Source organism: Micromonospora sp. NPDC047707 (assembly GCF_040704235.1).
Classification (GTDB): Bacteria; Actinomycetota; Actinomycetes; order Mycobacteriales; family Micromonosporaceae; genus Micromonospora.
Genome location: NZ_JBEYSU010000019.1, coordinates 1 through 55,771 on the forward strand (window position 1 = coordinate 1; position 55,771 = coordinate 55,771).

The window sequence follows — 55,771 nt, forward strand, 5'->3', positions numbered from 1 at the left end:
CGCCGCGATCTGGCACAACTGGCGCATAAACGCCGACGTCAAACGCTCCCTGACCGCGTACGACCACTGATCCATTCGGAATCACTCGTCTAGGGCGCGCGGTCGGGCAGGCGCAGCAGGGGGCCGCGGCCGGGCGGCTGCTCCGGGGTGGGGCCGGACACCTCGGGCGGGGGGATCGGCACGGTCACCGGCTCGGCGCAGGTGACCTGGATCCGCCGCCCGTGGTGCCGCAGCTCCATCGTCTCGCCGGAGTCGCCGTTACGCAGGGCGTACGTGGTCCGGTGCGGTCGCACGTCGACCCGCAGCCGCATCCCCCGCCACTGGAGTGAGAACTCCAGGCGGCTCAGCCGGCTGGAGAGCCGGGGCGCGAACGAGAGCAGGCCGTCGTGGTCGCGCAGCCCGCCGAACCCGGCGACCAGGGCGATCCACGCGCCCGCCAGGGACGCCATGTGCACGCCGTCCCGGGTGTTCTCGTTCAGGTCGTGCAGGTCCATCAGCGCGGCCTCGCGCAGGTACAGGTGCGCCAGTTCGGGGTGGCCGACCTCGGCCGCGAGCACCGCCTGCGTGCAGGCCGACAGCGACGAGTCCCGGACCGTACGGCGCTCGTAGTACAGGAAGTTGCGCAGCTTCTGGTCCGGCGTGAACGCGTCCCCCCGCCAGTGCATCGCGAGCACCAGGTCGGACTGTTTGACCACCTGCTTCCGGTACAGGTCGAAGTACGGGTAGTGCAGCAGCAGCGGGTACTTCTCCTGCGGTGTGTGGGCGAAGTCCCACTCCTGGAGCCGGGTGAAGCCCTCCACCTGTTCGTGGACGTCGATCTCCTCGTCGTACGGGATGTGCATCGACGCCGCCGCGTCCCGCCAGGCGGCCGCCTCCTCGTCGGTGACGCCGAGGTGGAACGCCTCGTCCCGGTACCGCATCACCGCGTCCGCCGCGCTGATCAGGTTCCGCTGGGCCATCAGGTTCGTGTAGATGTTGTCGTTCTTGACGGCCGTGTACTCGTCCGGGCCGGTCACCCCGTCGATGTGGAACTGCCCGTGCCGGTCGTGGTGGCCCAGCGACCGCCACAGCCGCGCGGTCTCCACCAGCAACTCCAGGCCGATCTCCCGCTCCAGGTTGGTGTCGCAGGTGGCCAGCACGTACCGGCGTACCGCGTCGGCGACGGCGGCGGCGATGTGGAACGCGGCGGTGCCGGCCGGCCAGTACCCGGACGACTCCATCCCCTCGATGGTCCGCCACGGGAAGGCCGCGCCCTCCAGGTTGAGCGTACGGGCCCGCTCCTGCGCGGTCGGCAGGGTGCGGTGCCGCCAGTAGAGGGCGTCGTGCACGGCGGGCGGATGGGTGTACGTGAGCACCGGCAGCACGAACATCTCGGTGTCCCAGAACGCGTGCCCGTCGTACCCCGGTCCGGTCAGGCCCTTGGCGGCGATCGACCGGCGTTCCGCCCGCGCGCCGGCCTGGAGCACGTGGAAGAGCCCGAAGCGGACCGCCTGCTGCACCTCCGGGTCCCCCTCCACCAGCACGTCGGCGGAGTTCCAGAAGTCGTCGAGGTACTCACGCTGCTCGCGCAGCAGCCCTTCCCAGCCGTCCAGGCGGGCGGCGGCGAGCGCCGCCCCGACCTGGTCGCGCAGCGCCGGCAGCGAGCGGCGGCTCGACCACCCGTACACCAGGTACTTGACGACCCGCAGCGTCTGGCCGGGCTTGAGGACGCAGGCGATCGTGGTACGCACCCAGTCCTGGTACCCCTCGGACTCGACGGTGGTCCGCGCCTCGGTCTGCACCTCGTGCTCCATCGCGGCGGCGACCCGCAGCCCGGAGACCTTGGTGCGGTGGATGAGCAGGCCGCCGTCGTCCGTGGTCAACTCCTCCTCGGCGAGCAACGGCGACTCCAGCACCGCCGCGACCCGCGGGTCCTTGCTCTGCGGCGGCAGCGTCTCGTTGGCCACCAGCTCCGACTGGATGATCAGGCGCAGCGGCTTGTCGTCGGTGACCTCCACCTCGTAGTTGATGGCGGCGGCCGCCCGCTGCCGGAACGACACCAGCCGGGTGCTGCGGACCCGCACCTCCCGGCCGGCCGGCGAGCGCCAGTGCACGGACCGGTGCAGGGTGCCCTCCCGCAGGTCGAGCACCCGCTCGTGGGAGAGGAGTTCGCCGTAGCGCACGTCGAGCGGCTCGTCGTCGACGAGCAGCCGGATGAGCTTGCCGTTGGTGACGTTGACGATCGTCTGGCCGGACTCGGGGAAACCGAAGCCGGCTTCCGCGTACGGCAGCGGGCGCAGTTCGTAGAACGAGTTCAGGTACGTCCCGGGCAGGCCGTGCGGCTCCCCCTCGTCCAGGTTGCCGCGCAGCCCGACGTGCCCGTTGGACAGGGCGAAGACCGACTCGGACTGGGCCAGCACGTCCATGTCGAGGCGGGTCTCCCGCACGTGCCACGGCTCGACGGGGTACGCCCGTTCGCGGATCATGCGCCGGGCTCCCGGTCCCGCACGACCGGCCCGCGGTCGAGCCGGCTCGACTCCCGCGGGGCCGCCACCCGGCCCGGACCGGCCGGATCCGGGTCGAGCAGGTCGGCGAGATCGTCGACGACCACGTCGGCGCCGTTCGCCAGCAGTTCCTCGGCCTGGCCGACCCGGTCGACACCCACCACGTACCCGAACCCGCCGGCCCGTCCGGCGGCGACCCCGGCGAGCGCGTCCTCGAAGACCGCCGAGTTGGCCGGCTCCACGCCGAGCAGCCGCGCGCCGGCGAGGAAGGTGTCCGGCTCCGGCTTGCCGCGCAGCCCTTCGGCACGGGCGACGAGGCCGTCGACCCGCGCCTCGAGCAGCGGTTCCAGGCCGGCCGCCGCGACCACCTCGCGGCCGTTGGCGCTCGCCGTGACGACCGCGCGGCGCAGCCCGGCGACGGCCGCCACCTTCAGGTACGCCACCGAGCCGGGATAGACGTCCACCCCGGAGGTACGCAGCGTCTCGAGCAGCAGCACGTTCTTGCGGTTGCCGACGCCGTGCACCGTGTCGACTCCCGGGGGGTCGCCCGACTCTCCCTCGGGCAGCACGATGCCGCGCGAGGCGAGGAACGTGCGCACCCCGTCGTAGCGGGGCCGGCCGTCGACGTACCGGTTGTAGTCGTCGCCCGGGTCGAACGGCCGGAACGGCTCACCGGTGGCCGCCGCGCGACGGCGCAGGAACTCGTCGAACGTGGCGGTCCAGGCGGCGTTGTGGACGCGGGCGGTCTGCGTGAGCACACCGTCCAGATCGAAGAGACAGGCGGTCACGTGAGCAGGTAGGCCCAGCACGGTACGAATCTATCCAGACCTCCGGCCGGGGAAACCCGGTTCGGCCGAAGCCGTCGCGGCACCTGGCCCCGGTTCCGCGTTTGGCTCCCGGGCCGGCCAGGGAAAGACCATCGCATGGCGAAGGACGACCACTGGCCGGTGTGGTACCGGATCTCCCTGTCGGTGGTATGCCTCCTCGGCGCGGTGTACGCGATCGCCGTCGACCGGCCGTACCTGGCGGGCTTCGCCTTCCTGGCCGGGATCATGGGGCTGGTGGTCGCCCGTCGACGGCCCGCCGGGGCCGGCCAGCCGGCGGGGTCGAGCCGGTTGGCGGGGTCGAGCCGGTTGGCGGGGGCGGTCGCCGCCGTCGGGTTCGCCGCGCTGGCGGTAGGGGCGGTTGTCTTCCTGCTCAACGCCGACGGGAACGTCACCGCGTACGTGGTGGGTGGCGTCGTGCTGGCCATCGCCCTCTACGCCGTGGTCGCCGTGGCCGTCCGGATGCGGCAGTTGGGCCGCCGCGGCCCGGTGTCCGGGTCCTACCAGGGCGGGACGGTCGAGGGCTGAGCCGCGCGGACGTTCCTGTGGTCGGGGCGCTGGTGTACCTCCTGCATCGGCGCTGACGGCAGGCTCTGCCGCCGCCGATCGGCGGTGCCGCCAGGTGGCTGCACCGCCGAGGTCCGTTGTCAGTGCGGGCGCAGCGTCCAGATCACGGTCATCTCGCCGGTCACCTTGCCCTCTTCGGTGGCGATCTCGACGGGCACCGGGAACTCCGGCCGCTGGCCGGCCTCCAGCTCCGCGATCACCTCGGCGGCCGGGCGGCCGAGCCGCGCGGTCGCGCGCACCGGGCCCATGGCGAGCTTCCGGTACGCGATGTCCGCCCGCACGGCGAGCGGCGTGGCCCGGTCGAGCAGGTGCCCGAACGCGGCCATGACGACCGCGCCGGAGGCGGTCTCGCCGAGGGTGAACATGGCGCCGGCGTGCGGCCCGCCGACGTGGTTGTGGGTGGCCGGCGAGTCGGGCAGCCGGACGACCGTGCGGACCCCACCGTCGGCCTCCGGGGCCACCTCGACGAATTCGATGTCGAGCGTGCGGGCGAACGGGACGGCCTCGAGCATGGCGGTCGCCACCAGGCGAGAGTCGATCGTCATGCCCGTACGTTACCCGTGGGTAACTTTTGGGGCAAGGCCCGATTGCTGGGCTCAGCCTGCGGCATCCGGGGCCGCTGCCGCCGTCCGGCACCGCCGGAGCGTTAACAGGGGTCCCTTCCTCTACCGGAGGCGTTGACAGGGGCCCTTCCTTGCACCTCAGCGCCAGCCGACGTCGATGCGGTCGCCGCGCTCGTCGAAGAAGTGCAGGGCGTCCATGCGGACCGACACGGCGAGCGGGTGACCCGGGGACACCGCCGGGTACGGCGCCAGCCGGACCGCCAGCTCGGCCGGGCGGCGGTGGTGCCGGCCCGGGTCGGGGAGGACGCTGGTGCGGGTGCCGGCCGTCGGCGTCACCTCCTCGTCCAACGCAGGCTCCCCCGCGCGGCCGGTGATGCGCTGCACGACCTGGTTGAAGCGGCGCAGGCCGCGCTCGCCGGGGGCGGGCCGGTCGACCGGGGTGCCCATCTCGTCCACCACCACGGCGGTGGCGCCGATGTCGAGGAAGGCGAGCGACTCGTGCCCGTGGTGCTCCAGGTAGCGGATCCGGCCGTACAGCACGTCGCCCTGGGTGTCCGGGGTGACCGGCGTCAGCGCCTCGGCCCGCATGCCGACCACGATCCGCTCGCCGTGGTAGTGGGCGACGGCGCGGGTACGGATGTCGTCCCACGGCAGATAGAGCGCCTGCTCCCCGAGGGTGAGCGTCACGTACCGGTCGAGGTGCACGTAGACGGACGCCTCCAGCAGGTTCATCCGGGGGCTGCCGAGGAAGGCGGCGACGTACAGGGTGGCCGGGCGGCCGTACACCTGGGTGGGCGTGCCGACGTCCTGGAGGACGCCCTTGCGCATGATGGCGACCCGGTCGGCCATGGTCAGCGCCTCGGCCTGGTCGTGGGTGACGTAGATCGTGGTGACGCCGAGCTCGCGGGTCAGGCCGGAGATCTCCGCGCGCAGTTCGGCGCGCAGGCCGCTGTCGAGGTTGGACAACGGCTCGTCCATGAGGAACAGGCCGGGCCGGCGCACTATCGCACGGCCCATGGCCACCCGCTGCCGCTGGCCGCCGGAGAGCTGGCCGGGCCGGCGGGCGAGGACGTCGCCGATGCCGAGCGCGCCGGCCACGTCGGCGACCCGCTCACCCCGCCGGTCCGGTTCGAGGCCGGCCAGCCGGAGCGGGAAGGCGATGTTGTCGCCGACCGTCATGTGCGGGTAGAGGGCGAAGTCCTGGAAGACCATCGCCACCCCGCGCTCCCGGGGCGGCAGGTCGTTGGCCAGTTCCCCGCCGAGCAGCACCGCGCCGGAGGTCGGGGCCTCCAGGCCGGCGACCATCCGCAGGACGGTCGACTTGCCGCAGCCGGACGGACCCAGCAGCACCATGAACTCGCCGTCGTTGACGTCCAGGTTCACGCTGTCGACGGCGAGCGTGCCGTCCTTGAAGACCTTGGTCACATCCTTGAGCGCGACGGTGGTCACCGTCTCCTCCCCCAGCTCGGTCGACCGAACCCCGAATGACTGTGACGAGGAGCACCCCGATCGCACATCGGGTGAACGTGCCATGTTTCACCCGTGACAGTCCAGTTACGCGCCATCGAGCCAAGACAATGCGACAATCCGGACACCCGGCACGTCAGCGGGGTGCGCGAGGGTCCGCCCCGCGTCGCTGACCGGACCGGACCTCCATCAGCCCGGTGAGCCACCTCCGGCGCTGACGGGACCGGCCGCCGCCCGCGCGGCGCGGGCGGGCAGAACCACCCAGGCGAGAGCGACGCTCACCACGAAAACCACGAGAAGGTACGTTCCGAGTGTAATCAGTCCGATCTCGGCAATTCCGACGATCGCCGCCAGGGTCAGGACCGCGGAGCGCCCCTCCCAGCCCAGCGTGGCGTCGTGCAGCGGCGGGGCCGACTTCCGCTTCTCCAAGCGGGCGGTCAGGTCGTAGTGGTGCAGGGTCAGCACGAAGACGTACCCGAAGATCACCCAGGCCGGAACGTCACCGACCACGCCGACCGCGATGGCGAACAGGTACTCCGCCGCCCGCAGCGCCGCCGGCACCAGCCAGTCCAGCGCGCCGCCGTGCCGTGCCCGCGCGCCCTGTGCGGCCAGCAGCAGGCCGAGCAGGGCGAGCACCAGTGTCGACGACGGCACGTCGCCGAGGATCGCCGCCCCGAGCATCAGCGAGGCCACCAGCGCGGCGAGCACCGCCAGGACCAGCGGCCCCGGCCGCCGCGTCGCCGGCGAGCGGCGGGCCAACCGGCCGTCGTCGCGGTGCAGGGTGGCGTCGACCGTGTCGAGCACACCCACCCGCATCGAGCGGGCGCGCAGCGTCCGCAGCGCACCGGTGTACGCGAACGCCAGCACCCCCCACGTCAGCACCGCGACCAGCGCGGCCCGCTGGTCGAACAGCGCCACGACGAGCGCGACGAGCGCCCACCGCTCCCCGATCGGGAAGACCACCGTCCGCTTCAGCCAGTACGTGACCGAGCCGGTGTCCGCCTGCACCCGGTTGGAGGCGGCGCTGAGCCGGTCGCCGATCCCGCCACCACCACCGGCGGCCTTCGGCCGGCGCGCCGCCTCGTCGTGCAGGGCGCCGTACCAGGTGTCGGTCATGTGCCGCACGGTCTGCAGGGTCATCGCGGCGATGGCGAGAGCCCAGCCGTACCGGAAGCCGGCCTGGGTCGCCCCGTAGCCGAGGCCGGCGTAGACCACGTACTCCTTGGCCCGGTCGGCCATGGTGTCGAGCCAGCCACCCCAGGCGCTGAACGTGCGGGTGTAGCGGGCGAGCTGGCCGTCCACACAGTCCAGCACGAAGCCCAGGTAGAGCAGCACCGCCCCGGTGACCAGCGCCGGCCGGCCACCCGCGCCGAAGAGCAGCGCGGCGGCCACCGCGAACGCCACCGAGATCATCGTGACGGAGGTGGGGGTCAGGCGCAGTCGCGCGGCGGCCTTCGTCACGTACGGGGACCAGGTGCTGACGAAGAACGTGGTGAAGAAGTCGTCCCGCTCCTTCACGGACAGCCGGAGCTCCGCCCGGTCCTCGTTCACCGCGGCGACCGCCGCCTCGGCGGCGGCCAGTTCGGCGGCGTCGCCGACGCGGTGCGCGACGAGCAGGCGTACCCGGTGGGCGAAGGTCAGCGCGCCCCGGGCCGCGAGGTCGGCGAAGAGCCGGTCCACCGCGGGCCCCTCGACCACGGTACCGAAGGCCGGCGCGGGACCGACCGGCACCACCCCGGCCGCGACGGACCGCGCGGCGGCGGCGAGGGCCGGCAGGTCGGCGGTGCCGACCCGCAGCGCCCCGCCGAACGTCCCGGTGGCGCCCTGCACCTCGTCGGGCGACCCGGCGGCGACGACCTGGCCGCGGTCCTCCCGGACGGCGGTGCGGCCCGGCGCGGGCGGGTCGGTGAGCACCAGCGCGACGGTCGGCCCGACCGGGCTGGTGGCGAGGTGCCGGAGGACGGCGGTGTGCGCGACCAGGTCGGCCCCGGTGAGGAGCACCGGTTCGGCGGTCGCCTCGACCAGGTCGGCCAACTCACGCAGGTCACCGACGACGTGGACCTCGTCGGCTCCGGCCCGGCGGCACTGCGAGGCCAGCCGCTCCGCGAGAACCCCGCCGACGGGCGCGTCGGCGGTCAGCACGATCGCGAGCGTCACCGCGGCACCGCCCGGCGGTACGCGGCCAGCGCCTCGTCGATCGTCCCGTCGACGGTCATCCGGCCCGCGTCCAAGTAGAAACCGCGACGGCAGAACCGGGTCAGATCCTGTTCGTTGTGTGACACCAGCACCAGAGTGCGCCCCTCCCCGAGCAGACGTTCGATCGTCGCATAGCACTTTCGGCGGAACTCCGCGTCCCCGACCGCGGTCACCTCGTCCATGAGCAGGATCGGGTGCGGCAGGTGGGAGATGATGGCGAACCCTAGCCGGACCTTCATGCCGGACGAATAGTGCCGCACCGACGTGTCGATGGCCTTCTCCACCTGCTCGCCCGCGAACGTCACGATGTCGTCGAAGTGGCGGCGCAGGTAGCGGGCCGACAGGCCGTGCAGGCCGCCGACCAGGTACAGGTTCTCCCGGCCGGTCAGCTCGTTCGAGAAGCCGGCGGACAGCTCCAGCAGCGGCGCCACGTCACCTCGGACGCTGATCCGCCCCTCGTCGGGGATGAGCACGCCCGCGATCAGCCGCAGCAGGGTGCTCTTGCCGGTGCCGTTGCGGCCGATCACGCCGACCGTGTCCCCGGCCGCGATCGAGAACGACAGGTCACGCAGCGGCCAGAACTGGCCGTCGGAGATACCGCCGCGCCGGCCCCGGTGAATGACGAGGTCCCGGAGCCGCAGTTGCCGCCGGCGGTTGCGGACGAACTGGATGCCCAGCCCGTCCGCCTCGATGAGCGGGTCGGCCATTCACAGTTCCTTCAGCACGGCCGGTTCGAGGCGGCGGAACGTCCACCACCCGGCGGCGAGCACGAGCAGGCTGCCGGCGACGGTGGTGGCGAGCAGCCGGGTGCCGGGGAACTCGTCCGGGTACCACACCGCGTGGTGCAGCTGGAAGATGCCGACCAGCGGGTTCAGCTCGTACACGACCTTCACCCAGCCGGGCAGGCCGGAGTCCCGGACGAGGCTGAGCGGGTAGATGATCGGCGTGGCGTAGAAGAGCACCCGTACGGCCAGCCGCATGAACCGCTCGACGTCACGCATCAGCACGTTGGCCGCGGAGAGCAGCAGCGCCAACCCGACGAGCAGCACACCCTGGACGGTCACGGCCAGCGGCAGGGCGAGCACCGACCAGCCGAGGTCGATCCGGTCCGCCACCGCGTACGCCACCGCCACGCCGACCAGGATGGGCAGGCCCGCCGCGTACTCGGCGACCCGGCCGACGACCCGGCCGATCGGGAAGACCTGGCGGGGGATGTTCATCGTGGTGATCAGCCGGGACTGGCCGGTCAGCGCGTTGGCCGCCTCGCTGATGGCCGAGCTGGTCCAGCTCCAGGCGAACACGCCGGTGATCAGGAACAGCGGGTACGAGCCGGCCGCCTCGCCCAGGTGACGGGTGGTGTCCCGGGCGTACAGCACGCCGAACACGAACCAGTAGATCGCGCCGGTGCCGAGCGGCTCGATCAGCGACCAGAGATACCCGAGCACGGACTGCTGGTACTTCACCGCCAGGTCGCGGCGGACGAGGATGCGCAGCGCGTCGCGGTGCGACCAGAGCGCGCCCACCCCAGAGGTCACCGCCACCTCCCGCCCGCGAGACGGACGGGGCTCAGCACTCGATCACGTTGACGGCCAGGCCGCCCCGTGCCGTCTCCTTGTACTTGACCTTCATGTCGGCCCCGGTCTCGCGCATCGTCTTGATGACCTTGTCGAGCGAGACGTGGTGCACCCCGTCGCCCCGCAGCGCGAGCCGGGCGGCAGTGATCGCCTTGATGCTAGCCACCGCGTTCCGCTCGATGCAGGGGATCTGCACCAGGCCGCCGACCGGGTCGCAGGTCAGGCCGAGGTTGTGCTCCATACCGATCTCGGCCGCGTTCTCCACCTGTTCCGGGGTGCCGCCCAGGGCCTCCGCGAGCCCGGCCGCCGCCATCGAGCAGGCCGAACCCACCTCGCCCTGGCAGCCGACCTCGGCACCGGAGATCGAGGCGTTCTCCTTGAACAGCACGCCGATCGCCCCCGCCGCCAGCAGGAACCGCACCACGCCGTCCGCCGAGGCGCCCGCCACGAACCGGTCGTAGTAGTGCAGCACCGCCGGGATGATGCCGGCCGCGCCGTTGGTGGGCGCGGTGACGACGCGGCCGCCGGCCGCGTTCTCCTCGTTGACGGCGAGGGCGAACAGGGTGACCCAGTCCATCGCCCGCAGCGGGTCCGCCGCCCCCCGGCCCGCCGCGCCCGCCGCCGACCGCACCGGGTCCGCGTCCGCCATGAGACCGCGGTACAGCTCGGCCGCGCGCCGCCGGACCTTCAACCCACCCGGGAGTACGCCGTCCCGCTCGCAACCGCTCGCCACGCACTCGCGCATCACCCGCCAGATCTCCAGCAGGCCCGCGCGCACCTCCCGCTCGCTGCGCCAGGACAGCTCGTTGGCGAGCATCACCTCGCTGATCGACAGCCCGGTCTCGCGGGTCACCGCGAGCAGTTCCGCACCGGTCGAGAAGGGGTACCGCACGGCGGTGGTGTCCGGCTTGATCCGGTCCGCCCCGGCGGCCGCCTCGTCGACGACGAACCCGCCGCCGACCGAGTAGTACGTTCGGGCCCGCAGTTCCGCGCCGTCGCCGTCGTAGGCGGCGAACGTCATCCCGTTCGGGTGGTACGGCAGCGACCGGCGGCGGTGCAGCACCAGGTCCCGGTCCGGGTCGAAGTCGATCTCGTGGGCGTCGAGCAGCGCGATCCGCCGGTCGGCGCGGATCGCGGTGACCCGCGGCTCCACGCTGTCGGTGTCCACCGTCTCGGGGGCCTCGCCGGCCAGCCCGAGCAGGACCGCCCGGTCGCTGCCGTGGCCGTGCCCGGTGGCGCCCAGCGAGCCGAACAGCTCGGCGCGGATCCGTACGGTGTCGGCGAGCAGCCCGTCCGCCTTCAGCCCGGTGACGAAGGTCCGGGCGGCGCGCATCGGCCCGACCGTGTGCGAGCTGGACGGCCCGATGCCGACGCTGAAGAGGTCGAAGACGCTGATCATGGCTGCACTTCCTCGCCGCCGCGCCCGTCGTGCGGGCTCCGGTCCGCTGGTGGCCGCCGGGTCCGGGGGCCGTCGGCGGGCACCCGGAGGTATGGGCGCCCGACCGGCCAGCCTACCCGCCCAGGTCACGCGCCACCCGGCGACGCCCGCCCCCGCGCATGATCACGCTCGATCCGTGAAGTAGTGGTGTCTCAGCCCTCGGAGGGGAGTACTTCCAGGATCGAGCGCGATCTTGACCGGCGGGGCGGCGTCTCGGGTCGGGGGCGTCGGACCACGGGCGGGCGGGTAAGCACTTACGGGTCAGCGGGCCGCCGATCCTCCTCGGGACCGAGGGCGCGGTGGTGCCCCCTTTCTACCGTTGACGCAGAGGCGGCGGAACGCCGCAGAGTGGGAGTACGACGATGAGTCGCAGACTGGTCCGGCCCCGTCAGGGGCGCATGATCGCCGGCGTGTGCGCCGGCCTGGCGCAGCGGTTCGGTTGGTCGGCCGGGTTCGTCCGGCTGCTGTTCCTGCTGTCGCTGCTGCTGCCCGGCACCCAGGTGATCGTCTACGCGATCCTGTGGATCCTGATGCCGAACGAGGACCGCTACATCACCACCTACTGATCCGCGGGCGGGCCGCGCGGGGAGGCGGCACGTTCGGGGAACGTGCTGCCTCCCCCACACCCGAGCGCGCACCTTCGGGGAACGTGCTGCCTCCCTACAGCGCGATGCCGCAAGGTCGGGGAAAGTGCTGCCTCAGGCCGAGCACGCAGAACACGGCACCGCGCCGTGAGGCGCTCCGACGGCCGCGCGCCGGGCGCCGGTCGCGCAGATGCGACGGCGCCCGCCCAGACGAGATGGGCGGGCGCCGTCGGCGTCGCAGGGGGCCACGCTCGGTCAGGGCGCGGTGTACGTCACGGTGACCCGCTCGTAGCCGAGGGAGCGGAGCAGACCCTCCAGCATCTTGCGGGTGTTCTCCGCGGCGCGCTGGGTCAGGCCGCTGTCCCGGGCGGCGGCGGTGATCCGTTCCTCGGCGAGCTGGTAGACCTGCTGCTGCCGGTTGGGATCGCCCTCGACCAGGTCGCCGATCCGGTTGAGCAGCCCGCGCTCCTCGGCGAAGACGTAGCTCTTCTCCAGGTCGAGGTTGGTCTTCGCGAGCTGCGGCGCGGGCAGCTTGATCTCGACGGACTTCCCGTCGGCGGACTCGACGATCGCGCCCTCGGAGATCTTCGCGAAGTCGACGTAGGCCTCGACGCTGCCCGCACCCACGAAGAGCGTGCGCTGGTTGAGCAGCCAGTCCGGGACGTTGCGCCGGTCGGTCTGGAGGTCGACCACGACCTGGAAGTTGCCCTCGGCGGCGACGTAGCGGCTCAGATCCTGGATCGACTTGAGCAGCGCGGGCTGGCTGCGGTCGGTCTGTTCCTTGGCGAACGGGTTGCGGAAGTCGGGCAGGATGCCGGTGGCTTGCACGCCGAGCAGCACCACCACCGCCAGCGCCGCCGCGCCGAGCACCAGCAGCAGGCGGTGGACCGGCCCGCCGCCCGGGGTCGGCGCGGGCGGCTCCGGTGCGTCGTCGGACCGGGCCTTCAGCGTGTCCGTGGTCGGGTAGCCCGGGAACTCCCGGGTGGGCTGGTTGATGTCACCGTCGCGGGCCATCGCCGTCACCGTCCTCGTCAGACGCGTCGTCTGAGGAAAACGTTACGGCCCTCGTACGACACCCGCGCGGCGAGCGACCCGATCGGGTGACGGCCCCGGCCAGGGGAAGGCGGCGACGCCGGTCAGGCGAAGGCGGAGACGCCGGTCAGCTTCTGCCCGACGACCAGCTGGTGGATCTCCGACGTGCCCTCGTAGGTCAGCACGCTCTCCAGGTTGTTGGCGTGCCGCATCACCGGGTACTCGCCGGACACGCCGTTCGCGCCGAGGATCGTGCGGCACTGCCGGGCGATCGCGAGCGCCTCCCGGACGTTGTTCAGCTTGCCGACGCTCACCTGTTCGGGGCGGAGCTTCCCGGCGTCGGCGAGCCGGCCCAGGTGCAGGGCCAGCAGGTACCCCTTGTTCCACTCGACGGCCATGTCGGCGAGCTTGGCCTGGGTGAGCTGGAACGCGGCGAGCGGCTTGCCGAACTGCGTGCGGGTGGTCGCGTACCCCAGGGCCGTCTCCAGGCACTCGCGGGCCGCGCCCAGCGCGCCCCAGACGATGCCGTGCCGGGCCTCGGTGAGGCAGCTCAGCGGGGCCTTCAACCCGGTCGCCCCGGGCAGTTGCGCGTCCGCCGGGAGCCGCACGTCGTCGAGGGAGACCTCGCCGGTCACCGACGCGCGCAGTGACATCTTGCGACCGATCTCCCGCGCCGTCACCCCGGGCGTGTCCATGGGTACGGCGAAGCCGCGTACCCCCTCGTCGGTGCGCGCCCAGATCACCGCGACGTCCGCGACGGGCGCGTTGGTGATCCACATCTTGGTGCCGTGCAGCACCCAGTCGTCACCGTCCCGGCGGGCCCGGGTGGACATCGACGCCGGGTCGGAGCCGTGATCCGGCTCGGTCAGCCCGAAGCAGCCGATCGCCTCGCCGGTGGCCATCGCCGGCAGCCAGCGCTGCTTCTGTTCCTCGCTGCCGTAGCGCCAGATGGCGTACATGGCGAGCGATCCCTGCACCGACACCAGGGACCGGACGCCGGAGTCGCCGGCCTCCAGCTCCAGGCAGGCCAGCCCGTACGCGACGGCCGAGGACCCGGCGCAGCCGTACCCGGTCAGGTGCATGCCGAGCAGGCCCAGCTTGCCGAACTCGCGGGCCAGCTCGCGGGCGGGCACCTGGCCCTCCTCGTACCAGCCGGCGACGTGCGGGCGGACCCGGTCGTCGACGAGCTGGCGCACGACGGCGCGGATCTGCCGCTCCTCCTCGCTGAGCGACGAGTCGATGGCCAGCAGGTCGAGAGGGGTCATGGGGGCCACCTTAACGAAGGCTCACTCCACCGCCTCGGAGAGCACGAGCACCCGGGCGTGGATCTGGTTGCGCTGCTGCAACGCGGCCCGCAGCGCGCGGTGCAGGCCGTCTTCCAGGTAGAGCCCGCCGTTCCACTGCACCACGTGCGGGAAGAGGTCGCCGTAGAAGGTCGAATCCTCGGCGAGCAGCTTGTCGAGGGCCAGCTCGCGCTTGGTGGTGATCAACTGGTCCAGGCGCAGCGGGCGCGGCGGAATCTCGGCCCACTGCTTGAGCGTCAGGTTGTGCTCGGGGTAGGGACGCCCGTCCCGGACCGCTCTGAAGATCACGACGGCACGCTCCCCTCCCCGCACCGGGCCGACCCGCGACACCGGGCCGGGTCGCGGCGCGGCACCGCGACCAGCGGCACCGATGACCGTGCCAGCCTAGCCCGCCACGTCACGTCGCGTTCTGCTCCCTGATGTCAGTTTCGCTACCGCGCCGTCCGGTTCTCAACCGGACAGATCCGGCGAGTCGGACGACCCCCACCGGCCACGGTGGACCACTTCCTCGACCGGACGGCGTCCCCGACGCAGGGATGGTGACCGATGGTCGGGAACACGGTAACCGATGGTGATCGCGCCGACCGGGTCGTACTCCGCCGGCACCCCGAACGCGGACCGGAAGTCGTCGAGGCGGTGCGGTGGAATGCCGAAGAAACACGCACCCAGACCCTCGTCGACGGCGGTCAACAGCATCAGCAGCGCGGCGAAGCCGGTGTCGATGTACCAGTACGGCACCGGCCAGCGCTCGGTCGAGCGGTCCGCCCAGCCCTTGTCCGGCTCCGCGTACCGGTCCAGGTACGCCGACCGGTTCGCGTGCGGGACGATGATCAGCGGCGCCCGCCGCATGCCGCTCAGCCAGCGGTCCCGGCCGCCGCCGCCCGGGGTGGCCGCCGTCCAGAACCGCTCCCGGTCCTCGGCGCTGTCCAGCACCAGGAAGCCCCAACCCTGGGAGAAGCCGGCCGAGGGCGCCCGGATCGCGTGGTCGAGCAGGCGCTCCACCACGTCCGGCGGGACCGGCCGGTCCGGGTCGTAGTTGCGGACCATCCGGCGCCGCCGGACCACCTCGCCGAACTCCATGCCGCCTCGCCTCTCACGCCCCGGGCCGGATGCCCCAGACACCCCGCCAGGTGTCGCCGGGCTTCAGTGTGATCAGGTCCCGGCCGGAGCGGAACGCGTCCGGCGGGCAGGTCATCGGCTCGACCGCCACCGACCGCCGGTACCGCTCCCCGGGCAGCGAGTCGCCGGTGAAGACCTGCCACCAGCCGAACTGCCGGTCCGCCCAGATGCGTACGCCGGCCGAGCCGTCCGGAGCGGTCAGGTCGACGGCCGAGCCGCCGTCGTCGTCACGGATCACGTCACCGAACGTGTGGTCCAGCGTCGCCCGGCCGACGCGGCGCCCGCCGGTCCAGTCGCACTCGGTTCCGCTCACCGGCGTAACGGCGATCGGCAGCAGCCGCCGCGCGTCCACCTGGAGGCGGCTGCGGGCCGGCAGCCGCATCGTCAGGTCGTCGACCGCCACGCCGGGCAGTCGCAGGTACGGGTGGACCGCGAAGCCGAACGGCGCCGGCTCCGCCGCGGTGTTGGTGACCTCGTGCTCCGCGCGCAGCCCGTCGGGGCCCACGCTCCACCGGCTGTGCAGCCGCAGGGACCAGGGGTAGCCGGGGGTCGGCGGCAGGTCGTACCCGACGGTCACCGCGTCGGTCGACCGCTCCAGCAACCGCCACGGAACCCAGTTGACCAGCCCGTGGATGGCCACGTCGCGCTCCGGCTCGCTGATCGACAGCTGCAGGTGCCGGTCGCCGAACGTGTACCGCCCGTCCCGGATCCGGTTCGGCCACGGCGCGAGCACCTGCCCGGCGCTGCCGGGGCAGAGCTCGTCGGCCGCGTACCCGTCGAGGAGGTCCACGCCGTCCTGCCGGTACGTCCGGACCCCGCCGCCCACCTCGACGACGACGGCCTCGTGGCCGGCGGCGGCGATGGTCCACTGCGCGCCGGAGGGGGGACGCTGCTCGGGGGTGTCCATGCGGGGGACCCTAACCGGTCAACTCCGCTCCCCGCTCGACCCGGCCGCCGCCCGGTAGCGGACCAGCGCGGGAAACGCCAGCGCCAGCCCGAGCGCGAGGACGGCGGAGAGCAGGCCGCCGCCGACCCAGGCCACCCCGGTGCCGAGGCCGGCCGCCGTCGCGCCCGCCCGCAGGTCGCCCAGGCGCGGGCCGCCCGCCACGACCACGGTGTTCACGCCCTGGAGCCGGCCCCGCATCCGGTCGGGCGCGTAGACCAGCAGCATCGACTGGCGCAGCACCGCGCTCACCAGGTCGGCCGCACCGGCCACCGCGAGCAGCAGGACCATCAGCCACAGCTGCCGGGCCAGCCCCGCCGCGGCGACGGCCAGCCCCCAGCCCACCACGGCGACCACCAGGCCGAGGCCCTGCCGGCGCATCCGGCCGATCCAGCCGGAGGTGAGCCCGCCCAGCATCGCGCCGATCGCGATGGCACTGAAGAGCCAGCCGACCGCCGCGCCGCCGCCGAACCGCTCCTGTGCCACCTCCGGGAACAGCGCCCGGGGCATGGCCAGGATCATCGCGATCAGGTCGATCGCGAACGACAGCAGCAGCACCGGCGTGGTGGCGAGGTACCGGAAGCCGTCGACGATCCCGGCCAGCCCGCCCCGCCGGGCCTCGCCGTCGGCGGGCGGTTCGGGGGGCATCGCGGGCAGCCGCAGGGTGGCGACCACCAGGCCGGTGAAGAGGACGGCGTCCACCGCGTACGCGACCGGCAGGCCACGTTCCGTGCCGAACACCGCGAGGATCAGGCCGGCGGCGAGCGGGCCGACCACCGAGGCCGCCGTGAAGGTGGTGTAGTTCAGCGTCGTGCCGGCCGGCACCAGCTCCGGCGGCAGCAGCCGGGGCAGGATCGCCGAACGCGCCGGCGAGCTGATCGCGAACGCGATCGAGTGGACCGTGACCAGCGCCAGCAGCAGCACCGGGCTGCCGACCCCGGACACGGCGTGCACCAGCAGGCCGAGCATCGACGCCCAGAGCAGCGCCGACCCGCCCAGCAGCACACGCCGCCGGTCCCGGGCGTCGGCCACCGCGCCGCCCCAGAGCCCGAACACCAGCAGGGGTACGAAGCCCGCGACCCCGAGCAGGCCGACCCAGAACGAGTCCTCGGTCAGCGCGTACATCTCGACCGGGACGGCGACCGCCGTGACCTGGAACCCGAACATCGCCAGCGTGTTGCCGAGCCACATCCGGCGGAACGCCGGCACCCCCAGGGGACGCAGGTCGATCGCCCAGCGGCGCGCTCCGCGCGGCCGGGCCTCCTGCACGCCGGTCACGGTGCCAGCCGCTCGACGACCCAGCCGGCGCCGGTACGCCGGAACCGCAGCCGGTCGTGCAGCCGGCTCGCCCGCCCCTGCCAGAACTCCACGCAGTCCGGGCGGATCCGCAGCCCGCCCCAGTGCGGCGGCGCGGGGATCGGGTCGACGTCGGCGAACCGCTCCGCCGCCGCCCGGTACGCGTCGTCCAGCGCCGCCCGGTCCGGCAGCACCCGCGACTGGTCGCTGGCCCACGCACCGAGCTGCGAGCCGCGCGGCCGGCTGGCGAAGTACGCCTCGGTCTCGGCCCGGTCGAGCCGCTCCGCCCGGCCCGTCACCACCACCTGGCGGTGCATGGGGAACCAGGGGAAGACGAGGCTGGCGTACGGGTTCGCGACCAGTTCGGCGCCCTTGCGTGACCCGTAGTTGGTGAACAGGACGAAGCCGTCCGGGTCGTACCCCTTGAGCAGCACGGTCCGGCCGCTCGGCCGGCCGTCGGCGTCGGACGTGCCGAGCACCATCGCGTTCGGCTCGGGCAGCCCCGCCGCGACCGCGTCGGCGAACCAGCGGTCGAACTGCATGTGCCAGTCAGCCGCCAGGTCCGCCTCGGTCAGGCCCAGGTCCGCCGCGTACTCGTTCCGCATGTCCGCCGGCGGCACTGTGTCGCCCGTCACGTCGTCTCCCCTCCCCGTCCGGCCGGTGAACGCCCTGCCGCGCAGGCCAGCCCCCATCGCACAGTCTCACCGACCCGACCGGACCGCGCCCGGCCGGGGATGTCGCGTGTAGCACAGCGGTCGCGGGTCGCGCACTTCCGTAACCAGCAGGCAAGATGGCACGAACACATCCCTGAGGGTCGCCTAAGGCGCTCGCCCGGCTGGGCCGGGGCCGGAGCCCCGGGCGGGCGCACCGAGCAGATCCAGGAGAGCGACATGGCCGATTTCAAACCCGGACTGGAGGGCGTCGTAGCCTTCGAGACCGAGATCGCCGAACCCGACCGTGAGGGCGGCGCGCTGCGCTATCGCGGTGTCGACATCGAGGATCTCATCGGCCAGGTCTCGTTCGGCAACGTCTGGGCGCTGCTGGTGGACGGGCGCTTCGGCCCGGGCCTGCCGCCGGCCGAGCCGTTCCCGGTGCCGGTGCACTCCGGTGACATCCGCGTCGACGTGCAGTCCGCGGTGGCGATGCTCGCCCCGTACTGGGGGCTCAACCAGCTCCTCGACATCTCCGACGAGCAGGCCCGCGAGGACCTGGCCCGGGTGTCGGTGACCGCGCTCTCCTTCGTCGCCCAGTCCGCCCGCGGCCTCGGGCTGCCGGCGGTCCCGCAGAAGGAGATCGACAAGGCGTCCACCATCGTCGAGCGCTTCATGAAGCGCTGGCGGGGTGAGCCCGACCCGCGGCACGTCAAGGCCGTCGACGCGTACTTCATCTCGGCCGCCGAGCACGGCCTGAACGCCTCCACGTTCACCGCCCGGATCGTCGCCTCCACCGGCGCGGACGCCGCCGCCTGCATCTCCTCCGGCATCGGCGCGCTCTCCGGCCCGCTGCACGGCGGCGCCCCGTCGCGGGTGCTCAGCATGCTGGAGGCCGTCGAGCGCAGCGGCGACGCCGAGGGGTACGTCAAGGGCGTCCTCGACCGCGGCGAGCGGCTGATGGGCTTCGGCCACCGGGTCTACCGCGCGGAGGACCCGCGCGCCCGGGTGCTCCGCCGCACCGCGAAGGAGCTGGGTGCCCCCCGCTTCGAGATCGCCGAGGCACTGGAGAAGGCCGCTCTCGCGGAGCTGCAGGCCCGCCGCCCGGACCGGGTGCTCGCCACGAACGTCGAGTTCTGGTCGGCCGTCGTGCTGGACTTCGCCGAGGTGCCGGCGCACATGTTCACCTCGATGTTCACCTGCGCCCGGATGGGTGGCTGGAGCGCCCACATCCTGGAGCAGAAGAAGCTCCAGCGGCTCGTCCGCCCCTCCGCCCGCTACGTCGGCCCGGCCCCCCGCAAGCCGCACGAGGTCGACGGCTGGGACCAGGTCCCGCACGGCGTCTGAAAGGAAGGGCCCCCTGTTAACGCCTCCGGTAGAGGAGGGGCCCCTTGTTAACGCCCTCGAAGGCCCCGGCCGCCCGTCCGGCCGGGGCCTTCGGCGTACCCCGGGCCCGCTGTGGCGCACGACTCAGTGCCGCTGCCGGGACCGGCGGCCGGCCGGCGGGCAGCAGGTGGGAGGATGAGGGCCGGCAGTGTCGCCGGACCGGGTACGGATCCCGGCCGAGCCGTGCGCTCCCGCACGCGTTTGCCGTCGATCCGCGCCCGACCTGTTACGGGCCCGCCCTCGCCCATGCGGAAGGATCTCCAGAACCGTGGCTGACGCACCGACCATCCGGATTCCCGACGACATCAAGCCCGCCGACGGGCGGTTCGGCTGCGGGCCGTCCAAGGTCCGTCCGGCGGCGGTCTCCGCCCTCGCCGACGTGGCGACCAGCTACCTGGGCACCTCGCACCGGCAGAAGACGGTCCGCGACCAGGTCGCGCGGCTGCGCCGGGGCATCGCCGAGTTCTTCTCCCTGCCGGACGGCTACGAGGTCGTCCTCGGCAACGGCGGCACCACCGCGTTCTGGGAGGTCGCCACGTTCGGCCTGATCCGGGACCGGGCCCAGTTCGCGAGCTTCGGGGAGTTCGGCGCCAAGTTCGCCAAGGCCGTCAAGGACGCGCCGTTCCTCGGCGAGCCGACGATCCGCAAGTCGGAGGCGGGCACGGCACCGACGCTGGCGGCCGAGGCCGGGGTCGACGTCTACGCCACCCCGCACAACGAGACCTCGACCGGCGTCGCCGTGCCGATCAGCCGGGTCCCGGGCGCGGACGAGGGTTCGCTGCTCCTGGTGGACGCCACCTCCGGCGCCGGCGGCCTGGAGGTCAACGTCGGCGATACCGACGTCTACTACTTCGCCCCGCAGAAGTGCTTCGGCTCCGACGGCGGCCTCTGGCTCGCCCTGATGTCGCCGGCCGCGCTGAACCGGGCCGCCGAGATCAAGGCGTCCGGCCGCTACATCCCGGCCTTCCTCGACCTGGTCACCGCGATCGACAACTCGCGGCTGGAGCAGACGTACAACACGCCGGCGCTGGCCACGATCTTCCTGGCCGCGGAGCAGACCGACTGGATGAACTCGCAGGGCGGCCTGGCGTGGGCGGCCAAGCGCACGGCGGAGAGCGCCAGCATCGTGTACGGCTGGGCGGAGCGCTCGGCGGTGGCCACCCCGTTCGTCACCGATCCGGCGCTGCGGTCCAACGTGGTCGCGACGGTCGACTTCGCGGACGAGGTGGACGCCACCGCGATCGCGAAGGCGCTGCGCGCCAACGGCATCGTGGACACCGAGCCCTACCGGAAGCTGGGCCGCAACCAGCTGCGGATCGCACTCTTCCCGGCCGTCGAGCCGGCCGACGTCGAGGCGCTGACCGCGTCGATCGACTACGTCGTCGAGCGGCTCTGACGATCGTCACGGTGGGTGGCCAGCGAGGCCGCCCCGGCCACCCACCGTGATCATCACCGCAGCTCAATCACGACATGCGGGTGTCGCATCCCCCACCTCTGGGCAGAGGAGCGTACGGTGGTGCGAGACGCCCGGGTGGCCGACCTGTGGCGTGCGGCCAGCGAAGCGGGACGGAGGCAACGCAATGCGCCCAGTACGCTTCGTCGCCCTCTCCGAGGACGGCCAGGCCCTGGTGCTCGCCGACGAGGTGGGGCGTCTGCTCGCCCTGCCCCTCGACGAGCGCGTCGCCACCGCGTTGCACGCCGAGCCCGGCGCCCCGCCGCTCGCGGTCGCCCCGGCTCCCGCCGCCGAGCCGACGCCCTCCCTGTCGCCGCGCGACATCCAGGCGCGGATCCGCTCGGGTGAGTCCGCTGAGGACGTGGCCCGCATCGCCGGCGTCCCGGTCGACCGGGTGCTGCGCTACGCCGGTCCGGTGCTCCAGGAGCGGGCGATGCTCGCGCAGCACGCCCGCCGCACGCGTCTCAAGGGCGCGGAGAAGCCCACGCCGCTCGCCGAGGTGGTCAACGGTCGCCTGGCCCAGCACGGGATCGACACCGAGAAGATCTCGTGGGACGCGTGGCGTCGCGACGACGGCACCTGGCGGATCGTGGCCACCTGGCCGTCCGGCAAGGCCACCGCGCAGGCCGTCTGGGATCTGGACAAGACCCGGCAGTCCGTCACGCCGCACGACGACATGGCACAGTACCTGTGCGCCGAGCGTCCCACCCCGATCCTCGGCCAGGAGCCGGCGCCCGAGCGTGGTGGCCACGCGCTGCCCGGCCCGTCCCGCGGCGAGCCCGGCCGGGGCGGGCACGGCCTGCCGGCACCGGCCGAGCACGCGCGCCCGGGCCGCGACCCGATCCGCGCCGGCCGCGACGCCCTGCTCGCCTCCCTCGACCGGCCGCTGGGCGGGACCGGCCGCGGTCTCGAACCGCGTACCCCGGCCGCCCTGGCCGGGTCGGACGCGCCGCGCCAGCGCCCGGTCGGCGGTGGGGCGGCGGCCCTGCTCGGCGGCGGTCCCGGTTCCGCCTTCGACGACGACTCAGACGCGCCGAAGGAGGTCCCGGCCGTCCCGTCGCTGGCCGTGCTGCGGCCGCGCCGGACGGGCGCGTCGGCGGCCGCCGGTGGCGAGTCGACCGACACCGGAAAGCCGCGCAAGCGGCTCCCGAGCTGGGACGACGTGCTCTTCGGCAGCGGCCCGGCGGCACGCGAGTCCTCCTAGGACCGGCGGCGACGTCCCTGGTCGGCCAGGGACGTCGCCGGCAGGCGCTGCCTCCCGGCTCAGCTCCGGCGGCGGACCGGCGGCGGCCGTGGCAGGGTTGGCCCATGGAGTACACGAACCTGGGTCGCACCGGCCTGTCGGTCAGCCGTCTCTGCCTCGGCACGATGAACTTCGGCCCGCAGACCGACGAGCCGGACAGTTTCGCCATCATGGACCGCGCCCTGGAGCACGGGATCAACTTCTTCGACACCGCCAACGTGTACGGCTGGAAGCTCGGCGAGGGGGTCACCGAGCACATCATCGGCCGCTGGCTGGCGCAGGGCGGCGGCCGGCGGGACAAGGTCGTGCTCGCCACCAAGGTGTACGGCAAGATGGGCGACTGGCCCAACGAGCAGGGCCTCTCCGCCCGGCACATCATCCGGGCCTGCGAGGACTCGCTGCGCCGGCTGCAGACCGACACCATCGACCTCTACCAGATGCACCACATCTCCCGGTCCACCCCGTGGGAGGAGATCTGGCAGGCGATGGAGACCCTGGTCGCCCAGGGCAAGGTGGTCTACGTCGGGTCGTCCAACTTCGCCGGATGGCACATCTCGGTGGCGCAGGAGGCGGCCGGCCGCCGCAACTTCCTCGGTCTCGTCGCGGAGCAGTGCATCTACAACCTGCTCACCCGGCACGTCGAGTTGGAGGTCGTCCCGGCCGCGCAGCACCACGGCCTCGGCATCATCCCGTGGTCGCCGCTGCACGGCGGGCTCCTCGCGGGCGTGCTGCGCAAGTTGGCCGAGGGCGGGGCGGCCCGCGGCACCACCGGCCGCGCCGCCGACGCGCTCGCCGAGCACCGGCCGACCATCGAGGCGTACGAGAAGCTCTGCGCCGACCTGGGGCACGACCCGGCGGATGTGGCCCTCGGCTGGCTGCTCACCCGGCCCGGGGTGACCGCCCCGATCATCGGGCCGCGCACCGTCGAGCAGCTCGACCGGTCCCTCGGCGCCCTCGACGTGGCACTCGACGACGCCACGCTGACCCGGCTCGACGAGCTGTTCCCGCCGGTCGGCAACGGCGGCCCCGGCCCGGAGGCCTGGGCCTGGTGACGCGGGACGGACGGGTGACGCGGACGGACCGCCCCGGTCAGAGCGGCCAGGCGGCGACGCGGTCGTAGGTCGGGCGGGGGCCCGGGTGGCTGCGCATCAGCACCAGTTCGCTGGCCGGCCACTCCGGGCCCTCGTACGCGTGCAGGGTCTCGACGTCGGCCGCCACGTCGGCTTCGGGCACCCGGTCGCCGGGGCGGGCGATCGTCAGGTGCGGGCGGAACGGCTTCTCGTCGTACGGCAGTCGGTTGTTGCGCAGGCGGGACCGGATGAGCCGGGACAGCACGGTCAGCGCCTCGACGTCGCCGAGCAGGTCCACCCAGAGCACCGTGAAGCGGCCCCGCCCGAACGTCCCGCCGCCGCCGAGCCGGAGTCGGGGCGGGACCTCCCGCCCGTCCCGGGACCACTCGGCGGCCAGCCCGAGCGCGCTCTCCACCGCGGTCAGCCGGTCCGCCTCCACCTCACCGAGGAAGGCGAGCGTGACGTGCTTGTGGGCGGGATCGGCGAGGCGGACGTTGATCCCGCCGGCGGCCGCCGCACCGACGCGCAGGCGGGTGACCTGTGCGCTGAGGTGCTCGACGGCGGCGGGCGGCGGGTAGACGGCGGCGAAGAGCCTCAAGCCCGGCCTCTCAGCGGTGGCGCTGGTGGTGCTCGGCCCGGGCGGCGGGGAGGATCAGCCCGGCCCGGTGCAGGACGCCTTCGACCCGCACCCGTTCGATTTCCCGGTCGACCCCGGTCAGCTCGTCGAGGTGTTCGACGACGCCGAGGGCCGCGCAGGCCCGCCGCAGCCGCGCGTCGTACGCCTGGAGCACCGCGCCGTGCCAGACCGCGGACCGTCCGCTCGCGCCGATCCGCTGGCCGCCGAGGCGCCGGAGGTCGGCGGCGAGCTGCTCCAGCGGGCGCCGGTCCGGCCGGTCGAACCCGCTCAGGTCCAGGTCGCGGGTGAGCGCGTCGGCCTCGACCGCCCGATCCAGTCGGGCGATGGTGCGCCTTTCCCGCCGCCGCTCCCGCCATTCCGCGAGGCCGCATGCCAGCCGGTCGACCAGCTCGTCGGCGCAGAAGAACAGCGCGATCACCACGGGCAGGCACACCACCGCGCCGACCATCAGGGTCAGCAACAGTGCGCGTCCCAGCTCCACGAACCGACGCTAAGCCGCCCGGTGCCGCCCCGCCACCGGATTGGCCGCATCCGCGGCGTTAAGAAGGGACCCTTCCACTACCGGAGGCGTTAACCGGGGGCCCTTCCTTACAGCCGCTCGGTGACGTAGAAGCGGGGCATCGGGAGGATCCGGAACCGCAGCCGGGCCCCGGAGCGGCGCAGCTGCCAGGCGAGCGACAGCAGAGCGGTGACGAGTGAGACGAGGCCGCCGATCCAGATGCTCGCGCCGGCGCCGTACGTCTCGGCGAGCCAGCCGATGACCGGCGCGCCGACCGGGTTGGTGCCGAGGAACACCAGCACCCAGAGCGCCATGACCCGGCCCCGGAAGGCGGCGTCGGTGCCGAGCTGGATGCGCTGGTTGCACGCCTGTGCGAAGAAGACCATGAAGAACCCGGTCGGCAGGAGCAGCGCCACCACCAGCCAGTACGTGGACGCCAGCCCGACCAGCGTGCCGAAGGAGGAGCAGGCGATGGCGGCGCCCAGTACCAGCCACACGGACGGCCGGCTGCGCCGCCCGGTGCCGGCCAGCGCCCCGATCAGCGCTCCCACGGCGAGGGCGCTGCTGAACAGGCCGAACGACGCGGCGCCGGTGTTGAAGACGGTCTTGGCCAGTGCGGCGAGGGTGAGCTGGAAGTTGAACATCGAGGTGGCGATCACCAGGATCATCACCATCGGCAGGAGCAGGTCGGGTCGGCCCCAGACGTAGCGCAACCCGTCGACGACCTTGGCCGACGCCCGCTCCTCGCGGGGCGGCAGCGCCTCGCGGTGCAGCTCGGCCGGGCGCATCCGGACCACGTTCACCAGCGGGGCGATCGAGCTGAGGGCGGTGACCAGGAAGACCGGCCCGACGTCGAAGGCGGCGATGGCCAGGCCGGCGAGGGCCGGGCCGACGATCCGCGCGGCGTTGAACGTCGCCGCGTTGAGGGAGAGGGCGTTCGGCAGCAGCGGGGTGCCGACCAGCTCCGACACGAAGGCCTGCCGGACCGGGGTCTCCACGGCGTTGGCGACGCCGAGCAGGGCGGCGAAGGCGAAGACGTGCCAGAGCTCCACCAGCCCCGTGATGACCAGCAGGCTCATGGCCAGCGCCAGCACCGTCCAGAACGCGTTGGCGACGAAGAGCAGCATGCGCTTGTCGTACCGGTCGGCGAGCCGTCCGGAGATCAGCGTGAGCAGCAGGACGGGGGTGAACTGGAGGGCGGTGACGACGCCGAGGGCGGTGGCCGAGTTGTCGGAGAGCTCGAGGACGAGCCAGTCCTGGGCGATGAACATCATCCAGACGCCGATCAGCTTGATCAGCTGCCCGGATGCGAAGAGCCGGTAGTTGCGGACCTGCAGGGACTGGAACATCGTGCTCAGCTTCGACTGCACTCTAGGTGCGCCTCCCTCGCGTACGCGTCATCACCGTCGGACGGCGCGGTCGCGGGTGGCTCGAAGCCTCAGGCGCGGGCGAGCTGGTGCAGGATCTCCGCCGCCTGGCGCAGCGTGTCCTGTTCCTCCTCGCTCAGTTCGGCCAGCCGGTGGGCCAGCCACTCGTCCCGGGCACGCTCGAACTGGTCGAGCACCGCCCGGCCCCCCTCGGTCGCTGCGAGGATCACCTGCCGGCCGTCGGTCGGGTGGGGTGTGCGCTGCACGAGGCCACGCTCCTCCAGCTTCGCGACGATCTTGGTCATCGTCGGCGGCTGGACCCGTTCGACATCGGCCAGTTCCCGGGGCGTCAGCGCGCCCGCCAGCCGGAGGCTGGTGAGCGCGGAGAGCTGGGTGACCGTGAGGTCGCCGACCGGCCGGGCCTGCCGGACCCGTCGGTTGAGCCGGGTGATCGCATCACGCAACTGAACCGCCAGTTGCGCCGGTGGCATGCTCTTCGCCGTCACCGTCCGCTCCGTCACGATAGTTAGCCTAACTAATGGGCCTGGCTAACGACATGCGATATGACCAGGCTCACGGGGAGGTTCGCCCTGCTCCGGGCCGGGAATCCGATGTGGAGCACCCGACCCGGAACGGGACGTCACTGCAGCACGGACTCGATGGGCCCGCGCAGGAAGTACAGCACGAACAGAGCGGCGACGCCGTAGAGCAACGGGTGGATCTCCCGCGCCTTGCCCTTCGCGAGCTTCACCACCACGTACGTGATCAGGCCGGCGCCGATCCCGTTGGAGATCGAGTACGTGAACGGCATCAGCACGATCGTGAGGAACGCGGGGATCGCGATCTCGTAGTCCGTCCAGTCGATCGTCCGGACCGCCGTCATCATCAGGAAGCCGACCACGACGAGGGCGGTCGACGCCGCCTCGAACGGCACGACCACCACCAGCGGCGCCAGGAACATCGCCAGCAGGAACAGCACGCCGGTGACCAGGTTGGCCACGCCGGTCCGGGCGCCCTCCGCGACACCGGCGGCGCTCTCGATGTACGACGTGTTGCTGGACACGCTCGCCGCGCCACCGCTGGCCGCGGCGATCGAGTCGACCAGCAGGATCTCCCGCGCCCTTGGCGGGGTGCCCCGCTCATCGAGCATGCTCCCCTCCTGGCCGACCGCGACCATCGTGCCCATCGTGTCGAAGAAGTCGGTGATCAGCAGGGTGAAGACGAACATCAGCACGACCAGCCAGCCGGCGCGGCTCCACGAGTCGAGCACGTTGAAGTTGCCGAGCAGCGACAGGTCCGGCACGTCGACGATCGTGCTCGGCAGCTCCGGCACGTTCAGCGACCAGCCCTTGGGGTTCGACACACCGTTGACGAAGGACGGACCGATGTTCCACAGCGCCTCGACGACGATCGCCAGCGCGGTCGAGGCGAGGATGCCGATGAGGATCGCGCCCTTGACCCGGCGCACCACCAGCACCAGGGTCAGCAGCAGACCCAGTACGAAGACGAGCAGGGGCCAGCTGGCCAGCTTGCCGCCGATGCCCAGGCCGACCGGGACGGTGGTGTTCGCCTCGTCCGGGATGCGCCGCACGAAGCCCGCGTCGACCAGGCCGATGATGGTCAGGAAGAGGCCGATGCCGACGCCGATCGCGGTCTTCATCTGCGTGGGCACCGAGCGGAACACCGCCGTACGCAGACCGGTGAGCACCAGCACCGCGATGATCAGACCCTCGATCACCACCAGGCCCATCGCGTCCGCCCAGGTCATCTCCGGTGCGATCTCGTACGCGACCAGCGCGTTGACGCCGAGGCCGGCGGCGAGCGCCAGCGGGAACCGGCCGACCACGCCCATCAGGATCGTCATCAGGCCGGCGATCAGGGCGGTCGCCGCGGCGAGGGCGGGGATCGGCAGCTTCTGGCCGTCACCGTCGACGGCGGAGCCGAGGATGAGCGGGTTGAGCACCACGATGTACGCCATCGTGAAGAAGGTGGCCAGGCCACCGCGGACCTCGCGGCTCATCGTGGAGCCACGGGCGGAGATCTCGAAGTAGCGGTCGAAACCGTTCCGCGGCTCTGCGGACGGTGTGCCGTTGTCGGGCGGGGCTACTGCCATCGGGTCCTCGCAGGTGATCTTCCGTTGTCGCGCCGCATCGTCCCAGATCACCGGCCGGGCGGGAAAGTTCATCCCGTACGCTTGCCGCGTGCCGAAGGAGCAGCCACCGCGGCCCGAGCCGCTCGACCCGCCGATGGTGCCGTTCGCCCTCGCCGGGATGGCCGCCTGGGCGGTCGCCGGGGTCGTGCTGCTGCTCTTCCGCGACCGGCTGATCGAGAACGGGCACGAGAACTGGCTGTGGACCTGCCTGGCCGGTTTTCTGTGGGGGTTCCCCGGTCTCGCCGTGATGATGCGGCACGACGCGAACCGTCGCCGCCGCCGCGCCGGCCGCTGATCAGCAGCGGCGGGTCACCTTACGGGTGCCCGTACGGCTCGGCCGGCTCGGCGGCCTCCACCGACCCGTGCGCCCGGCTGACCGAGACGGCCTCGACCGCGCTGTCGTCGTAGACGGTCGGCATCTCCTCGACCGGCGTCTCCGGAGTCTCGACGAGGATCTCCGAGTGGGCGCCGCAGCCGTGGTCGGAGCTGACCACCCGGCCGTCGTCCGGCGCGTAGAAGTTGCCGCAGGCGCCGAAGGCCTGCCGCATGGCGCCGGCCAGCGGCAGGTAGAAGCCGCAGGTGCCGCAGCGGGCGGCGGCGGGGGCCGCGGTGGAGATCGGCGCGGCGGGCCCATGGTCGCTGTCGTACCACCGCTGGGCGGCCTCACCGCGCCCCTCCCGGGACAGCACCCGCGCCCGGCCGAGACCCAGCTCCCACGCGGTCTCCTCGACCGCCGGGTCGTCGGAGAGCAGGTAACCGGGCTGGAGGCGCTCGTCCTCCGGCGGGGTGGGCAGCAGGTCCCCGGGGCCGAGGTCGCCCGGCTTCAGCCGCTCCTGCCAGGGCAGCCAGCCGGGAGCGAGCAGCGCGTCCGGGCCGGGCAGCAGCACGGTCTCGCAGATGGTCACGGTCCGGCTCCGGGGCACCCGGGTGACGGTGACCGCCCAGCGCCAGCCGCGGTAGCCGGCCAACCGGCACTCGAAGTAGTGCGTGACGAGGCGGTCGCCGTCCGCGACGGCCTGGATGTGGTCGCCGACGTCCGATGGGTCGACCTCGGTGATGGCGTCGCGCGCCAACTCGACGGCGGCGGCGCAGACCTGGTCGAGGCGGGCGGCACGAGCGGAGGCGGGCCTGGTCACCCCACCATTGTTCCCCATGCGGGCGGCTGCCTGACAGGCACTCCCCGGAACCATCTGCGGCGGTGGTGGCGCGTACGCCGGGCGGATGGGCGAGGATGTTGCTCATGCCGTTGTTCTCCCGGTCCGAGCGTTCCGTCCTCGGGCGGACCGTCGGCACGGGCATCAAGGCCGTCCGTCTGCTGTTCCGCGGCTCGGTCAGCAGCAGCCGCTGGGTGACCCGCTCGGCGGGGCGCGCCCGGGCGCGGGGTGCCGGCGGCGAGGTCGGCATGGTCCGCCTGTTCGACCTGCACGCGATCTCCTGCGCCGGGGACACGCTCATCGCGATCGGCCTCGCCGGGACGATCTTCTTCAACGTCCCGCTCGGCGAGGCACGCAGCAAGGTCGCGCTCTACCTGCTGGTGACGATGGTGCCGTTCGCCATGCTGGCGCCGGTGGTCGGCCCGCTGCTCGACCACTTCCGGCACGGTCGCCGGTACGCGCTGGCCGCCACCATGCTCGGGCGGGCCTTCCTGGCCTGGCTGGTCTCCGACTACATCCACGGCTTCGGCCTCTATCCGGCGGCCTTCGGCGTCCTGGCACTCTCCCGCGCGTACGGGGTGGCCCGCTCGGCCGCCGTGCCGCGGCTGCTCCCGGAGGGCATCGGGCTGTCCCAGGCCGGGGCCCGGGCCAGCGTCTACGGCACGGTCGCCGGGGCCCTGGTCGCCCCGATCGGCCTGGCCGCCTTCTGGTTCGGGCCGCAGTGGCCGCTACGGGTCGCCTCGGTGATCTTCCTGGTCGGCATGGTCATCTCGCTGCGACTGCCACCGAAGGCGGATTCGGAGCCGCCGGAGCGGGTGCCGCGCCCGCTGCGGGCGCTGGGGCGGCGTACCGGGGATCGGCCGTTGGGCCGGGGCCGTCCGCACGGCCGGCTCGTGATCGCCACCCTCGTCGGCGCCGCCACCCTGCGCGCCGTCTACGGCTTCCTCCTGCTCTTCCTCGCCTTCGCGATCAAGGCCGGTGACCTCACCACCACCTTCTTCGGCCGGCCCCTCAGCGACGAGGCGGCCCTGGGCCTGGTCGGCGGCGCCCTGGCGGTCGGCAGCTTCCTCGCCACCGCGATCGGCACCCGGCTGCGCATCCACCGGCCGACGGCACTCCAGTCCAGCGGGATGGTCGTGGTCGCCGGCGTGGCCGTCCTCGCCGCGCTGAAGTTCTCGCTCCCGATGGTCGCGCTGCTCTGCCTGGTCGCCGCCCTGATGAGCGGCATCGCGAAACTCGCGGTCGACGCGTCGATCCAGGAACGCATCCCGGAGCGGCTGCGGGCCAGTTCGTTCGCCCACTCGGAGACCGTCCTGATGCTCGCGTTCGTGGCCGGCGGCGGCCTGGGTCTCGTCCCGTTCGACGGTCGGCTCGGCATCGCGGTCGCCGCCGGCGTGGCGGCGCTCGCCACCGCGCGCGGCGTCGTGGTCGCGGGCCGGCTGCGCGCCGAGAAGCTGGTCGGCCGGCCGCTCGCCGACGACGAGCTCACCGAGGACGAGTCGGCCCCCGACGAGCCCGGGCACCTGGGCCGCACCGTCGAGGACGCCACCCCCACCTCCCCCGCTCCCACCCGGAGCGGGCCGGTGGACGACGACGGTCTGGCCCCACCGGGCTACCACATCTACCGCCCGTCGTCGGCGGTCGCCGGCCCGGGCGGCACCGACGAGGAGACCCGCCGGGAGCCCCGGGGGCCGCTCACGTGACGCGGCTGCTGGTGGTCACCGCGGTGCCCGCGGAGGCCGACGCGGTCCGGGCCGGCCTCGCCGCGGTTCTCTCCACCCCGCCCGCCGGGTCGGGCCCGGGTACCGCGGGTGCCCCGGATCAGGTTCCGACCGTGGCGTCGGTCGGTGTCGGTCCGGCGGTCGCGGCTGCCGCCACGGCCCGGCTGCTGGCACTGGCGGAGGCCGCCGGGCAGCCGTACGCGGCGGTCGTCAGCGCCGGCGTCGCGGGCGGCTTCCCCGGCAAGGTCGCGGTCGGCGGTGCGGTCGTCGGCACCAGCGCGATCGCCGCCGACCTGGGCGCCGATTCCCCGGCGGGTTTCATCCCGGTCGACCAGCTCGGCATGCCGGCGGAGCTGCTCGGCGGCGGCACCACCGTCACCGCCGACCCGGCGCTGGTGGCCGCCCTCCGGACCGCCCTCCCGGCCGCCGCCGTGGGCCCGGTGCTGACCGTCAGCACGGTCACCGGCACCGCCGCCAGCACCGACGCGCTACGCCGCCGGCATCCCGACGCCGTGGCCGAGGCCATGGAGGGGTACGGGGTTGCCGTCGCCGCCGCGCACGCCGACCTGCCCTTCGTGGAGCTGCGTACGGTCTCCAACCCGGTCGGCCCGCGCGACCGCGACGCCTGGCGCCTGCGCGAGGCGCTCGCCGCCCTCACCGAGGCCGCCCCGGCCCTCCTGGCCCTGGCCGCTCAGTAGGCAACGGGCGGGCGATCCAACCGCAACGTCCACGCTCGCCTCTCGGCCCGGTACCCACAGGCGAACAGCAGACGGGACTCGGCAACGTCGGCGAGCGCCCACGACGTCCTGACTCCCGCCCGGTCCATCTCCTCCATGAGGCGCTCGACCAGGCGCCGGCCCACGCCCAGGCGCCGGTACCAGGCGGCTACCAGCACCCCGTCCAGCACGACTTCCCGCTCGCCACGCGGCTCGTCCCCGTTACGGAGGTGCGGGCTGCGCTCGTGGGCGCGTAGTTCACCAATCAGCTCGCCGTCCGGCAGTTCGGCGACGAACCGCCACGAGGTCTCCGGCAGCCCGGCCCCGGTCACGCGCCGCACCCGGAAGGTCCGGCGGATCTCCTCGGCCCGCCGACGTTGGTCCCGGTACTGGCGGTTCACCTCGTACGCGAACGCCGGAACCTTGAGCGGGTACCGCTCCGGCGGCAGCCGGTACCACTCTGCCCACCAGGCACCCGGCCAGTCCCTCGGCTCGCGGACCTCCCAGGCGTCAAGGTGCGCCGGGTAGCGACGCGCCGCCTCGTCCGTCCACTCGTCGTGCGGCACCGGCGGCGGAGGCACCACATGCGCCGCGGCGCCCGGCAGCCCTGCGACCACCACGCCGCCGGCCGCCCGCACCAACCGCTCCACCGTCCGGAACCGTGGATTCGTCGTACGCTCCGCCTCGATGCGCGCCAGGGTCGCCTGCGGCACGCCGGACTTCTCCGCCAGCTCCCGCTGGCTCAGATCTGCCGCGCGACGAAGCGCTCGGAGCAGGGCACCGAGTTTCACCACATCCGTCGACCCATCACCTGGCCCTCCGCCACCTGGCCCTCCGCCGCCTGACAGCTCGTTCCTCGTCGATGCGTTCACGACCTCATGCTCCCCACGTACCCCCAGCTGTTTCAACAGGCACCCGCTGCCTGTGGAAAACCTGTGGAGAACCGGCCCGACCTGCCAGCGATACGCGGTCTGGCGTCCTTTGGAGCTGATTCGTTCATGTCATCGCGCCGCCCGGCCAGACTGGCGTGGTCCGACCTGCGGAAGCCGGCGATTCTGCCGCCTGCTTGTCCGGCGACCTGCTTGTCCGGCGGCCCGACCGCACCTGCGAGCCGAAGCCCCCGCCCCGCACCCGCCCCGGCCCCGCCCCCCGGCACCGGCACCCGCACCGGCACCGGCACCCGCACCGGCACCCGCTCCCGCTCCCGCACCGGCACCGGCACCGGCACCGGCACCGGCGAACGCGATCGCACCCCAAGCCGAAGCCCTCCGGGGCGGAGCCGTCCCCGCGCTGGCTACGGTGACGCCACCCCGCCCCGAGGCGAAGCCGCCCCCCGTCCCGGCTCTGGCGACCCGCCACGTCGCCGCCGCCCAGGTGGGCCGTGGCCGCCGCCGACGGACGCGAGTGTGACCCCTGATGCATCCACGACATCAGCTCCAAAGGACGCCAGAGCGCGTCTCGCTACCCGGCGGCTCGACGCCGCCTGGCGAGCTACTGGACCCGCTCGCCGACCGGCTCTACATCCGCTGCAAGCCGGGGACAGACAGCGACGAATCTCTCCGCCGAGCACCGGCACCGGCACCGGCACCGGCACCGGCACCGGCACCGGCCAGGATGCGGGCCGGGGCCGGAGGACGGAGAGCGGGAGGACGGAGGGTGGAAGGACGGAGGGCGGAAGGACGGCTTCCCAGTCGCGATGGCGGGACTCGCAGACGCAACGGGGCGGGGCTCACAGTCGCGAGGGCCGGGGTGGCCGCTCGGGCCGGGGGCGGGGCTACGGTGGGGGCGTGGCGCTCTCGCTGGCGATCTCGCCCTGCCCCAACGACACGTTCGTCTTCCACGCTCTCGTGCACGGGCAGGTGCCGGGGGCACCGCCGGTCGAGGTGACCTACGCGGACGTGGACGTCACCAACACCGCCGCCGAACGCGGGGCGTTCGACCTGGTCAAGGTGAGCTACGCGGCGCTGCCGTGGCTGCTCGACGACTACCACCTGCTGCCCTGCGGCGGCGCGCTCGGCCGGGGCTGCGGCCCGCTGGTGCTGACCCGACCCGACCGCGCCCGCGCCAGCCGAGCCGCCCGCGCCAGCCGAGCCGCCCGCGCCAGCCACGCCGGCCCCGCGGACGACGCCGGCCACGCCGGCCTCGCGGACCTGACCGGCGCCACGGTGGCCGTGCCGGGGGACCGGACCACGGCGTACCTGCTGTTCCGGCTGTGGTCGGCCGGCCGGCCGCCAGCCCGGATCGAGGTGGTGCCGTTCCACGAGATCATGCCGGGGGTCGCGGCCGGACGGTACGACGCCGGCCTGGTGATCCACGAGGCGCGGTTCACCTATCCGCGACACGGTCTGACCGCCCTGGTCGACCTCGGTGAGTGGTGGGAGGCCGACACCGGCCTCCCGATCCCGCTCGGCGCGATCCTGGCCCGGCGCGGCACGGTGGACCCGGCGGCCGCCGCGGAGTGGATCCGGGAGTCGGTCCGCCGGGCCTGGGCGGACCTGGCGGCCAGCCGGGAATACGTGCTGACGCACGCGCAGGAGATGGAGCCCGACGTGGTGGACCGGCACATCGGCCTCTACGTCAACGAGTTCACCGCCGACCTGGGTGAGGCCGGGTTCGCCGCCGTCGAGGCGCTGCTCGGCCGGGCCGCCGACGCCGGGCTGGTGCCTCAGACCTCCAGCTCGCGGGCGACCGCGTGGACCAGCTGAGCGATCTTCTGCGCGGTCTTCCGGTCCGGGAAGCGGCCCCGGCGCAGGTCCGGCTGGACCTTCGCCTCGAGCACCTTGATCATGTCTTCGACGAGGCCGTGCAGCTCCTCGGCCGGCCGGCGGCGCAGCTCCGCCACCGACGGCGGGGCCTCCAGCAGCTTGACCCCCATCGCCTGGGCGCCCCGGCGGCTGTCGACCACACTGAAGTCGATCCGCTGACCGCCCTTGAGGTCGGTGACACCCGCCGGTAGCGCGGCCTTGGGCAGGAACACGTCGCCACCCTCGTCACTGGTGACGAACCCGTATCCCTTGGTCGCGTCGTACCACTTCACTCGGCCCGTCGGCACCTGAGAACCTCTGCTTCGCTCAAGACGTCTACTGCCTCAAGGCTAGCCGGATCATGCGGTCCAGCGCCGCCGGGAATCCGGTGAGATCATCCAGCATCAGCTCGGCGCCGGCCGCACGCAGCTCGTCGGCGGTGCAGGGACCGGTGGCCACCGCGATCCCGGGCACCCCGGCGGTCCGGGCGGCCACCATGTCCGCCACGTGGTCGCCGACGTAGTGGGTGGCGCCGTGCTCCCGCAGGGCGGTCGCCTTCTCCTCGGCGAACAGGTCACCGGCCACCTCGTCGACCAGCAGGCCCAGGTGGTCCAGGTGCAGCCGGGCCAGGCGGCCCAGCTTCGACGTGACGACGAGCACCCGACCCCCGTGGGCGCGGACCGCCTCGATCGCCGCCCGCGCGCCGGGCAGCGGGACGGTCGGTGTGATCGCGTACGCCGGGTAGAGCTCGCGGTAGGTGCGGACCGCGTCCTCGACCTGCTCCGGCGGGAACCACCGGGCGATCTCGGTCCGCAGCGGCGGCCCGAGCCGGGACACGGCCGCGTCGGCGTCCACGTGCACGCCGGTCCGGGCGGTCAGCGCCCGGTACGCGGCGGCGATCCCGGGGCGGGAGTCGACCAGGGTCATGTCGAGGTCGAAACCGACCGTCGGCGGCGAAGGCATGCCGAAGACCGTACCCGTCCCCGCCGGGCGAGCCGGACGTCCGGCGGGCGGGAGGGCCTCCGGCCGGGCTAGCGTGGAACGACGATGAGCACCTCACTCGCCGACCACCTGCGCGCGCTGCCCGACGAGTCACTCGCGGCCCTGCTCCAGCAGCGGCCCGACCTCGTCGTGCCCGTGCCGGCCGACATCGCCGCGCTCGCCATCCGCGCCCAGTCCCGGGTGTCGGTGGCCCGCGCCCTGGACGGCCTGGACCAGTTCACGCTCCAGATCCTGGACGCCGCCCGCCTCACCCGGGAGCCGTCGGACGGCACCACCAGCGTCGACGCGGTACTCGCCATGGCGACCGCCGGGGCGCAGCCGCCCGCCCCGGCCACCGTACGGGCGGCGGTGGAGCGGCTCCGGTCCCTCCTGCTGCTGTACGGCCCCGACGACCGGCTCCACCTGGTCGGTGGCGTCGACGAGATCGCCCCGTACCCGGCGGGGCTGGGCCGGCCGGCTGCGGAGCTGGACCTGCGGACGGCGGCGCTCTGCGCGGACCCGGCGAAGCTGCGGCGCACGCTGCTGGCGGCACCGCCCTCGGCGCGGGCGATCCTGGACCGGCTGGCCGCCGGACCGCCGGTCGGGAGCGTGCCGCCGGGCGCCCTGCAGGCCCCACCGGTCGGCGCGGAGGACGACCTGCCGCCCGACCTGACGAACGGCGGGGCGCCGACCGGCTCACCGGTGCGCTGGCTGGTCGACCACCGGCTGCTGGTGCCCGTCACGACCGGCCGGAGCGGCGGACCCGGCACGGTGGAGCTGCCCCGGGAGATCGGGCTGCTGCTTCGCCGGGACACCGGCCCGCTCGGCCCGCTGCGTACCAGCCCGCCGCCGGTGTCGGCCGCGCCCCGCGAGCCCAAGGCCGTCGACTCGGCCGGGGCCGGGCAGACCATGGAGGTGGTACGCCAGACGGAGTCGCTGCTCGAACAGCTCGCCGCCGAGCCCGCCCCGGTCCTGCGCTCCGGTGGCCTCGGTGTCCGCGACCTGCGCCGGTTGGCTCGTGCCGTCGGGCTGGACGAGTCGACGGCCGCCCTGCTGCTGGAGGCGTCGTACGCGGCGGGGCTGACCGGCGAGCTGGAGCTGCCCGGGGCGGTGACCACCCGGCACGGCGCCGACCAGCAGGTGGTGCCGAGCGCCGGGTTCGAGGTGTGGCGGGCCGGGTCGTTGGCCCAGCGGTGGGAGCAGCTTGCCCGGGCGTGGCTGACGATGACCCGGCAGCCGGGGCTGGTCGGTCAACGCGACGACCGGGACCGGCCGATCACGGTACTCTCCCCGGAGGCGGAGCGGGCCGGGGCGCCAACCGTCCGGCGGGCGGTGCTCCAGGTCCTCGCGGATCTTGAGCCGGCCACCGCGCCCACCCCGGAGGAGGTGTTGGCCCTGCTCGACTGGCGGGCGCCGCGGCGCAGCCGGGGACGGGAGGCGGCGCACCGGGAGGTGCTGGCCGAGGCGGCCACGCTGGGCGTGACCGGGCTGGGGGCGCTCACCTCGTACGGGCGGCTGCTGCTCGCCGACGTGACGTCGGGCGACGAGCGGGGCGCGGACGACCCGCTGGGGCTGCGGGCCGACGCCGAGGGCGAGCCGTCCACGGCGGTCCGCGCCCTGGACGCGCTGCTGCCCGCCCCCGTCGACCACTTCCTCGTCCAGGCCGACCTGACCGTCGTGGTGCCCGGTCCGCCCGACCCGACGCTCGCGGCGGAACTCGACGTGGTGGCCGAGCACGAGTCGGCCGGCGGCGCCAGCGTGCACCGGGTCACCCCGGCGAGCGTGCGCCGGGCGCTGGACGCCGGCTACTCCGCCGACGACCTGCACGGGCTGTTCCGGCGGCGCTCCCGCACCCCGGTGCCGCAGGGGCTCACGTACCTGGTGGACGACATCGCCCGCCGGCACGGCGGCCTGCGGGTGGGCTCGGCGGGGGCGTACGTGCGCAGCGACGACGAGGCGCTGCTCACCGAGGTGGTGGCGGACCGGCGGCTGGAGGCGTTGGCGCTGCGCCGGCTCGCGCCGACCGTGCTGGCCACCCCGTACCAGGTGGGCCGGATGCTCACGATGTTGCGTGAGGCGGGGTACGCGCCGGTGCCGGAGGACGCCACCGGGGCGGCGGTGCTCACCCGGCCCAAGGCTCGCCGGGCTCCGGCGCGCGTGTCGGTCGCCGCGCGGACCGTCGACCCGCTCACCGCCCCGAAGTTGCCGATGCCCCGCCTGCTCGGCGTGGTCGAGCAGATCCGGCGTGGCGACGCCGCCGCCCGGGCGGCCCGGCGGGCACCGGCGGTGGTGCGCGGTCAGGTCCCCACCGGCCCGGTGCCGGTGCACAGCCACAGCGACGCGCTGGCGGTCCTGCAGCAGGCGGTACGGGACAAGGCGTTGGTCTGGGTGGGGTACGTCGACGCGCACGGGGCGACCGCGTCGCGGCTGGTGCGGCCCGTGTCGATCGGGGCGGGCTACCTGCGGGCCGAGGACGAGCGGACGGAGATGCTGCACACGTTCGCCCTGCACCGGATCACGGCGGCGGTCTTGGAGGACTGACCGCGGCCGGGCGCGGGGCGGCGTCGGGTCAGCGCCGGCCGCGGCGGACCGTACCGACGACCGCGATCAGCAGGAGCAGGCCGAACGCCGTGCCGGCGGTCTCACCGACCGAGGCGACGAAGCCCTGGCGCTGCACCAGCCAGCCGAAGAGAAACCAGCCGAAGAGAAGCACCCCGGCGGCCGCGTACGCGACCACGGTGGCGGTGGTGACGGCGGTGGGTGACTCGGTCGGCTCGGCCCGCTGTTCACGGATCGCATCCCGCTCAACCGTCATTGCGCCTCCCCGCGTGTCCCGCCCTGCCGTCCAGCGTGACACCGCCGGAGCGGAAGCGACAGGGGTTATGTCACCGGCCGCACGGGGTGTGCGATCAGTCGCCGGCGATTCGGCGGTCCCGGCGGTATCGCTGACGCGAGAGCAGGTAGAAGCCGGTGGAGCTGGAGATGAGGATGACAGTGAGGATGAGGAGGGCGTACTCGACCTGTGCGAGTTCGCGCATGGCGATCAGGGTCGCCGCCAGGAGGAAGCAGACCCCGAAGCCTTTGATGGAGTTCACCTGTGACGCTGCCTTACTTCCATGCCGACACGGGCGTGAAATAGGACTTGAGGAGGGACGACAGGAGCCAGTACATGCGTACGATCGTGTAGACCAGTTCGGGAATGATCAGGGCCTCGACCAGCATCGCCTTCCAGCCGAGGTTGCGTACCATCACCGCGGGGTAGATGACCCAGAACGCGAACAGCAACCAGAAGATGGGCTGTTGCGCGAAGCCGTTCGCGACGGCGGCGGCCAGTTGGGTGGCCCCCCAGCCGATGAGGTACACGACGCCGAGCAACCCGAGGATCATCGTCGCGATCGAGTGCCAGGTGAACTTGGTCCAGCCTCGGGCGCGCAGGGCATCCACAGTGCCGCGAACCCAGCGCTGACGTTGTTGCAGCAGCTCACGAAGCGTGGGCATGAGATCGGTGTAGGCGATGCACAACTGGTTCGCGGTCACCTTCCAGCCGCATTCCTTGAGCGTCAGCGTCGTCTCGTAGTCCTCGACGAGGTTGCGGTGGTCCTCCCAGAACACCGCGCCGCGCTTGTCGATGACCGATTGCAGCGCCACGCCCCGGTAGAACGACCCGGCTCCCGACATGGTGTGCACGTCGGTCATGAAACGGGCGTTGGCGGCGCGGCCGTACTCGATGATCTGCATGCCCAGCAGGAACCTCTGCCAGGGGTTGCGCCACAGCCCGGTGCGGCCCAGGCAGACGGCGCTGACGCCGCCGATCTTGGGATCCGCGGTGATGACGTTGCGGGCCCGTTCGATGAACTTGTGGTGCAGTTCCGTGTCGGCGTCCATCACCAGGACGTGCTGCACCGGGTCCAGCCGCCCGCCCACTCGCTTGCTCAACCAGGCGAGGCCGTAGTTGAGCGCGCCGGCCTTCTTGTGCTCGTTCTCTGGCATCAGCAGGACGTCGGTGCGCGGTGTGCTCGGATCGGCGGCGAACCGCCGGGCGTAGGCCTCCGTCTGGTCGGTGGAGTTGTTGACGACCACGACGATGCGGTCCGGGCGCCAGGTCTGCCGGGCCAGCGAGTTCAGGGAGGTGAGGATCCCGACTTCCTCGTTGCGGGCCGGGATGATGGCGACGATGTCGTGCAGCGTCGGGCCGCTGGGCTTCGGAGTGCCGTGGTGTCTCCAGCGGAGACCCTTCAGGATGGTGGTCGCTTCAGGCCCCGCTTGGCCCATCATGTTGTATGACACGTGTTCCCCGTTTGATGATCATCGCCCACGCCGACTGTCGGGGCATGGAGCAGGAGAAACATAGCTGACCTCATAACCGAGTGACGCCTCCTTCCGGCCCAGTTTCGGCTGACTGTTCGGCTGATCCACGGTGACGGGGCGGCCATGAGGCCGCCGGGGAAGATCCCCGTCCTGCGGAACGACGACGTCGGACCGGCGCCGGTAGGATGACGCCTGTTTGTCTAGGCGCCCCGGCCAGCTTTCCTGTTACGCGCGGGCGTCGAGTCGTCAAGGAGTGGCATGGGCCGGTCGCGTTCTCGTTCCTCTCACCGTTGGCTGAGCCCACTCCTGGTCATGGTGGTGGTGCTCGGTGCCGGGCTTGCGCTCTACGGTGGGTGGCGGACGACGTTCGCCGACCGGTCCGCTGACGAGAGTTCACTGCTGACCGTCCGGTACCGGACGGAGACTCCTGCCACCGCCCCGGTCGCGAAGCCGTGGTTGGAAGTGATCAACACATCCAGCCAGCCGGTGGCGCTGCACAAGGTGACGCTCCGGTACTACTTCAGCGACGACGCCAGTGCCGGTTACGCGGCCAACTGCCTGCAGACGACGCTCCAATGCTCGAACGTCACCCAGGTCGTCGGTGCGATGCCGGATCCAGCCCCCACCGCGACGCACTACCTGCAGGTCGGCTTCACCTCCGCTGCCGGCACGCTGGCACCAGGCCAGACCAGCGAGGGCATCGGGCTGCAGCTGTACCGCCTCGACCGCGAGGACCTGGATCAGGCCGACGATCGCTCGTTCGATCCGAAGCTCACCCGGTACGCGCCCTCGACCCGCGTGACCGGCTACGTCGACGGGGTTCTCCTCTGGGGGGAGGAACCCGGTGCCGCTCCACCGGCAGCGTCCCCCCAGCCCGCGAACGCCCCGGCCCTGACCGCGCCGGCCGGAACTCTCTTCGACAACTTCCACTACACCGACGTCGCCGATCCGGCGGTGACCGCCAACGGGTGGCAGGTCCGCACCGACGGCGGCGGGCCAGGGATCGCGAGCACCTGGTCAGCGGACGCCATCAGCTTCCCCGCCAACCGGAAGGCGCAAGGCGGGCAGGTACTCCAGTTGCAGGTGTCCACCGACGGCACCCGCGACGGCACCCGGCAGGCCGAGCTGATCGGCATCGACAACACCTTCTTCACCGGCACCATCGCCGCACGGATCCACTTCACCGACAAGCCCGCCGACGGTCGCAACGGCGACCACATCATCGAATCGTTCTGCATGATCTCGCCGCAGCCGACCTCAGAGCGCTACACCGAACTCGACTTCGAGTACCAGCCCAACGGCGGCTGGGGCGCCCCCGGTCCCAAGCTCGACACCACCAGTTGGCGTAGCGCCACACCCGGCGACCGCACCACGCGCGCTCTGAATCGCTCTCTCGCCGGGTGGCACACCCTGATGATCACCGCAGTCGACGGCAAGGTCACGTACTCCATCGACGGCCGACCGGTCTTCAGCAGCAGCGGCAGGACCTTCCCCCGCGAACCCATGCGCATCCACCTCAACACGTGGTTGATCGACCTGCCCTTCGCCGGCGAACGCACATGGAACATGCAGGTCAACTGGATCTACGCGGTAGACGGCAAGGCGGTGAGCATGGCGCAGGTCAAACGCACCGTTGACGGCTTCTACAAGAACGGAATCAACTACATCAACACGACAAGCCGCCAGTAGGGGACGGGCCAGCCCGACCTGGCTCGGCGATCCCCGATCCGTCCTCGCGTGTCACCCGGAACGGCTGCCGACCAGCACCACGCGGCTGCCGACCCGGCCCAGCTCCCAGTAGCGGACGGCGTCGGAGTGCAGCAGGTTGACGCATCCGTGTGAGCCGATCGACCCGTCGTGCAGGTAGGTCGTGGTCTCGTGGAAGCCCATGCCGCGGGTGAAGTGCTGCCAGTACGGCAGCCACACCTCGTACGGGTTGGACCACTCCTTCACGTTGCGGCGGTCGATGGTGAACGTGCCGGCCGGGGTGCGGAAGCCGGCCATGCCGGTGCGGGTCACCGTCGGCTTGACGATCACTCGGCCGTCGCGCTTCACCCACGTGGTCTGCCGGGTCAGGTCGACGCAGAAGGTGAGCCCGGGGCGGTCGCCGCACACGTCGGTGTCGGTGGTGGCGAGCCGCTTCGCCACGTCGTACGTGGTGGGGCCGGCCCGGCCGTGGGCGGGGCGGATGTCGTACCTGCGCTGGAACCGTTTGATGGCGGCGCAGTCGGCGGCGGACTGGCGGCCGTCCACGGTCACCGTGCCGAAGCCGCCCAGCCGGGTGAGGTACGTCTCGACCTGGCGCTGGTGCTCGCCCTGCGGGCAGCCGGCGGGTGACGGCGAACCGCTCGGCCGGGGTGCGGTGCGGCTGGGTTTCGGCTCGGCGGTCGGGCTCGACCGGGAGGTCGTCGGCGACGACGTCGCCGGTGCGGGCCGGTCCGGGCCGGGCGTGCCGCTCGCCCCCGTTGACTGTTCCGCCGCTCCGACCGGCACGGGCCCCCCGCCCCCACCGCCCTCGGCCTGCGGATCGAACGCGCACGCACCGGCGCCGACCAGCGTGACAACCGCCACGGCGAGGAGCCGGGTGGCGAGCCGGGTCCTGATCATGGCGCCTCCCCTGGGACGGTCGTCTGCCATACAGACGTACGGCACGGGCGCAACGGTTGCACCGGGTGCACGTTTTCCTGACGTCCGGTGAGCGCGTGCAACACTGGATGGTCGGCCTGCGGCAGGTCACGTCCGCACCCGGTGGCCGACGACCCGAGATCGAGGAGAGGCGCTTCCCGTGAGTGGTGGACCCCTGATCGTGCAGTCGGACAAGACCCTGCTGCTGGAGATCGACCACCCCGACGCGCAGGCCTGCCGGATGGCGATCGCCCCGTTCGCCGAGCTGGAGCGCTCCCCCGAGCACGTGCACACGTACCGGCTGACGCCGCTCGGCCTGTGGAACGCCCGGGCCGCCGGCCACGACGCCGAGGCCGTGGTCGACGCGCTGATCAAGTACAGCCGCTACCCGGTGCCGCACGCGCTGCTGGTCGACGTCGCCGAGACGATGGACCGGTACGGTCGGCTCCAGCTCGCCAACGACCCGGCGCACGGTCTGGTCCTGCGCGCCCTGGACCGGGTGGTCCTGGTCGAGGTCGCCAAGAGCAAGAAGCTCGCCGGCATGCTCGGCAACAAGATCGACGACGACACGATCGCCGTGCACCCGTCCGAGCGGGGCCGGCTCAAGCAGGCGCTGCTGAAGCTGGGCTGGCCGGCGGAGGACCTGGCCGGGTACGTCGACGGCGAGGCGCACCCGATCGAGCTGGCGGAGGCCGGCAAGGACGGCCGGAAGCCGTGGACGCTGCGGTCGTACCAGCGGGAGGCCGTCGAGGCGTTCTGGGCCGGCGGCTCGGGCGTCGTCGTGCTGCCCTGCGGCGCGGGCAAGACGCTGGTCGGCGCGGCGGCGATGGCCGAGGCGAAGGCGACCACGCTGATCCTGGTCACCAACACGGTCGCCGGGCGGCAGTGGAAGCGCGAGCTGATCGCCCGCACCTCGCTGACCGAGGAGGAGATCGGCGAGTACTCGGGCGAGCGCAAGGAGATCCGCCCGGTCACCATCGCCACGTACCAGGTGCTCACCTCGCGGCGCGGCGGCGCGTTCACCCACCTGGACCTGTTCGGGGCCCGCGACTGGGGCCTGGTCGTCTACGACGAGGTGCACCTGCTGCCGGCGCCGATCTTCCGCTTCACGGCGGACCTCCAGGCCCGCCGCCGGCTGGGCCTCACGGCGACTCTGGTACGCGAGGACGGCCGGGAGGGCGACGTGTTCAGCCTGATCGGCCCCAAGCGGTACGACGCGCCGTGGAAGGACATCGAGGCGCAGGGCTGGATCGCCCCGGCCGAGTGCACCGAGGTACGGGTGACGTTGACCGACGCGGAGCGGATGGCGTACGCGACCGCGGAGGCCGAGGAGCGCTACCGGATGGCGGCGACCGCCCGCACGAAGCTGCCGGTGGTTCGCGCGTTGGTGCAGCGGCACCCGGATGAGCAGGTCCTCGTGATCGGCGCGTACATCGACCAGTTGCACCAGTTGGGGGAATACCTGGACGCGCCGATTGTGCAGGGGTCGACGACGAACCGCGAGCGGGAGCGGCTGTTCGACGCGTTCCGGTCCGGCTCACTCCGGACTTTGGTGATCTCCAAGGTCGGGAACTTCTCGATCGACCTGCCGGAGGCGGCGGTGGCGATCCAGGTGTCCGGCACGTTCGGGTCGCGGCAGGAGGAGGCGCAGCGCCTCGGCCGGGTGCTCCGCCCGAAGGCCGACGGCCGGCAGGCGCACTTCTACACGGTGGTGTCCCGGGACACGATCGACACCGAGTACGCGGCGCACCGGCAGCGGTTTCTGGCCGAGCAGGGGTACGCGTACACGATCGTCGACGCTGACGACGTCCTCGGCCCGAAACTGCCATCGGTCGACTGATCAGGATCGACCAACTCGACTTACCGGAAGTCGGGCCGTTCGAGCTGGTCGGACACCCCGACTTCCGGGAAGCCGAGTCGATCACTGTGCGGGAGCAAGAGACCGCCGGTCCGAGCGTCTCTCGCGGTCGCTTTGGAGCTGATGTCGTGAATGACTCAGTCGTCAGCGCTTTCTCGACTCGGCAACGAACTGCAGCACGGGCGCTTCTGCATGCAGAATGAATGCATGGTTGCTCTCCAGATCCGCGACGTGCCGGAGGAAGTGCGGGATGCCTTGGCAGCCCAGGCAAAGGCGCGCGGACAGTCACTTCAGGCGTACCTGTTGGAGTTGGTGGAGACGCAGGCTCGACGTCTCCGCAACACGGCGGCCCTTGATCGCTTCGCCGGCCGCTCGGACGGTGCGCGTTCCCTGCCTGGAGAGAGTGCCGCTGAGCTGACCGAGCAGCGGGAGCAGCGGGGGCCGTGGGGAGATTCGGCGTGATCGTGGTTGACGCGTCAGCACTTGCCGACGCTCTGGTCGACGACGGCCCCATCGGCGACGCGGCGCGGGCGGCGCTGACCGGAGATCCGCACTGGGCTGCCCCCGCCCACCTCCTGGTCGAGGTCATGTCCGTGATCAGGGGCAAGGTGCTCGGCAACAAGCTCGGCCTTGCCCGGGCGCAGGAAGCGATCGAAACACTCCCGTCGCTGGTCATCGACGAGGTCAGCACCTCGATGCTGCTCGATCGGGTGTGGCAACTGCGCGGCAACCTGTCGGCCTACGACGCGGCGTATGTCGCGGTTGCGGAACTGATGACCTGCCCACTCGTGACCGGTGATGGTCGCCTCGCCAAAGCCAGCGGCGTCCGTTGTGAGATCCAGCTGATCGCGGCCTCCTAACCTTCATGCTGGCGACGTGGCGGCATCCGGGTAGCTCGGAAGCCTCGATGCCCCCGGCATGGAGTTGATCAGGTGGGCAGGACCGGCGCCAGCAGGTCCAACAGGGCGTCGTGGTGGCGGCCGGTACTGAGCAGCGCGGTTCCGTCCCCGGCGAGCAGCGGGCGACCGCGAAGATCGGTCGCCCTCCCGCCGGCCTCCTGGACGATCAGCGGTAGCGGTGCGAGGTCTTCGTACCCATTTCCGGGCCGGCGATCACGATCGCATCCACCAGTCCGGTGAGCAGACCACCGATCCCGCCCAGGTGGCCGGTGATCCGCGTACGACGGTGCAGCGCGAGTAGCACGTCAGCGGGCCAACCGGCCGGGTTGACCAGCTCCACTCGGGCAGCGGCCAGGTCCGGGGTATCCCGCAGCACCGGCTCCAGATCCCTGCCGTCGATGCGGACACGGCAGCCGCAGTCGCGCCCCGCATATATCAACTGTCGGGCGACAGGCTGATTGATCACGGCGAGAGCGGAGCCATGCTCGTCCTCAAGGGCAAGGTTGGTGCCGAAGATGGGGATGCGGTACGCGAAGTACTTCGTGCCGTCGATCGGGTCGATGATCCATCGCCGGCCGGAGGTGCCAACCGTGTCACCGGTCTCCTCGCCGTACACGCCGTCAGCCGGAAACCGCTCCGCCAGCTCGGTACGGATCAGCGCCTCGACGGCAACGTCGGCATCGGTGACCTCGGTTCCGTCCGCCTTGAGCGTCATCGCGAAGTCAGCCGCGAAGAACCGCTCGGCGGCCAGGCTTCCCGCACGCTCGGCCAGCCCGACCGCGAAGTCCAGCAGCTCTCGATCGGGCGGGGGCGCGTTGATTCCCGGGCCCACCCTCGTCGACCGAGTCAGCGCTGCCTCGAATCCGCGACGAAGACGCCGCGCCCCGGTCGGCCGACCAACACACCCTGCCCCCGCAGCCTCGCCACCGCACGGTGGATGGTCGACACCGACACGTCGTAGTGGTCAGACAGCTCCTGTGTGGATGGAATCTGCGACCCGGGCTGAAACTCGCCCACCTCGATCCGCCTCAGCAGATCCTCGATCAACTCGTCCATGGTCGGCGGAATCGGCACGTGAAGGCCCCTTGCAGTCGGTTGGCCCTCCCAGTATCGAGCACCAGGTGAAAGAGCGGCAACAACTGAAAGAGGTGCAGCAGGCAGGCAGGCGCTAGCCAGATTCGACAGGTAAGAGAGCGTTGACAGAGGTGAGAGGTATCGGTAGCGTCGCTCTCGGTGATGCGGTTCCGCTGCGGTCGGTTGGCGCCTCTCGTACCGGTCTCGCATCGCCGCCGAGACCTCACCCTCCGCGCTCCCCCGGCGCGGCCCTGCCGTCGTACCGCCGATCGAGGCTGCGGTGGCAGGGCGGGGCGGTCTCCGCCGTCCCAACCGGCGGAGACCGCCCCCTCCACTCTGACTCGATCCGAGAAAGGGCGGTCACCCGTGCGCAACCTGATCCGCCGGCTGGCGGGCCGACGCGAGAAGCCACGTCCGGCAGAAGTCCGCCCACCCCAGCGACTACGGCCCTGGCAGATCCGTGAGCGGTGCTTCAACGTCCGCCGGCGCGGCCTGGACCCGGTCGAGATCCGCGCCTTCCTGCACCAGGTGGCCGACGAACTCACCGTCGCGCAGACCGCCCTGGTCGCGGTGCAGGAGGAGAACGTACGGATCAAGAACGCGCTGCGTGCGTGGCAGAGCGCCCAGTCGGCGAACCACCGCTACCGATGACCGACCGCTGGGTGATCCACCTGCCGGTCACCGCGCCCGATCTGCACCGCGCCCGGATCTTCGCCCGTACCGCCGCCCGGGTGCTGGCCCGGCTCAGCGCCCGGGTCGAGCCGGGCGGGGTGACCGTGTCGGCCGAGGACCAGCAGTGCGTACGCCACTGGGTCTTCTGCGACCGCCCACTGCCCGGCGGCGCGCGGTGTGCGCTGCCAGCCGACCACCTGCCGCCGTGCTCGCGCCGGCTACCGCCGCGCGTCGGCTGAGCCGGGGAGCCGGCCCGGCGACGACGGCAGGCTCGGGCCCATTTGATCGACTCGACATCACTGAAGTCGGGGCATCCACGGAGCGTTTTCAGCCCGACTTCAATGATGTCGAGTAGATCTACCTCCGGGCGGGATGGGCGGGCCGCTCGCGTGCGGCCCGCCCATCCCGATACGTGCCGGTCAGTTCTTGGTGCCGCCAGAACGGAAGGCCACCCAGGCGTCGCTCATCCGGTCCGCCTGGCCCGGGGTGAACATGTTCATGCAGGAGTCCTCCGTGTAGTCCATCAAGTTGTGGATCGGGTCCAGCCCGGGTGCGTTGCAGGTGTCCGCGCCGACCGGGCAGTTGAACTGCGGGTGCGCCTCGCGCGGCGTGTCCGCCACGAAGTCGCCGGAGGCGGAGCAGCCGTGCGCGAAGGTGTGCTCCAGCATCAGCCAGTGCCCACCTCGTGGGTCAGCGTGTCACCCAGCGCGTACTTGCCGGCCGTGCCGCCCGGCATCGACTCGTCGAGGATCACCACGCCGTCGATGTAGTCGCGGCCGTTGTTGTAGGAACGGCGTGTCGGAGGCGCTGCCGTTGGCCAGCCGCAGACCCTGAGCAGACGAAACGCCGGACCCACGCGACGCGGCTGGGGAGCGGTCCGCCGGCGCATGACCGCCGCCTCCGGGGGTACGCGAGCGGCGATACCGGAATCGACATCTCCGATCTGGCGTACGCGGGAGGAGAGCATCCGATGAAGGACAGACTCATCAAGGGGCTGAAGAAGAGCACGGGTGCACTCATGGTGCGCCGCCGGCGCAGGGATGCCCTGGTCGCCAAGCCGAGCCGGTCCAAGCGGCCGGGCCGGCTGTTCCAGTAAGCCTGGCGTCAGAGCACCCGCGTGACGCCCTCGGCCGTGACCAGGGCGTCCCGGCGGGCCGGGTCGAGGTTGGCGCAGAGCACCACCGAGGCGCCGGCTGACAGCGGGGCGAGCAGCCACTTCAGCGGCTGCTCGTGCTCGGCCACGTCCACCAGCAGCCGGTCGCCGGCCCGCAGGTCGAGCTGGTCGGCCACCGCCTCCGCGATCGCGCCCCACTGCCCGTAGCTGGTGCCGTCCGCGCTGGCCGGATCCGTCGCGCGGATCGTCGCGTGGTCGGGCGGGGCGTCCGTGTGCCGCAGCACCTCGACGGACCAGTCGAGCCAGCCGGCGGGCACCCCGGTCAACGGTCCGGGACCCACCAGGTACCGGTGCAGCCCTTCCGGTACGTCCTCCAGCCAGTCGTCGAGCCGTTCCGGCGTGACGAGGACCGCGTCGTACGGCCGGTCCGCGCCCGGTTCGAGGACCGGCAGCCCGGCGGTGGCCCGCGGCCGGAACGACACCGCCATCCCGACCGCTCAGGCGCCCAGGAGCATGGCGGCGGTACGCCAGTGCGGCGGCAGCAGCACCGCGACCCGGCTGCCCGGGGCCAGCCCGCACCCGTCCCGCAGCAGGCCGGCCGACCGGGCCGCCCACCGACCCAGCTCCGGCGCGGTCAGGTCGACACGTTCACCGGTCGCGCCGTCGAGCCAGGTGAGCAGCGCGGGTCCACGGGTCGCGGCCACGGTCCCGGCACTCGCGTCCGGCAGCGTCACGTCAACCCGTGCCATCGCACACTCCCCTCGACAGGCTCCGCCCCAGCCTACGGGCCCAGGTTGACGGCGGTTGCCAGACTCGTGGGCGGGTCGAGTGTCCGATGTCCACGGACCGGCCCGGCCGGGCGGGAGGGCTGCTGTCATGCGAGCTGGAGGATGGGTCGCGGCGGGAATCAGCGCGCTGCTGCTCGGCGCGGCGCTGACCGTGCCGGGGCCGGCCGGAGCGGATCCGATCCCCGAGATCGACCCGATCGTCACCGCCACCGTCTGGGCGGACCAGCCGACCACCGCCGAGTACCCGGTGACCAACTCCTACACCGCGAACTCCATCGAGGGGGACGTGGTCGTCCGGCGTACGGGCACCGGGGCGTACACGGTGGTGCTGGAGGGCGCGGCGACGAGCGGCGGCGTCGCGCACGTGGTGGCGTACGGCGGCGGGCCGGTGCACTGCACGCTGGCCGGGTGGTACCGGACCCTGCTCGGCGGCGACGACCTGCTGATCCAGGTGCGCTGCTTCGCGGCGACCGGCGCGGCCGTCGACAGCCGCTTCGTGGCGACCTTCACCAACCGCCGGCAGATCCACCAGGGCCGGCTCGCCTGGTTCGTCACCGACCAGACGGCGCCCACCGGGCTGCGCACCCTGGCCAGCACCTACCGGTACGACTCCACGGGCGGGACGATCGCCTACGAGCGGCTGGCCACCGGTCACTACCGCTTCCGCATGAACCCCAACCCGGCCAGCGAGCACGGGCACCCGTACTTCCCGATGGCCCACGTCACCGCCCTCGGCACCGCCGCGGTGAACTGCCAGATCGCCTGGCCGGACTCCTGGGAGGTCCGCTGCGCCAACGCGGTCGGCACCCCAATCGACGCCCGCTTCGCGGTCACCTACGGCGTCCGGGTCGACCTGCTCGGCCACTCGGCCGGTCCCCGCTTCGCGAGCGGCACGCTCTACGGCGAGTACGCGGGCGACGGGGTGCTCGGCGGCGACAGCTACAACTCGACCCTGGGCACGTACGGCGGCGCCGTGAAGACGCTGCTCGGCACCGGCCGCTACCAGGTGACGTTCCGGGGCACCGGGACGGCGTTCGGCACCGCCTTCGTCAACGCCCACGGGCCGTCCTCCCCCAGCCAGCCGAGCCGGGGGCACTGCGTCCTGGCCGGCTGGGGGCGTTCCGGCACGACGGACACGTCCGTCCGGGTCAACTGCTACGCCTGGCGGGGCGTGCCGGCCAACCTGAACGCCCGCGTCTCGTACACCACCTGGCTGGCGGCGTGAGCGCTGGCGCCGGGTGTTAACAAGGGACCCTTCCTCTACCGGAGGCGTTGACAGGGGGCCCTTCCTTACACCGGGAGCTGGGGGCCGCCGGATAGGAGGGGGGTTAGGAGGTCGCCCTGCTTCTCCACCCGCTTGAGCACCTCGGTCGCCGTGTACGGCTTGGTCGACGGTCGCTTGCCGGCCGCTCCGGCAGCGACCTCGTCCCAGGTCAGCGGGGTGGACACCGACGGCACCGACTGGGCCCGCAGCGAGTACGGCGCGACCGTGGTCTTCGCCGCGTTGTTCTGGCTCCAGTCGATGAAGACCTTGCCCGGCCGCAGGTTCTTCGCCATCTTCGACACGATCAGCTTCGGGTGCGCCTTCTCCAGCTCCTGCGCGATGCGCTTGGCGTACCCGGAGACGAGATCGGAGTCCTGGGTGCCGGCGATCGGGCAGCACAGCTGCATGCCCTTCTTGCCCGACGTCTTCGGGTACGACTCGACGCCGTCGTCGGCGAGCCGGTCGCGCATCAGCAACGCCACCTCGCAGCACTGCTTCAGCGCCGCCGGCGCGCCCGGGTCCAGGTCGACGACCATCATGTCCGGGTGCTCGCCCACCTTCCACTGAGGGGTGTGCAGCTCCAGCGCGGCGAGGTTGGCGAGCCACACCAGGGTGGGCAGGTCGTCGGCGACCACGTAGTCGATCGTCTCCCGCCCCTTGCTGGACCCGGGCACGGGCAGCGTCTCGGTCCGCACCCAGCCGGGCGTGGCGGCCGGGGCGTTCTTCTCGAAGAAGGAGCCGCCGTCGACGCCGTTGGGGAAGCGGATCCGGGTGAGCGCCCGGTCCGCCAGGTGCGGGAGCAGCACGGGCGCGATCCGCGTGTAGTAGTCGATCACCTCGCCCTTGGTGAACCCGGCCGCCGGGTAGAGCACCTTGTCCAGGTTGGACAGCTCCAGCGTGCGCCCCTCGACCTCGACGCGGAACCGCTCAGCCGGCATCCTCGACCTCCTCGGCGGGCTTGTCGGGCCGCAGCCGCAGCACCCGGGGGAAGCGCAGCCGCCCGTCCGGGGTGCGCTGGCCGTACTTCACCTCCACCACGACCCGGGGAGTTACCCAGATCGCGCCCCGGGCATCCTCGCGCGGCACGTCGCCCGCGAACGGCGACCCGCCGCCGCGCAGCGGCTCCAGTTCGCGCAGCAGCTCGCGCTCCAGGGCCGCGCCGATCCCCCCGCCGACCCGGCCTCGGTAGGTGAGCCGCCCGTCCGGCCGGGGCACCCCGACCAGCAGCCCGCCGATCTTCCGCGCCCCCGGCCGCCAGCCGCCGACGACGAAGTCACCGGTGACCTCCAGCTTGACCTTCAGCCAGTCCGGTGAGCGCACGCCCGGCCGGTAGGCCGAGTCGGCCCGCTTCGCCATCACCCCCTCCAGGCCGTGCTCCCCCGCGGCCTGGTAGGTGGCCGGGCCGTCGGGAAAGACCGGGGGCACGGCCCAGCGCGCGCCGCCCAGGCCGAGCCCGTCGAGGGTCGCGCGCCGCTCCTCCCAGGGCCGGCCGGTCAGGTCGACGCCGTCGAGCCGCAACAGGTCGAAGATCATGTACGTGACGGGCATGACCGCCGCCAGCCGCGCGGCCTTGTTCCGGTCCCGGACGTGCATCCGCTCGGCGAGCGCGGTGAACGAGGGCTGCCCGGTCTCGCCGAGCAGCACCACCTCGCCGTCGAGCAACGCGTCGTCGACCTGCCGGTGCAGGGTGGCGAGTTCCGGGTACGCGGCGGTGATCTCGACGCCGGAGCGGGCGTACAGGTGCTGCCGGCCGCCGGAGATGTCGGCGAGGGCCCGCACCCCGTCCCACTTGAACTCGTACGCCCAGCCGCCACCCGCCGGGAGCTGCCCGGTCATCGCGAGCATCGGCTTGATCGGCGCGCCGGGCACGACCCGACTGTAGTGGCACGCGGAACGCCTCGCGTCCGGTTCGATCGGATGGGAGCATGGTCGATACCGGGGAAGGGAGCGCAGGATGCGGGCCATCTGGAAGGGAGCCGTGTCGTTCGGCCTGGTCTCCATCGGGGTGAAGCTGTACTCCGCCACCGAGGAGAAGGACATCCGTTTCCACCAGGTCCACCGCGACGACGGCGGCCGGATCCGCTACAAGCGCACCTGCCAGGTCTGCGGCGAGGAGGTCAGCTACGACGACATCGCCAAGGGGTACGACATCGGCGGCGGCGAGATGGTCATCCTCACCGACGAGGACTTCGCCGAGCTGCCGCTGAGCACCTCGCGGGCGATCGACGTGCTGGAGTTCGTTCCCGCCGAGCAGGTCGACCCGATCCTCTACGCCAAGTCGTACTTCCTGGAGCCGGAGGGCTCGGCCACCAAGCCGTACGTGCTGCTGCGGGACGCGCTCGTCGACTCGGAGCGGGTGGCCATCGTCAAGGTGGCGATCCGCCAGCGGGAGCAGCTCGCGACGCTGCGCGTCCACCAGGGGGTGCTGCTGCTCAACACCATGCTGTGGCCCGACGAGATCCGTACGCCGGACTTCGGCTTCCTCGACGAAGACCTGAAGGTCCGGCCGCCGGAGCTGGCGATGGCCAGCTCACTGATCGACTCGATGGCCGGCGACTTCCAGCCGGACGCCTTCACCGACGACTACCGGGCCGCGTTGCAGGAGGTCATCGACGCGAAGGTGGAGGGCCGGGAAGTCGTCCAGCCGGAGGAGGTCGAGGAGGCCCCGGCGGCGGCGGTGGACCTGATGGCCGCGCTGAAGGCGTCCGTTGAGCGGGCCAAGGCGGCCCGCGGTGAGGCGCCGGCCCGCGGCGCGGGTGAGCCGACGCCGATCACAGCGGCGCGTTCGGCGCAGAAGAAGGCGGCCGAGAAGAAGGCCGCGAAGGCCCCGGCGAAGAAGGCGGCCGAGAAGAAGGCGGCGCCGAAGAAGGCCGCCGCCAAGAAGACGGCGGCGAAGAAGGCCGAACCGGCGAAGAAGGCCCCGGCCAAGAAGGCCGCCCCGAAGAAGGCCGCCCGCAAAACCGCCTGAGGTGTAAGGAAGGGCCCCCTGTTAACGCCAGCGGTAGAGGAGGGGACCTTCTTGACGGTGGGCGTTAAAAAGGGGCCCTTCCTTCGGTCTCAGCCGCGGCCGAGCCTGTGGGTCGGGCGGATCTTCACGATCACCCGTTCCTCGCCGGGCTGGCGGAACGGGTACGTCTCCTCCCCCAGGTACTTCTGCGCCATCCGGTCGATGTGCTCGTCGGCACCCTCCTCGACCAGCTCGGCGGTGCCCTTCACCCAGAGGGTCCGGAAGTCGTTCTCCTTGTCGGCCACCGACACCGCGACCGCCGGGTTGCGCCGGATGTTGTCGTACTTCACCCGGCCCTTGGCGGTGTTGAAGATGATGTTCTCCCCGTCGGTGTCGATCCAGACGGGTGTGACGTGCGGGGTGCCGTCGACCTCGACGGTCGCGACGTGGGCGAGCTGCGGCTCGGCGAGCAGGGCAACGTCTTCGTCGGTGAGGATCGCCATATCGGTGACGTTACCGGCGACCGCCGGTCGCGGCCCGGTGATCGTCCCGCGCACCTGACGCCTGCACACCAGGGAGCCGGGCGGGTACCGTGTGCGTCGGCCTACCCCCGGCACGCGGTGCCGGCCACCACTTCGAGCAGGGAGTCGACGCCGTGAGCGAGCGCACGCAGAACCGGTCCCAGAAGTCGGAACGGCGGCTGGCCGCCCAGCTCGCCGCGCAGAAGGCGGCCGAGAAGAAGCGTCGCCGGCAGGCCTGGGCCGGCGGTCTCGCCGGTGTCGCCGTGGTGGCGGTGCTGATCACCGTGTTCGTGATCATCGACCGCGGTCGGGACGAGGCGGACCAGGCGGCCGGCACCCCGTCGGCGAGCGCCTCCGCGCCGGCCGCCGGTGGTGCGGGCGCCCCGCTGCCGGCCGGCGCCGACCCGGCGCTGAACACCAAGCCGGTCGTGGAGGCGGGCAAGGGCGACCTCACGAAACTGGTCGTCACCCCGCTGATCAAGGGCACCGGCCCCGAGGTGAAGACCGGGCAGACCATCACCACCAACTACGTGGGCGTCTTCTACGCCGACGGCCGCGAGTTCGACTCCTCCTGGAAGCGGGGCGAGCCGGCGAGCTTCGCGATCGGCGTCGGGCAGGTCATCCCGGGCTGGGACCAGGGCCTGGTCGGCGTGACCGTCGGCAGCCGGGTGCAGCTGGACATCCCGGCGGAGCTGGCGTACGGCGACGGGGGCGGCGGCCGCCCGGCCGGTCCGCTGCGCTTCGTCGTGGACGTGCTGGCCGCCCAGTGACCCGGGCGGATCGTCCGGGATGTCGCCCCGGGGTGATGCAGTTGCCCACAGAGGGCTTCCGGCCCGTCACCCCCCGGCAGTAGGTTCGGCGTCACCCTGGGGCGTCGGCCGTCCCGGGTGACCACCGGACCGCGGAGGTGCACGTGACGGACGACGCGAGGCGGACCGCCCGCTTGATGTGGACCCACTTCGAGCCGGCGCATGCCGTCACCTACTTCCATCCGCGCGCCCGGGCGGCGTACGAGGCGGTCGGGCTGCGCGGCTACTGGCGGGGCTACTTCGCCGGGCGGGCCGCCCCGCTCGGCCCCACCGAGTCGGCGCCGGTGGTCGCCGCGTTCTACAGCTTCGCCCCGCACATGGTGCAGCGCGCCCTGCCGGCGGTGTGGAAACTGGCCACCCCGGCGGAGGCGCTGCGGGCCCGGCTGACCGGGGCCGTGCAGGCGCTCGCGGAGCTGACGTACGAGCTGCCCGAGTCGCATCTCGCCGAGGCCGCCGACCTGCTGGAGGCCGCCGCGGCCGAGGTCGAGGTGGCCGGCCGGGTGCTGGGGGCGGCCAACGCGGCGCTGCCCCGCGGCGAGTACCCGCTCGCCCGGCTCTGGCAGGCCGCCACCACGCTGCGGGAGCACCGGGGCGACGGGCACATCGGCGCGTTGGTCGCCGCCGACCTCGACCCGGTGGAGACGCTGGCCTGGCGAGTGGCCGTGGACATGTCCCCGGTCAACCTGCTGGGCCGGGGGTGGAGCGAGGAGCAGTGGGCGGCGGCGCGCGGCCGGCTCGCCGAGCGGGGCTGGCTGACGCCGGACGGCGAGCCGACCGAGCACGGCCGTGCGGGTTTCCGCGCCGTCGAGGACGCCACCGACGACGCCGCCGCCCGCCCGTGGCGGGCGCTCGGCCCGGAGCGCACCGAGCGGCTACGCGAGCTGCTCGACCCGATCGCCCGCGCCGCGCACACCGTCATCCCGGCGGGCAGCCCGATCGGTCTGCCCGCACTCCAGGCCTGAGGTCACAGCGGAGCCGACCCCGGCGATCCGCGCAGCCGGCGGCCACCCCGGCCGGGGCGCGGGCGCCGCGACCGCCCGTCCGGCAGGATGGGTACGTGGCGGATGCGGTGATCTTCGACCTGGACGGCGTGATCGTGGACTCGGAGCCGGTCTGGGAGGAGGTCCGGCGGGCGTACGTGGCGGCGCACGGCGGCACCTGGCAGGCGGACACGCAGCGCCGGCTGATGGGCATGAGCACCGGCGAGTGGTCCCACTACCTCAGCGGGGAGCTGGGCGTCGACCGGACGCCCGAGCAGGTCGCCACCGAGGTGGTCGAGGAGATGACCCGGCGGTACGCGGAGCGCGTACCGCTGATCGACGGGGCCGACCAGGTCGTGCGCCGGGTGGCCGGGCGGTGGCCGCTGGGGCTGGCCAGTTCGTCCCCGACCCGGCTGATCGCGGCGGCGCTCGCCGCGACGGGCCTCACCGACGTGTTCGGCGCGACGCTGTCGACGGAGGAGACCGCGCTGGGGAAGCCGGCGCCGGACGTGTACCTGGCGGTCGCCGAACGGCTGGGCGTCGATCCGGCCCGCTGCGTCGCGGTGGAGGACTCGTCCAACGGGGTGCGGTCGGCGGCAGCGGCCGGCATGGCGGTGGTGGCGGTGCCGCACGGGGCGTACCCGCTGGACCCGGACGCGGAGCGGCTCGCGGCGCTGGTGCTGGAGTCGATCGGCGAGCTGACGCCGGAGGTTGTCGCGCGGCTCGGCTGACCGGGGCCCCGTGGCCGC

58 protein-coding genes and 1 pseudogene are annotated in these 55,771 nt (G+C 72.7%); 23 read left to right on the plus strand and 36 right to left on the minus strand.

Annotation, left to right across the window (positions count from 1 at the left end; all coding sequences use genetic code 11):
* Positions 1-89 precede the first annotated feature (89 nt).
* Entirely contained in the window at positions 90-2,465 is a 2,376-nt protein-coding gene (locus AB0873_RS20230; protein WP_366601261.1) for a glycosyl hydrolase family 65 protein, read from the minus strand.
* A complete protein-coding gene (locus tag AB0873_RS20235; protein WP_366601263.1) occupies positions 2,462-3,292 on the minus strand; it encodes an HAD-IA family hydrolase in 831 nt (276 codons plus the stop codon). The genes AB0873_RS20230 and AB0873_RS20235 overlap by 4 nt, the downstream gene beginning before the upstream one ends.
* A gap of 114 nt (positions 3,293-3,406) precedes the next feature.
* On the opposite strand from AB0873_RS20235, the gene AB0873_RS20240 reads away from it, so the two are divergent.
* Positions 3,407-3,835 (plus strand): hypothetical protein, encoded by a 429-nt coding sequence (locus AB0873_RS20240; protein ID WP_366601264.1) that lies wholly within the window; start codon positions 3,407-3,409, stop codon positions 3,833-3,835.
* 119 nt (positions 3,836-3,954) lie between these two features.
* Here the strand turns inward: AB0873_RS20240 and AB0873_RS20245 are convergent, their stop codons facing one another.
* The 6 genes from AB0873_RS20245 to AB0873_RS20270 form a co-directional block, all read right to left on the minus strand.
* Positions 3,955-4,419 carry a DUF4442 domain-containing protein gene (locus AB0873_RS20245; protein ID WP_366601266.1) on the minus strand — a complete coding sequence of 155 codons (465 nt, stop codon included), beginning with the start codon at positions 4,417-4,419 and terminating at the stop codon, positions 3,955-3,957.
* A gap of 156 nt (positions 4,420-4,575) precedes the next feature.
* On the minus strand, positions 4,576-5,886 hold the full coding sequence (locus AB0873_RS20250) for an ABC transporter ATP-binding protein (protein WP_366601268.1): 1,311 nt from the start codon (positions 5,884-5,886) through the stop codon (positions 4,576-4,578).
* 207 nt (positions 5,887-6,093) lie between these two features.
* Complete coding sequence (locus tag AB0873_RS20255; protein ID WP_366601270.1) at positions 6,094-8,061, minus strand: DUF5941 domain-containing protein; 1,968 nt, start codon at positions 8,059-8,061, stop codon at positions 6,094-6,096.
* On the minus strand, positions 8,058-8,807 hold the full coding sequence (locus AB0873_RS20260; RefSeq protein ID WP_366601272.1) for an ABC transporter ATP-binding protein: 750 nt from the start codon (positions 8,805-8,807) through the stop codon (positions 8,058-8,060). Before AB0873_RS20260 ends, AB0873_RS20255 begins: the two co-directional genes overlap by 4 nt.
* On the minus strand, positions 8,808-9,635 hold the full coding sequence (locus AB0873_RS20265) for an ABC transporter permease (RefSeq protein ID WP_366601274.1): 828 nt from the start codon (positions 9,633-9,635) through the stop codon (positions 8,808-8,810).
* A 31-nt stretch (positions 9,636-9,666) separates the two neighbouring features.
* Positions 9,667-11,073 (minus strand): L-serine ammonia-lyase, encoded by a 1,407-nt coding sequence (locus tag AB0873_RS20270; protein WP_155329173.1) that lies wholly within the window; start codon positions 11,071-11,073, stop codon positions 9,667-9,669.
* A 401-nt stretch (positions 11,074-11,474) separates the two neighbouring features.
* On the opposite strand from AB0873_RS20270, the gene AB0873_RS20275 reads away from it, so the two are divergent.
* Positions 11,475-11,678: a PspC domain-containing protein gene (locus AB0873_RS20275; RefSeq protein ID WP_366601275.1), complete on the plus strand. Its 204-nt coding sequence runs from the start codon at positions 11,475-11,477 to the stop codon at positions 11,676-11,678.
* A 273-nt stretch (positions 11,679-11,951) separates the two neighbouring features.
* Here AB0873_RS20275 and AB0873_RS20280 read toward each other — a convergent pair whose 3' ends face one another.
* The 7 genes from AB0873_RS20280 to pdxH all read right to left on the minus strand — a co-directional run bounded on the left by AB0873_RS20280 (position 11,952) and on the right by pdxH (position 17,995).
* Positions 11,952-12,710, minus strand: coding sequence for a DUF4230 domain-containing protein (locus AB0873_RS20280; RefSeq protein WP_366601277.1), 759 nt, complete (start codon positions 12,708-12,710; stop codon positions 11,952-11,954).
* Positions 12,711-12,832: 122 nt separating this feature from the next.
* Positions 12,833-13,993 carry an acyl-CoA dehydrogenase family protein gene (locus AB0873_RS20285; RefSeq protein WP_366601279.1) on the minus strand — a complete coding sequence of 387 codons (1,161 nt, stop codon included), beginning with the start codon at positions 13,991-13,993 and terminating at the stop codon, positions 12,833-12,835.
* 21 nt (positions 13,994-14,014) lie between these two features.
* Complete coding sequence (locus AB0873_RS20290) at positions 14,015-14,320, minus strand: type II toxin-antitoxin system VapB family antitoxin (RefSeq protein ID WP_091593012.1); 306 nt, start codon at positions 14,318-14,320, stop codon at positions 14,015-14,017.
* Between the two features lie 162 nt (positions 14,321-14,482).
* The gene (locus AB0873_RS20295) at positions 14,483-15,112 is read right to left on the minus strand and encodes a nitroreductase family protein (protein WP_366601280.1); all 630 of its coding nucleotides are present in this window, start codon (positions 15,110-15,112) and stop codon (positions 14,483-14,485) included.
* A 13-nt stretch (positions 15,113-15,125) separates the two neighbouring features.
* Positions 15,126-16,058 carry an aldose 1-epimerase family protein gene (locus tag AB0873_RS20300; protein WP_366601281.1) on the minus strand — a complete coding sequence of 311 codons (933 nt, stop codon included), beginning with the start codon at positions 16,056-16,058 and terminating at the stop codon, positions 15,126-15,128.
* A gap of 18 nt (positions 16,059-16,076) precedes the next feature.
* Positions 16,077-17,372 (minus strand): MFS transporter, encoded by a 1,296-nt coding sequence (locus tag AB0873_RS20305; RefSeq protein ID WP_366601283.1) that lies wholly within the window; start codon positions 17,370-17,372, stop codon positions 16,077-16,079.
* Positions 17,369-17,995, minus strand: a complete 627-nt coding sequence (gene pdxH, locus AB0873_RS20310) for a pyridoxamine 5'-phosphate oxidase (protein ID WP_366601404.1) — start codon at positions 17,993-17,995, stop codon at positions 17,369-17,371. The genes AB0873_RS20305 and pdxH overlap by 4 nt, the downstream gene beginning before the upstream one ends.
* A gap of 285 nt (positions 17,996-18,280) precedes the next feature.
* Between pdxH and AB0873_RS20315 the strand changes: the two genes are divergently transcribed.
* The 4 genes from AB0873_RS20315 to AB0873_RS20330 all read left to right on the plus strand — a co-directional run bounded on the left by AB0873_RS20315 (position 18,281) and on the right by AB0873_RS20330 (position 23,174).
* Positions 18,281-19,387: a citrate synthase 2 gene (locus tag AB0873_RS20315; RefSeq protein ID WP_155329181.1), complete on the plus strand. Its 1,107-nt coding sequence runs from the start codon at positions 18,281-18,283 to the stop codon at positions 19,385-19,387.
* A gap of 307 nt (positions 19,388-19,694) precedes the next feature.
* Positions 19,695-20,822 carry a phosphoserine transaminase gene (gene serC / locus AB0873_RS20320; RefSeq protein ID WP_366601285.1) on the plus strand — a complete coding sequence of 376 codons (1,128 nt, stop codon included), beginning with the start codon at positions 19,695-19,697 and terminating at the stop codon, positions 20,820-20,822.
* Between the two features lie 184 nt (positions 20,823-21,006).
* A complete protein-coding gene (sepH, locus tag AB0873_RS20325; protein WP_366601286.1) occupies positions 21,007-22,083 on the plus strand; it encodes a septation protein SepH in 1,077 nt (358 codons plus the stop codon).
* 104 nt (positions 22,084-22,187) lie between these two features.
* Complete coding sequence (locus tag AB0873_RS20330; protein ID WP_366601288.1) at positions 22,188-23,174, plus strand: aldo/keto reductase; 987 nt, start codon at positions 22,188-22,190, stop codon at positions 23,172-23,174.
* Between the two features lie 37 nt (positions 23,175-23,211).
* On the opposite strand, the gene thpR is transcribed toward AB0873_RS20330, so the two are convergent.
* From thpR to AB0873_RS20355, 5 genes are all read right to left on the minus strand, one after another.
* On the minus strand, positions 23,212-23,790 hold the full coding sequence (gene thpR / locus AB0873_RS20335) for an RNA 2',3'-cyclic phosphodiesterase (protein WP_155329185.1): 579 nt from the start codon (positions 23,788-23,790) through the stop codon (positions 23,212-23,214).
* 10 nt (positions 23,791-23,800) lie between these two features.
* A complete protein-coding gene (locus AB0873_RS20340) occupies positions 23,801-24,310 on the minus strand; it encodes a hypothetical protein (RefSeq protein ID WP_366601290.1) in 510 nt (169 codons plus the stop codon).
* 107 nt (positions 24,311-24,417) lie between these two features.
* Positions 24,418-25,698, minus strand: coding sequence for an MFS transporter (locus AB0873_RS20345; RefSeq protein ID WP_155329187.1), 1,281 nt, complete (start codon positions 25,696-25,698; stop codon positions 24,418-24,420).
* Positions 25,699-25,766: 68 nt separating this feature from the next.
* Complete coding sequence (locus AB0873_RS20350) at positions 25,767-26,216, minus strand: MarR family transcriptional regulator (RefSeq protein WP_196255786.1); 450 nt, start codon at positions 26,214-26,216, stop codon at positions 25,767-25,769.
* Between the two features lie 119 nt (positions 26,217-26,335).
* A complete protein-coding gene (locus AB0873_RS20355) occupies positions 26,336-27,808 on the minus strand; it encodes an NCS2 family permease (RefSeq protein WP_366601406.1) in 1,473 nt (490 codons plus the stop codon).
* Between the two features lie 88 nt (positions 27,809-27,896).
* Here AB0873_RS20355 and AB0873_RS20360 point away from each other — a divergent pair, with 88 nt between their 5' ends.
* On the plus strand, positions 27,897-28,142 hold the full coding sequence (locus AB0873_RS20360) for a DUF2530 domain-containing protein (RefSeq protein WP_366601292.1): 246 nt from the start codon (positions 27,897-27,899) through the stop codon (positions 28,140-28,142).
* A gap of 19 nt (positions 28,143-28,161) precedes the next feature.
* Here AB0873_RS20360 and AB0873_RS20365 read toward each other — a convergent pair whose 3' ends face one another.
* The gene (locus AB0873_RS20365; protein ID WP_155329189.1) at positions 28,162-29,001 is read right to left on the minus strand and encodes a DUF3027 domain-containing protein; all 840 of its coding nucleotides are present in this window, start codon (positions 28,999-29,001) and stop codon (positions 28,162-28,164) included.
* Between the two features lie 86 nt (positions 29,002-29,087).
* Between AB0873_RS20365 and AB0873_RS20370 the strand changes: the two genes are divergently transcribed.
* Entirely contained in the window at positions 29,088-30,704 is a 1,617-nt protein-coding gene (locus AB0873_RS20370) for an MFS transporter (protein WP_366601294.1), read from the plus strand.
* Positions 30,701-31,420, plus strand: a complete 720-nt coding sequence (locus AB0873_RS20375; protein ID WP_366601296.1) for a futalosine hydrolase — start codon at positions 30,701-30,703, stop codon at positions 31,418-31,420. Before AB0873_RS20370 ends, AB0873_RS20375 begins: the two co-directional genes overlap by 4 nt.
* On the opposite strand, the gene AB0873_RS20380 is transcribed toward AB0873_RS20375, so the two are convergent.
* On the minus strand, positions 31,414-32,229 hold the full coding sequence (locus AB0873_RS20380) for a GNAT family N-acetyltransferase (protein ID WP_366601298.1): 816 nt from the start codon (positions 32,227-32,229) through the stop codon (positions 31,414-31,416). The two genes, AB0873_RS20375 and AB0873_RS20380, sit on opposite strands and share 7 nt — an antisense overlap.
* A 996-nt stretch (positions 32,230-33,225) precedes the next feature.
* Between AB0873_RS20380 and AB0873_RS20385 the strand changes: the two genes are divergently transcribed.
* Positions 33,226-34,143, plus strand: coding sequence for a 1,4-dihydroxy-6-naphthoate synthase (locus AB0873_RS20385; RefSeq protein ID WP_366601300.1), 918 nt, complete (start codon positions 33,226-33,228; stop codon positions 34,141-34,143).
* Here AB0873_RS20385 and AB0873_RS20390 read toward each other — a convergent pair.
* Together AB0873_RS20390 and AB0873_RS20395 are read right to left on the minus strand one after the other, a co-directional pair.
* Entirely contained in the window at positions 34,104-34,490 is a 387-nt protein-coding gene (locus tag AB0873_RS20390; protein ID WP_155329194.1) for a cold-shock protein, read from the minus strand. The genes AB0873_RS20385 and AB0873_RS20390 overlap by 40 nt on opposite strands.
* A 28-nt stretch (positions 34,491-34,518) precedes the next feature.
* A complete protein-coding gene (locus AB0873_RS20395; protein WP_366601301.1) occupies positions 34,519-35,145 on the minus strand; it encodes an HAD family hydrolase in 627 nt (208 codons plus the stop codon).
* An 84-nt stretch (positions 35,146-35,229) separates the two neighbouring features.
* Here AB0873_RS20395 and AB0873_RS20400 point away from each other — a divergent pair, with 84 nt between their 5' ends.
* A complete protein-coding gene (locus AB0873_RS20400) occupies positions 35,230-37,704 on the plus strand; it encodes a helicase-associated domain-containing protein (protein WP_366601302.1) in 2,475 nt (824 codons plus the stop codon).
* A 28-nt stretch (positions 37,705-37,732) separates the two neighbouring features.
* Here AB0873_RS20400 and AB0873_RS20405 read toward each other — a convergent pair whose 3' ends face one another.
* The 3 genes from AB0873_RS20405 to AB0873_RS20415 all read right to left on the minus strand — a co-directional run bounded on the left by AB0873_RS20405 (position 37,733) and on the right by AB0873_RS20415 (position 39,450).
* A complete protein-coding gene (locus AB0873_RS20405) occupies positions 37,733-37,978 on the minus strand; it encodes a hypothetical protein (RefSeq protein WP_155329197.1) in 246 nt (81 codons plus the stop codon).
* A gap of 94 nt (positions 37,979-38,072) precedes the next feature.
* Positions 38,073-38,258, minus strand: coding sequence for a hypothetical protein (locus AB0873_RS20410; protein WP_366601304.1), 186 nt, complete (start codon positions 38,256-38,258; stop codon positions 38,073-38,075).
* 13 nt (positions 38,259-38,271) lie between these two features.
* Positions 38,272-39,450 carry a glycosyltransferase family 2 protein gene (locus AB0873_RS20415; protein ID WP_366601305.1) on the minus strand — a complete coding sequence of 393 codons (1,179 nt, stop codon included), beginning with the start codon at positions 39,448-39,450 and terminating at the stop codon, positions 38,272-38,274.
* Between the two features lie 333 nt (positions 39,451-39,783).
* On the opposite strand from AB0873_RS20415, the gene AB0873_RS20420 reads away from it, so the two are divergent.
* Positions 39,784-41,160, plus strand: coding sequence for a cellulose binding domain-containing protein (locus AB0873_RS20420; RefSeq protein WP_366601307.1), 1,377 nt, complete (start codon positions 39,784-39,786; stop codon positions 41,158-41,160).
* A 51-nt stretch (positions 41,161-41,211) separates the two neighbouring features.
* Here AB0873_RS20420 and AB0873_RS20425 read toward each other — a convergent pair whose 3' ends face one another.
* Positions 41,212-42,078, minus strand: coding sequence for a L,D-transpeptidase family protein (locus AB0873_RS20425; RefSeq protein WP_366601309.1), 867 nt, complete (start codon positions 42,076-42,078; stop codon positions 41,212-41,214).
* Between the two features lie 178 nt (positions 42,079-42,256).
* Between AB0873_RS20425 and AB0873_RS20430 the strand changes: the two genes are divergently transcribed.
* The 3 genes from AB0873_RS20430 to AB0873_RS20440 all read left to right on the plus strand — a co-directional run bounded on the left by AB0873_RS20430 (position 42,257) and on the right by AB0873_RS20440 (position 44,814).
* Positions 42,257-43,936: a DNA repair helicase XPB gene (locus AB0873_RS20430; RefSeq protein ID WP_366601311.1), complete on the plus strand. Its 1,680-nt coding sequence runs from the start codon at positions 42,257-42,259 to the stop codon at positions 43,934-43,936.
* A gap of 225 nt (positions 43,937-44,161) precedes the next feature.
* Entirely contained in the window at positions 44,162-44,416 is a 255-nt protein-coding gene (locus AB0873_RS20435) for a hypothetical protein (protein WP_366601313.1), read from the plus strand.
* Complete coding sequence (locus AB0873_RS20440) at positions 44,398-44,814, plus strand: type II toxin-antitoxin system VapC family toxin (RefSeq protein WP_366601314.1); 417 nt, start codon at positions 44,398-44,400, stop codon at positions 44,812-44,814. Before AB0873_RS20435 ends, AB0873_RS20440 begins: the two co-directional genes overlap by 19 nt.
* A 205-nt stretch (positions 44,815-45,019) precedes the next feature.
* Here the strand turns inward: AB0873_RS20440 and AB0873_RS20445 are convergent, their stop codons facing one another.
* On the minus strand, positions 45,020-45,685 hold the full coding sequence (locus tag AB0873_RS20445) for an inositol monophosphatase family protein (RefSeq protein WP_366601316.1): 666 nt from the start codon (positions 45,683-45,685) through the stop codon (positions 45,020-45,022).
* A gap of 14 nt (positions 45,686-45,699) precedes the next feature.
* The gene (locus AB0873_RS20450; protein WP_196255787.1) at positions 45,700-45,927 is read right to left on the minus strand and encodes a winged helix-turn-helix domain-containing protein; all 228 of its coding nucleotides are present in this window, start codon (positions 45,925-45,927) and stop codon (positions 45,700-45,702) included.
* Positions 45,928-46,314: 387 nt separating this feature from the next.
* On the opposite strand from AB0873_RS20450, the gene AB0873_RS20455 reads away from it, so the two are divergent.
* Both AB0873_RS20455 and AB0873_RS20460 read left to right on the plus strand, forming a co-directional pair.
* The gene (locus AB0873_RS20455) at positions 46,315-46,578 is read left to right on the plus strand and encodes a DivIVA domain-containing protein (RefSeq protein WP_366601408.1); all 264 of its coding nucleotides are present in this window, start codon (positions 46,315-46,317) and stop codon (positions 46,576-46,578) included.
* Complete coding sequence (locus AB0873_RS20460) at positions 46,575-46,838, plus strand: hypothetical protein (protein WP_366601318.1); 264 nt, start codon at positions 46,575-46,577, stop codon at positions 46,836-46,838. The genes AB0873_RS20455 and AB0873_RS20460 overlap by 4 nt, the downstream gene beginning before the upstream one ends.
* Before the next feature lie 180 nt (positions 46,839-47,018).
* Here the strand turns inward: AB0873_RS20460 and AB0873_RS20465 are convergent.
* Positions 47,019-47,365: pseudogene (locus AB0873_RS20465) on the minus strand (M43 family zinc metalloprotease); the annotation flags it as partial.
* A gap of 204 nt (positions 47,366-47,569) precedes the next feature.
* Here AB0873_RS20465 and AB0873_RS20470 point away from each other — a divergent pair.
* Entirely contained in the window at positions 47,570-47,695 is a 126-nt protein-coding gene (locus AB0873_RS20470) for a hypothetical protein (protein WP_255456152.1), read from the plus strand.
* Positions 47,696-47,703: 8 nt separating this feature from the next.
* On the opposite strand, the gene AB0873_RS20475 is transcribed toward AB0873_RS20470, so the two are convergent.
* Both AB0873_RS20475 and AB0873_RS20480 read right to left on the minus strand, forming a co-directional pair.
* Positions 47,704-48,201, minus strand: coding sequence for a TIGR03089 family protein (locus tag AB0873_RS20475; protein WP_366601320.1), 498 nt, complete (start codon positions 48,199-48,201; stop codon positions 47,704-47,706).
* 9 nt (positions 48,202-48,210) lie between these two features.
* Positions 48,211-48,462 carry a hypothetical protein gene (locus AB0873_RS20480; protein ID WP_366601322.1) on the minus strand — a complete coding sequence of 84 codons (252 nt, stop codon included), beginning with the start codon at positions 48,460-48,462 and terminating at the stop codon, positions 48,211-48,213.
* A gap of 127 nt (positions 48,463-48,589) precedes the next feature.
* On the opposite strand from AB0873_RS20480, the gene AB0873_RS20485 reads away from it, so the two are divergent.
* On the plus strand, positions 48,590-49,726 hold the full coding sequence (locus AB0873_RS20485) for a hypothetical protein (protein WP_366601324.1): 1,137 nt from the start codon (positions 48,590-48,592) through the stop codon (positions 49,724-49,726).
* A 65-nt stretch (positions 49,727-49,791) separates the two neighbouring features.
* On the opposite strand, the gene ligD (AB0873_RS20490) is transcribed toward AB0873_RS20485, so the two are convergent.
* Positions 49,792-50,703 (minus strand): non-homologous end-joining DNA ligase, encoded by a 912-nt coding sequence (ligD, locus tag AB0873_RS20490; protein ID WP_366601326.1) that lies wholly within the window; start codon positions 50,701-50,703, stop codon positions 49,792-49,794.
* Positions 50,693-51,634: a non-homologous end-joining DNA ligase gene (ligD, locus tag AB0873_RS20495; protein ID WP_366601328.1), complete on the minus strand. Its 942-nt coding sequence runs from the start codon at positions 51,632-51,634 to the stop codon at positions 50,693-50,695. Before ligD (AB0873_RS20495) ends, ligD (AB0873_RS20490) begins: the two co-directional genes overlap by 11 nt.
* A gap of 85 nt (positions 51,635-51,719) precedes the next feature.
* On the opposite strand from ligD (AB0873_RS20495), the gene AB0873_RS20500 reads away from it, so the two are divergent.
* Positions 51,720-52,733, plus strand: a complete 1,014-nt coding sequence (locus AB0873_RS20500) for a Ku protein (RefSeq protein WP_366601329.1) — start codon at positions 51,720-51,722, stop codon at positions 52,731-52,733.
* Between the two features lie 89 nt (positions 52,734-52,822).
* Here AB0873_RS20500 and AB0873_RS20505 read toward each other — a convergent pair whose 3' ends face one another.
* The gene (locus AB0873_RS20505) at positions 52,823-53,215 is read right to left on the minus strand and encodes a PPOX class F420-dependent oxidoreductase (RefSeq protein ID WP_366601331.1); all 393 of its coding nucleotides are present in this window, start codon (positions 53,213-53,215) and stop codon (positions 52,823-52,825) included.
* A gap of 89 nt (positions 53,216-53,304) precedes the next feature.
* Here AB0873_RS20505 and AB0873_RS20510 point away from each other — a divergent pair, with 89 nt between their 5' ends.
* The 3 genes from AB0873_RS20510 to AB0873_RS20520 all read left to right on the plus strand — a co-directional run bounded on the left by AB0873_RS20510 (position 53,305) and on the right by AB0873_RS20520 (position 55,753).
* Positions 53,305-54,003, plus strand: a complete 699-nt coding sequence (locus AB0873_RS20510; RefSeq protein ID WP_366601333.1) for an FKBP-type peptidyl-prolyl cis-trans isomerase — start codon at positions 53,305-53,307, stop codon at positions 54,001-54,003.
* A gap of 143 nt (positions 54,004-54,146) precedes the next feature.
* A complete protein-coding gene (locus tag AB0873_RS20515; RefSeq protein WP_366601335.1) occupies positions 54,147-55,004 on the plus strand; it encodes a hypothetical protein in 858 nt (285 codons plus the stop codon).
* 95 nt (positions 55,005-55,099) lie between these two features.
* A complete protein-coding gene (locus AB0873_RS20520; protein ID WP_366601336.1) occupies positions 55,100-55,753 on the plus strand; it encodes an HAD family phosphatase in 654 nt (217 codons plus the stop codon).
* The last annotated feature ends 18 nt before the right edge of the window (positions 55,754-55,771 follow it).

Coding starts and splice junctions, on each gene's coding strand:
- AB0873_RS20230 (WP_366601261.1), bottom strand. CDS start 2,465: ATGATCCGCGAACGGGCGTACCCCGTCGAGCCGTGGCACGTGCGGGAG.
- AB0873_RS20240 (WP_366601264.1), top strand. CDS start 3,407: ATGGCGAAGGACGACCACTGGCCGGTGTGGTACCGGATCTCCCTGTCG.
- AB0873_RS20245 (WP_366601266.1), bottom strand. CDS start 4,419: ATGACGATCGACTCTCGCCTGGTGGCGACCGCCATGCTCGAGGCCGTC.
- AB0873_RS20260 (WP_366601272.1), bottom strand. CDS start 8,807: ATGGCCGACCCGCTCATCGAGGCGGACGGGCTGGGCATCCAGTTCGTC.
- AB0873_RS20270 (WP_155329173.1), bottom strand. CDS start 11,073: ATGATCAGCGTCTTCGACCTCTTCAGCGTCGGCATCGGGCCGTCCAGC.
- AB0873_RS20275 (WP_366601275.1), top strand. CDS start 11,475: ATGAGTCGCAGACTGGTCCGGCCCCGTCAGGGGCGCATGATCGCCGGC.
- AB0873_RS20280 (WP_366601277.1), bottom strand. CDS start 12,710: ATGGCCCGCGACGGTGACATCAACCAGCCCACCCGGGAGTTCCCGGGC.
- AB0873_RS20285 (WP_366601279.1), bottom strand. CDS start 13,993: ATGACCCCTCTCGACCTGCTGGCCATCGACTCGTCGCTCAGCGAGGAG.
- AB0873_RS20295 (WP_366601280.1), bottom strand. CDS start 15,112: ATGGAGTTCGGCGAGGTGGTCCGGCGGCGCCGGATGGTCCGCAACTAC.
- AB0873_RS20300 (WP_366601281.1), bottom strand. CDS start 16,058: ATGGACACCCCCGAGCAGCGTCCCCCCTCCGGCGCGCAGTGGACCATC.
- pdxH (WP_366601404.1), bottom strand. CDS start 17,995: ATGCGGAACGAGTACGCGGCGGACCTGGGCCTGACCGAGGCGGACCTG.
- AB0873_RS20315 (WP_155329181.1), top strand. CDS start 18,281: ATGGCCGATTTCAAACCCGGACTGGAGGGCGTCGTAGCCTTCGAGACC.
- sepH (WP_366601286.1), top strand. CDS start 21,007: ATGCGCCCAGTACGCTTCGTCGCCCTCTCCGAGGACGGCCAGGCCCTG.
- AB0873_RS20330 (WP_366601288.1), top strand. CDS start 22,188: ATGGAGTACACGAACCTGGGTCGCACCGGCCTGTCGGTCAGCCGTCTC.
- AB0873_RS20355 (WP_366601406.1), bottom strand. CDS start 27,808: ATGGCAGTAGCCCCGCCCGACAACGGCACACCGTCCGCAGAGCCGCGG.
- AB0873_RS20365 (WP_155329189.1), bottom strand. CDS start 29,001: ATGGGGAACAATGGTGGGGTGACCAGGCCCGCCTCCGCTCGTGCCGCC.
- AB0873_RS20370 (WP_366601294.1), top strand. CDS start 29,088: ATGCCGTTGTTCTCCCGGTCCGAGCGTTCCGTCCTCGGGCGGACCGTC.
- AB0873_RS20395 (WP_366601301.1), bottom strand. CDS start 35,145: ATGCCTTCGCCGCCGACGGTCGGTTTCGACCTCGACATGACCCTGGTC.
- AB0873_RS20400 (WP_366601302.1), top strand. CDS start 35,230: ATGAGCACCTCACTCGCCGACCACCTGCGCGCGCTGCCCGACGAGTCA.
- AB0873_RS20405 (WP_155329197.1), bottom strand. CDS start 37,978: ATGACGGTTGAGCGGGATGCGATCCGTGAACAGCGGGCCGAGCCGACC.
- AB0873_RS20420 (WP_366601307.1), top strand. CDS start 39,784: ATGGTGGTGGTGCTCGGTGCCGGGCTTGCGCTCTACGGTGGGTGGCGG.
- AB0873_RS20425 (WP_366601309.1), bottom strand. CDS start 42,078: ATGATCAGGACCCGGCTCGCCACCCGGCTCCTCGCCGTGGCGGTTGTC.
- AB0873_RS20435 (WP_366601313.1), top strand. CDS start 44,162: ATGGTTGCTCTCCAGATCCGCGACGTGCCGGAGGAAGTGCGGGATGCC.
- AB0873_RS20460 (WP_366601318.1), top strand. CDS start 46,575: ATGACCGACCGCTGGGTGATCCACCTGCCGGTCACCGCGCCCGATCTG.
- AB0873_RS20470 (WP_255456152.1), top strand. CDS start 47,570: ATGAAGGACAGACTCATCAAGGGGCTGAAGAAGAGCACGGGTGCACTC.
- AB0873_RS20475 (WP_366601320.1), bottom strand. CDS start 48,201: ATGGCGGTGTCGTTCCGGCCGCGGGCCACCGCCGGGCTGCCGGTCCTC.
- AB0873_RS20480 (WP_366601322.1), bottom strand. CDS start 48,462: ATGGCACGGGTTGACGTGACGCTGCCGGACGCGAGTGCCGGGACCGTG.
- AB0873_RS20485 (WP_366601324.1), top strand. CDS start 48,590: ATGCGAGCTGGAGGATGGGTCGCGGCGGGAATCAGCGCGCTGCTGCTC.
- ligD (WP_366601326.1), bottom strand. CDS start 50,703: ATGCCGGCTGAGCGGTTCCGCGTCGAGGTCGAGGGGCGCACGCTGGAG.
- AB0873_RS20500 (WP_366601329.1), top strand. CDS start 51,720: ATGCGGGCCATCTGGAAGGGAGCCGTGTCGTTCGGCCTGGTCTCCATC.
- AB0873_RS20505 (WP_366601331.1), bottom strand. CDS start 53,215: ATGGCGATCCTCACCGACGAAGACGTTGCCCTGCTCGCCGAGCCGCAG.